The sequence below is a fragment of the Mycobacterium gordonae genome, from assembly GCF_001417955.2.
In the GTDB taxonomy this organism is placed as follows: Bacteria; Actinomycetota; Actinomycetes; order Mycobacteriales; family Mycobacteriaceae; genus Mycobacterium; species Mycobacterium gordonae_B.
Map to the genome: position 1 here is coordinate 1 of NZ_LKTM01000224.1, position 56,293 is coordinate 56,293.

The following is a 56,293-nucleotide window of genomic DNA, read 5'->3' on the forward strand; positions in this document are numbered from 1 at the left end:
GGGGCAACGGCGCCGCCGGGCCCGCCCGGGGCACCAGACCCACCGGCGCCGCCGTTGCCCCAGAGAATGCCGCCGCCGCCGCCGTTCTGCCCGGTTCCAGGGGCGCCGTTGGTCCCGTCCCCGATCAGCGGACGCCCGAGTAGCAGATTGGTGGGCGCATTGATGACGCCCAGCACGGCTTCTTCCAGCAATCCGAGCGGCGACGTGCTGGCTGCCTCGGCGGCCGCATATGACGCACCGGCATTGCTCAACGCCCGCGCGAACTGCGACTGAAAGGCCTCCGCCTGAACGCTCACCAACTGGTAAGCCGCACCATGTCCGGAGAACAACGCCGCGATCGCGGCCGACACCTCATCCGCGGCCGCCGCCAACACCCCGGTGGTTGACGCCGCCGCAGCGGCGTTGGCCGTGCTTACTGACAACCCAATGCCCGACGCCTGCGCTGCCGCTGCCGCCATCAATTCCGGTGCTGCAATCACAAACGACATTTAAAAACTCCCGCTGGAATGTTGGGGAAAGAAGGTATCCATTAGTATCACCCCTGCGAGGTAAAATCGCGGCACTTCCAATTATGTGGATCTTCGCGTCACCGATCGCGCGACACGCAGCGCTACAGGCAGCGGGCGAGGATCGACCGTGACCACTTTAGGATACGAAAGTGTCTGTATAGCAGCATAATTCGGATCTTTGACTAACGCAGCGGAGCTCGGCCGCGACAGTGCCGTACCGGCGCTCAGCGCAGGTGGTCAGCGGCTCCGGCCATCGGTGGCGAAAGCGTTTTTGCAAAGACTTCGACCTGCTGAATTTCGTCCGCAGGCCGTTATTCGCGGCCGTAATGAATTCATTTATTTTTGACGCGGGTTCCGTCGCTTTGCAGGTAGGCTGCCTGGCGGAACGCGAATATCCACATCTGACTCTAATAATTGACGGCTTTAACTGGCGGCGGAAGCGGAGAAAATCTGTTTCCGCCGAACGAACTAATGTTCCGCGGGCGCGCGTTTGCCGCTGACAGTCCCCCTCGTCCCACGAATGGGCCCCGAGGTGCTACCGCCCTCGGAGCAACGCGACTCAGGTGTCTAGACCGCTGACCTAACCGGCCCGGCCCGGCTCCCCCGGTCGACCGGGCTGTCCCGGCTGTCCCGGCTGACCGGGCTGCCCCGGTTCTCCTGGCTGACCCGGTTCACCACCCTGGCCCGGTTCACCGCCAGCGCCGCCGGCTCCGCCCGGCCCGCCCGCGCCGCCCGGACCGCCGTCACCGCCGCGACCGCCGTCACCGCCTCTGCCTCCGGCACCGCCGCGGCCGCCGGCACCACCGGCACCGCCCGCGCCCCCGCGACCACCGGCACCGCCCTGGCCGCCCTCACCCCCGCGAGCACCCTCTTCGGTCGGGTCGGTCATGAGATCCGCACCGGTACGCGTGCCGACGACTTCAACATTGGGTGGCCTCCTGCTGGTTCGCTCTGTGCGATCGGGTTTACGCTACGCGCATCGATCGAGCGATCGGCACTCCCATCCGACCGATAGTGGGAGAAGGTCGCGTTCAAAACCGCTATACAGCCCTAGCCGTCGGACAGGTACCGCTCGACCGACTCAACCTTGTGCGTCATCGCGTCGGTTGTCCCCGCGCGCATGTCGGCCTTGATCACGGTGCTCACCCGGGGTGCCCGCGCCGCTACCGCCTCCACCGCCCGCTGCACCACGGCCATCACTTCCGCCCAACTGTCGCCCTCGATGACGGTGAACATGGAATCCGTCTTATTGGGCAGCCCAGACTCGCGAACCACCCGGACCGCCTCGGCAACGATCTCGCCGACGGCCTCCCCAACGCCCATCGGGGTAACCGAAAACGCAACCAGCACAGACACCTCACGAGCCTACCGAGCCGTCATGGCAGCATCGACGCCCATGCGGGTGCTGGTGCAACGGGTCTCTTCGGCGGCGGTGGTGGTGGACGATCAGGTGGTCGGCGCCATCCGGCCGCCGGGCCAGGGCCTGCTCGCCTTCGTCGGCGTCACCCACGGCGACGGCCCCGACCAGGCTCGTCGTCTGGCCGAAAAGCTTTGGACACTAAGGATTCTCGACGAAGAGAAGTCCGCCTCCGACGTCGGCGCGCCGATCCTGGTGGTCAGCCAGTTCACCCTCTACGCCAACACCGCCAAGGGCCGTCGCCCCTCCTGGAATGCGGCAGCACCCGGGCCCATTGCCGAGCCGTTGGTGGCCGCGTTCGCCGACGCGCTGCGCGCGCTGGGCGCACACGTCGAGACGGGGACCTTCGGCGCGCACATGCAGGTCGAGCTGACCAACGACGGGCCGGTGACCGTTTTGCTGGAGTTGTGACGGGTACGTTCGCTCTATGACGACATCTGATTTCGGGTCCCTCCGTGCCGACGACGACCAGTGGGACATCGTCAGCGGTGTCGGGTATACCGCCCTGCTGGTTGCGGGTTGGCGCGCGGTGCACGCCCTGAGTACGCGGCCGCTCGTGCGCGACGAGTACGCACAGCACTTCATCACCGCCACCGCGGACCCCTATCTGACCGGATTGCTGAAAAACCCCGGCACCTCCGAAGACGAAACCACCTTCCCCCGGCTGTACGGCGTGCAGACCAGGTTCTTCGACGACTTCTTCACCAACGCCGGCGAAACCGGCATCCAGCAGGCGGTGATCGTCGCCGCCGGCCTGGACTCCCGGGCGTACCGCCTCGACTGGCCATCGGGGACAACGGTTTTCGAAGTCGATTTGCCGAAAGTGCTGGAGTTCAAAGCGCGGGTGCTGGACGACCTCGGCGCGAAACCCAGGGCGCAGCGGGTCGCGGTCGCGGCGGATCTGCGCGGCGACTGGACCGCCGAACTCATCAAGGCCGGCTTCGACCCCCAAGCCCCTGCCGCCTGGTCGGTGGAGGGGCTGCTGCCGTACCTGACCGGCGATGCCCAGGAGACGTTGTTCGCTCGGATCCACGAAAACAGCGCCCCAGACAGTCGGATTGCCACCGGCGCCCTGGGGTCTCGCCTGAATCACGACCAGCTCGCTGAACTGGAACGGTCGCACCCCGGTGTCAACATGTCCGGGGACGTCGACTTCTCCGCGCTCACCTACGACAACCCGGCGAATCCGGCGGACTGGCTCCGGGAGCACGGGTGGTCGGTCGAGCCCGTCCGGAACACTCTCAATCTGCAAGCCGGTTATGGGCTCACTCCGCCGCCCGTGGACGTGAAGATCGACAGCTTCATGCGGTCGCAGTACGTGACGGCCACCCGCTGACCCGTCAGGACGCGGCGACGTGCCGTCGGTAATAGCGGCGGCCGTGCAGGCGTTGATAGTGCCATACCGCCGCGGGCAGCGCCCCCCGCGCGTGCAGCCAAAAACGTTCAGGCACATCTGAACTCGGCGCACACCGCCCCGTCGAGACGTCCGCCACCGCCACCCCTTCACCCTCGCCCGCAGCCGCCAGCACCGTGCCGTCGGCGGCGACGATCATGGTGCCGCCCTCGAAGCGGCCCTCATATCCCAGCGGCAACCAGGGCATCCGGCACCGCACGGTGCCTACGTGGGCCGCGTGCAGAACCGGCGCGCCCACGTAGCCCGCGAACGACGACGCCGCCAGTCGGGCGGTCAACGCGTTGCGCCGTTCCATCCGGCGAAAAGCCGCCCGCGGCCACCAGTCGGGGATCGACCACCAGCCTGAGCCCGTCATCGCCAGGTCGATGCGGCCGCGCAGTCGACGCACGGTCTGGGTTCGCATCAATTCCCAGCACACCGCCGCGCCCACCGTGAGGCCGCTGACGTCGATGACGCCGTCGTCGTGGCCGCCGATGTAGAAGGCGTTCTCCCACATCGTCGGAAGGTCTTTGTCGTGGCGGCCGGCAACGCCCTGCGATGTCACGACCAGATACGCGTTGCGCACGTTTCCGTCGGGGTCCCGGATCAACAACGAACCGCCGATCATCACCTCGTGGCGGCGCGCCAGCGCGATCAGTAGTTCGGTGGCCTTGCCGTCGGCGGGCAGGGCGGCATCCGCCAGTTCCGGCCAGAAACCGACGCCGGTGGTGAAGAACTCCGGCAAGGCGATGGTCTGTGCGCCCGCTGTGACGGCATCCTCAACCAGACGTTCGACGGTGGCCAGGTTCGCGTCGACGTCGGCCGGGACCGCCTCGAGTTGGATTGCGGCACAGCGCATAGAGACCATGCTGCCAGATCAGGGCAGCAACAGGACCTTGACGTCGTCGCCGGAACGTGCCGCGGCGGTCGCATAACCCTTGGCGGCCTCGTTGAGCGGCAGCGTCGTGGTGAAGATGCCGTCGACGTGCAACCGGCCCGACTGCAGCAGCGGGATCAGCTCCGGCCACGTGCGCTGTACCGGGGCGGTGGTCCAGCGCACCGTGATGCTGCGGATCAGGCATGCCAGTGCCGGGAAGGGGAACGGCTGCAGGTCGTGCACGCCGACCACCGATACAGTGCCGCCCGGCCGCACCGCGTAGAGCGCGTCGGTCAGGGACGCGTCGCTCGCGACGGCGTCGATCACCGCGTCGGCACCGCGGCCACCGGTGGCGGCCAGGATGGACTCCACCGTCGAGGATGCGACCGGCGTCGCGCCCCAGTCCGCTGCCCGCTGCAACCGCCCCGGCACCCGATCGACCGCGAAAACCGTTGCTGCGCCTTGGGCAAACGCGCTACGCAGCGCGCACAAGCCGACTGCGCCCAGGCCGATCACCGCCACCGTGCCGCCCAGCGGAATGTCGGCGCGCTGGGCCGCCGCCCAACCGGTTGCCAGGTTGTCGGTGAGCAGCAAGGCCTGTTCGGTGCTGATGCCCTCGGGGATCTTGCGCACCTGGAAGTCGGCGGCGTGCACCGCGAGCAGATCGGTCTGAGCGCCGGGAAGCGCACCGCCGCCGAAGATCTGCAGGCCCGAGTGGCACATCACCGGGTCATTGGTGGCGCAACCCGGGCACCTGCCGCAACCGGCTACCGAGGACACCAGCACTTCGTCACCTACTTTGACGGTGCGCACGTCAGGCCCGGCCTCGACGACGGTGCCGAGGGCCTCGTGGCCCAGTGGCACCGGCTCGGTCAGCGGATAGTCACCTTCGTAGAAATGCAGATCGGATCCGCAGATGCCGGCGGCCCGCACCGCGACGATCACGCCGTCCGGGCCGGTGAGGGCCGGGTCGGGCCGGGTGTCCACGCGGATGCTGGCGGGCCCGTCGATGACTACCGTGCGCATCGGCTCACTTCTCCTGTCGCAGAACGAAATCGGACCAGTCCGGCTCGCGCACCGCGGACCAGTATTCGTTGAGCCGCCACGGGCTGACCGTGTGGATCTCGCCGTCGGCGTTCTTGAAGTACGAGTGCTTAACGGCGGGGTGCGACCACACCATCTGCTTGATCTCGGCTTGAGTCCGCTGATGCCACTGCTCGGCGGCTTCGGCGGTGGGCTCCAGCGCGACGAGGCGGTGTTCGGCCATGTGCTGCAAACACAGGTTGATGTACCGCATCTGCAGTTCGGACTGGAAGATCAGGCTGCCACCGTGCGCGAGATGCGTGCCCGGCCCGTAGACCAGGAACAGATTGGGAAATCCCGGCACGGTGATGCCCAGGTGCGCATACGGCCGGCTCCCCCACAGCGCGTGCAGGTCAATTCCGTTGCGGCCGATGATCTTCAGCGGCCACAGCACGTCGGTGTGCCGGAATCCGGTGGCGTACACGATGATGTCGACGTCGTGTGTCACCCCGTCTTCGGTGACGATTCCGCCGGGCGTGATCCGTCGAATCGGCGTCCGGACAAGGTCGACGTTGTCGCGCTGCAGCGTCTTCAGCCAACTTCCGTTGTCCTGCAACGTGCGCTTGCCGGTGGCGGGGTAATCCGGCATCACCTTGGTCAACAAGTCGGATTCCTCGTCAACCTGGCTGGTGATCCACTGGCTGAACATCATTCGCGCGGCGGCGTTGATATCGCTGACCGCGTAGTCCTGGTCGGCGTAGTTCGGGTCGCCGCGCGCCGCATCCAGGCCCTTGTCGGCGCCCGGCCACAGCAGCAGGAAGCGATACCAGCGTCCGTAGTAGGGCAGGTGCCGCATCGCCCAGCGCACACCGTCGCCGACCTCGTCGTGATACATCGGGTTGGGGAACATCCACTGCGCGGTGCGCTGGAAAACCGTGAGGTGCTCCACGATTCCGGCGATCGCCGGCGCGATTTGAAATCCGCTGGCGCCGGCACCGACGAGGGCGACGCGTTTGCCGGAGAGGTCCACCGAGTGATCCCACGCCGCGGAGTGAAACGACGGCCCCGCAAAGGTGTCGGCGCCCTCGATTTCGGGGATATACGGCCTGTTCAGCTGACCCACCGCTGTGATGAGCGCGCGCGCCCGAATGCTGGTGTCGCCTTCGGCGCCCCGGAGGGCCACATTCCACACGCCGGCGGCGTCATCCCATTCGGCGCCGAGGACCTCCGTATTCCATCGAACGGCATCGCCGAGATCATGCTTGGCCATCACCGCGGTGAAGTAACTCTGCAGCTCCGGCTGTTCGGCGAAGAAATGGGTCCAGTCGTTGTTGGGTTCGAAACTGTAGCAGTAGAAGTGGTTCGCGACGTCCACCCGGGCGCCGGGATAGCTGTTCTCCCACCAGGTTCCGCCGGGGCCGGCGTTCTTCTCGATGATGGTGAACGGGATGTTGGCCTGTTTGAGCCGGATTCCGCCCAGGATGCCCGATTCGCCGCACCCGATCACGACAACCGGGAAGTCCGCCACTGACGCGGCCGGCAGTGCCACCGGCCGACGTGGGTCGACACCCTCGAGGTCCATCTCCTCCCGCGCCAGCGGCAGGTAGTCATCGGGAACGTGTTCGCAGGCGGCCCAATCCATCATTTCCCGAATCAGTTCGTCGCTCAGCGGCGGCGGTTCCGGGCAGCCGCGGTCACGGTAGTCGGCGATCACCGCCAGCGCCTCGGCCCGCGCACGGGCCTTGTCCTCCTCGGACATGAAGCCTTGTACTTCGTTGAGGAACAGGCCCATCTGTTTGAAGTCTCGGATGAAGCGGGGATCGCCGGTGATGTGTACCAGGGACAGCAGCAACGTCGGGATGCTGACGTCCTGCAGTGCGGCTGCGATTTCCGCGGTGGGCGTGGTGAAGGGTTCTCCGGCGTACCGGCTGCGCATCGAGTGCGGTCCTTTCGGTCGATACAATTACGCTACCCAAGGTTGCGTAATTGGCAGCCCCACGCTACCCGCGGTGCCGCGCCGTGAGCAAGAGTGTGCTGGTCGAGCATGGCGAGGCGTGCGAGGATCTCCGCGTGACTGCGCGCCGCACCGGTGAGACTGCTGTAAAAGTGGCGTTGCTGACCGGGATCTGCATGGGCGTCGCGGCCGCGTTGACATCGGTGTTTCCGGCCAGCGCCTACTGGACGCAGCCGTTCGTTTGCCGGGGCGGGTACGAATTGGCCTACCGCACCTCGCGCTACACCCAGTCGTCCAATCGCACCAGCACCAGCGTGCACTTTCAGTGCGCCGGTACGGCCGACGGGTACGACGCGAATGTCGTGCTGATCGGAGCGTTGCAGACGGTATTGGTGGCAGTGGTGTTGAGTGCTGTGCTGTTCGCCGCGCGGGTGAGAGCGCGACGGCAGGAGCGGCGCTGAAGATTGGCGAGAACGCGTTCTCGTCGGCCGCGGCACTGCCCCGAGAATTTGACGCGACGATCGGAGGCGGAGTGCGATGACACCACTGCTGACGGCCTGCAGTGGTTTTCTGCTGGCTGTGCTGTGGATGGACCTGATCTTCGACGTGCAGGTGTTCAAGCACACCGAGGCCGAGTTGCCCGAGCCCGTGCTGGCGTCGATCGCGGGCTACTATCGCCGCGCCACCACCACCTCCCGCCCGATGGGCCGGTTGATCGCCCTGGTGATGCTGATCTTGTTGGGCGCGCTGGCCTTTCAGGCAGCAGACGGTCGCGACCCGGTGTGGCTGCTGGTGATATCGGGTGGCGCCGCCGGCCTTCCGGTAGCTCTGGCTTTGATGCGCACAGTCCCGAATGCGATCCGGTTGGGCAGCCGCGCCGACCCGCCGGCCCAGCAGAGCCGCCTCGCTCGTGCGGTCTGCCGAGACCACCTGATCTGCTTCGCCTGCATGCTGGGTTTCCTGGCGTTGTGGCTCACCCGCGGCCTGCAGATCTGAAGGGGCCTAGTTCGAACAAACGGGACCAGGCTGGCCTCGTCGGCAATGCTGGTATTAAACTAGAACACGTTTCAATTTTTGGCATCGGTCCCGCGCCCCACAGGAGTAGGCATGCACACCGCGCTATGCGATCAACTCGGCATCGAGTTCCCGATCTTCGCTTTCACCCACTGCCGCGATGTCGTCGTCGCTGTCAGTAAAGCCGGCGGATTCGGCGTGCTGGGCGCGGTCGGCTTCACCCCCGAGCAGCTGGAGATCGAGCTGAACTGGATCGACGAGAACATCGGGGACCACCCCTACGGCGTGGACATCGTCATTCCCAACAAGTACGAGGGCATGGACGCGCACCTGTCGGCAGAGGAACTGGCCGACACCCTGCGCAAGATGGTGCCGCAGGAGCACCTGGACTTCGGCAAGAAAATCCTTGCCGATCACGGCGTTCCGGTCGAAGACAGCGACGGCGACAGCCTGCAGCTGCTGGGCTGGACCGAGGCGACCGCCACCCCCCAGGTCGAGGTCGCGCTCAAGCACCCGAAGGTGACCATGATCGCCAACGCGCTGGGCACCCCCCCGGCGGACATGATCAAGCACATTCACGCCGAGGGCCGCAAGGTGGCGGCGCTGTGCGGTTCGCCGTCACAGGCCCGCAAGCACGCCGACGCGGGCGTCGACATCATCATCGCCCAGGGCGGCGAGGCCGGTGGTCACTGCGGCGAGGTCGGTTCAATCGTGTTGTGGCCCCAGGTCGTCAAGGAGGTGGCGCCGGTCCCGGTCCTGGCCGCCGGTGGCATCGGCAGCGGACAGCAGATCGCCGCGGCGCTCGCGCTGGGCGCGCAGGGCGCATGGACCGGTTCGCAGTGGCTGATGGTCGAGGAATCCTCGAACACCCCGGTTCAGCAAGCCGCGTACATCAAGGCAGGCAGCCGGGACACGGTGCGCAGCCGCTCCTTCACCGGCAAGCCGGCCCGGATGCTGCGCAATGACTGGACCGAGGCCTGGGAGCAGCCGGACAACCCCAAGCCGCTCGGAATGCCGTTGCAGTACATGGTTTCCGGCATGGCGGTGCGAGCCACTAACCGGTACCCCAACGAGTCGGTCGACGTGGCTTTCAACCCGGTGGGGCAGGTGGTCGGTCAGTTCCAGAAGGTGGAGAAGACCGCCACTGTCATCGAGCGGTGGGTGCAGGAATACCTGGAGGCCACCACGCGGCTGGACGAACTGAACGCCGCTGCGGCTATCTGACGCTCAGTCCAGGTCGTCGTCTTTACCGGTAAAGACTTCCTTCACCCGGTCGACCGCGTGCGTGCCGATCTCGATCGAGTTCTGCACGATGCCGCTGGCGCCACCGGCGATGTCGCCGCGGATGATGTCGCTGGCGTGCTCGACGATGTCCGACGCCTTCTCGACAGCGTTGGTGGCGATGTCGCGGACGGCGTCTACGGCATCTTTGGGATCGAAGGCCATGGCGGATCTCCTATTCAGTGACGTTCGTTGGCGGACGTTGGGTATGACTGTAGGCGGCGGCGTCAGTAGTCGACGAGGGTGCGCCAGTAGTCCTCGGGAATCTCGCCGCCGGAGCGCAGCACCCGGGCCAGTCCCGCGGCCATCGCGATTCCGAGAAGGCCGAGCCACAATCCTGCCAGTCCGATAACCCACCACAGCACGGTGGTCACCGTCGGCCAGGGCGACACCACGGCCAGCACGGGGGCGAAAAAGAACCCGGTGCCGATGTACCACGCGGAGCCGGCCCGGTCAGACGCCAGCACAAACCGCAGCCACCGCGGAATCGGGGCAGCCTGCGCGGACATCGGGATCAGCCGGGATCTACGGCTCGGGCGGGAAGAAACCGGCTCCGGTGAACCAGCCCTCCTGCCAACCCTGCGCGCCCAGGCACAGCATCGGCAGTCCGGCCGGCGACTGGGCCGCCACGTTGGGAGCCGGACACGGCGCGCCGATCTGCTGGACACCGCGAAGGGGGTAGGAGATGACCCAGTATCCGGTGGTCGCCGCCGGGAACTGGTTGGGTGGCGGGAAGTGGCAGGCCTCGGCCTGGCCGCTGGGGCCGCGCCCGAAGATGAAACGTTCGTAGTTGTCGCAGGGCGCACCGAGCGACGCGTCGTAGTTCATCCCCGGAACGTCACCCTCCCAACGTCCGTTGTCGGCACCGGCGACCGGCGCTGCCCCGATCATCGAACCCGTGATCGCAGCGGCGGCGAGTAATTCGCGAATCATGTCTTCCGCTCGTCCTTTCCTGGCACCGGTGCCTTGTTCCTCAAGAGCATATCGTTTGCTGCAGTCGCCACAAGGGCGTATCCGCAGCCCAATTCCACGGCCGCCGGCTTAGCCATTTTCAGCGCCACTTCGGACCCGACGGGCCGGGCCGGAAAGCGTGACTATGCGAGAGTCAGGCAGCCGTTCACCGGCGGGATCAGATGCAGTATCGATCCCAGCGCACAGCTCAGCACGGATAGCCCGGTGACGCTCGGTTGGCCAAAGCTCAACGACAGTCCGGGATTCAGGGACGGAACGTAGGGGTAGGTGTCGGGCAGGTACGACGGTGGCAACAGGCCGATGTCGACCAGGGCGGCCTGTGGTCCCTGGACTGCCCCCTTGGCCAGGTCGAAGGTGACGGTGACGGGGTCGATCACCTGCCACAGCCGCGCCGGAGTGGGCACGTTCGGGTAATCGGCGCCGATGCCGATGTTGCCGTAACCCAGATCGACCAATACCCGCAGGTCCGGCTGTATCACGTCGGCCAGCGCCGGCCCCAGCAAGGGAATGTCGCGGATCGGCTGCACCAGGGGCAGATTCTGGGTCAGAAGCATGTAGTACTGGGTATTGCCGATGTATCCCGGAGCCGTCGGTAGCAAAAGCGCGCTACCGACCTGGGCTGCCGTCAGGTGCTGATAGGTGTCGTGCAGATAGAAGTAGCCCATGATGGCGTTCAGGTCGGACAGGACATGCAGCGGGTATTGCGGGGCGTTGGCCACCCCTTCGTACTGAATCGCGTACATGCTGGTCGGATAGGGGCTGTTCGGCGGGGTCGCGCCGGTGAACGGCACGTCCAGGAACGGGATGTAGAAGCCGGGGAACCGCGCGAGGATGCCGCCGTCGGGAGTGTTGGGGTTGCTCGCCAGCACGAAGGACAGCTGGCCCGCATACGGCGCGCCCACCGCCATCAGCGCGTTGATCTCATTGGTGGCGATCGCGGCGCTCTGCGAGTAGCCGAACACGACGACGGAGTTGCCCAGCGTGTTGATCTGATGATTGATCTCGTTATTCAGCAGCGTGACGCCCTGGGTGACGGACTGGCCGAACGTCAGGTTTCCGGTGACGGGCCAGAACTGCTCGGGCGTGAACAACCCTTGTGGCAGTGCCCCCGGAAAACGGGGCTGGATATAGGCGTCATTGATGGCGGCCACGTACTCGGGAATCGGCTGCGGATTGTCGGTGCCCCCCATGATCAGTGCCACCAGTGGATCCGCGCCGGCGGCGTGCGAGAAGCCGGCAACCAGAGACGCGTTCGCCGCCTCCGTCTCCGCATAAGAACTCGCGGCCCACGCGAGCGCCGCGCTGAACCGGGCGTGAAATGCTGTCGCCTGATCGGCAATGGCCTGGTACTGCTTGCCGTACAACGACATTGCGTTGGCGATGGCTACTGAGACCTCGTCGCCGGCCGCGGCTACCACGCCGGATATCGGTGCCGCCGCGGCAGCATTGGCGCTGTCGATCGCCGCTCGAATCTCGCTGAGATCCGCGGCGGCGGTCGTCAACGTTTCCGGAGCGCTCAGCGCGAACATGTCACCTCTGTCGAATCGGCACTGAGGTAAATCAAACGGCCGCCGTGGTGGCGCTGCTAGTGCCGAAAGTCCCCGTCCGTTCGGCTTCGACGTCTTTTGCTCCCAGGCTTCCCAAGTGTGGTGTAGCAAGGAAGTATTGGCACGGGATGCCCCTGTGAACACGGTTACGAGGAGTAGGCAATTGTCAACGACGCCAGCCGAACCGCAAGCAAAGCCGAACCTGCCGCCCGGGTTCGATTTCACCGACCCGGATATCCACGCCGAGCGTCTGCCGGTCGAGGAACTGGCCGAGCTACGCCGAACCGCACCGATCTGGTGGAACGAGCAGCCCTACGGGGCGGGCGGTTTCGACGACGGCGGTTTCTGGGTGGTCACCAAGCACAAGGACGTCAAGGAGATCTCCCGGCGCAGCGACGTGTTCTCCAGCCTGCAAAAGACCGCACTCCCCCGCTACAAGGACGGCACCGTCGGGGAGCAGATCGAGCGCGGCAAGTTCGTCCTGCTCAACCAGGACGCCCCGCAGCACACCCACCTGCGCAAGATCATCTCGCGCGGCTTCACGCCCCGCGCCGTCGAACGCTTGCGCGACGACCTCGCCGAACGTGCCCGTCGCATAGTCGAAGTGGCGGCTTCGCAGGGTTCCGGCGACTTCGTCGAGCAGGTGTCCTGCGAGCTGCCGTTGCAGGCGATCGCCGGCCTGCTGGGTGTTCCGCAAGAGGACCGGATGAAACTGTTCCACTGGTCCAACCAGATGGTGGGTGACCAGGATCCCGAGTTCGCCACCAACGACGCCATCACCGCCTCGGTCGAGCTGATCATGTACGCCATGCAGATGGCGGCCGATCGGGCGCAGAACCCCGGCGAAGACATTGTCACCAAACTGGTCCAGGCCGACGTCGACGGGCACAAACTCACCGACGACGAGTTCGGCTTCTTCGTCATCCTGCTGGCCGTGGCCGGCAACGAGACCACCCGCAACTCCATCACGCAGGGCATGATGGCCTTCACCGACTTCCCCGACCAGTGGGAGCTCTACAAACGGGAACGTCCGGTCACCACCGCCGACGAGATCGTCCGGTGGGCAACCCCGGTCACCTCCTTCCAGCGCACCGCCCTGCAGGACTACGAGTTGTCGGGTGTGCAGATCAAGAAGGGCCAGCGAGTGGTGATGGTCTACCGCTCAGCCAACTTCGACGAGGACGTGTTCGACGACCCGTTCACCTTCAACATCAAGCGCGATCCCAACCCGCATGTGGGATTCGGTGGCACCGGGGCGCACTACTGCATCGGCGCCAACCTGGCCCGCATGACGATCGACCTGATGTTCAACGCGATCGCCGACGCGATGCCCGATCTGGAGTCGGTCGGCAAGCCGGAGCGCCTGCGGTCGGGCTGGCTCAACGGAATCAAGCACTGGCAGGTTGATTACCACACCGACGGAACAGCTTCCGGCCAGCAATGCCCGGTAACCCACTGATCGACAGAGAGCGACATGCCCACTCATAAGGCCGTACACGTTCAGTCCGCGGGCGCCCCGCTCGAGCTCGCCGAAGTCGAGACATCGCCTCCCGGGCGCGGCGAGGTGCGTATCACGGTGACCGCCTGCGGCATCTGCGGCACCGATGCCCACTTCGTCAACGGCGGGTTCCCCGACATGTCATGGCCGCTGACACCCGGCCACGAAATCGCCGGGACCATCGCTGAACTCGGGGACGGTGTCGAAGAATTCGCGGTGGGTGACCGCGTCGCCGTCGGCTGGTTCGGTGGCAACTGCAATCACTGCGACCCGTGCCGCAAAGGCATTCTGATCCACTGCGCCAACGGAAAGGTGCCCAGCTGGCAGTATCCGGGCGGATACGCGGAATCGGTGACCGTTCCGGCCACCGCACTGGCCCGGATTCCGGACGGGCTCAGCGATGTCGAGGCGGCCCCGATGGGGTGTGCCGGCGTCACCACCTACAACGCCCTGCGCCACACCAGGGCGCTGCCCGGTGACCGGGTCGCGATTCTCGGTGTCGGAGGTCTCGGGCACCTGGGTGTGCAGTGGGCCCGTGCGATGGGATTCGAGACGATCGCCATCGCGCGAGGCGGCGGCAAAGCCGAGGACGCGAAAAAGCTGGGCGCTCACCACTACGTCGACTCCACCGCCGTCAACGTCGCCGAAGCTCTCCGCACCCTGGGTGGGGTCGCGGTTGTGCTTGCCACGGCGGGCAATTCGCAGGCCATGGCCGATACGGTCGGGGGGCTGCTGCCGCAGGGCGAGCTGGTCACGATCGGGGTGACGCCAGAGCCGCTACCGATCAGTCCAGTCCAGTTGATCACCCCCGGGCTCAGCATCATCGGCCATCCCTCGGGAACCGCGAAAGATGTTGAGGAGACAATGCATTTCGCGCTCCTGTCGGGTGTGCGCGCCTGGATTGAGGAGTTGCCGCTGTCGCAGGCCGCCGACGGCTACGCGGCGCTCGAGCAGGGCCGGGCACACTACCGCACCGTCCTCACCGTCTGACTCATGGCCACCGACGATGACGCAGTATGGACCTTCGATGCTGCCGATGGCGAATTGATTCTGCACACCGGAGTTGCCGGCCGCGCGGCGCGGATGGGCCACCGGCTCACCATCGCGATGACCCGGTGGCAGGCAAGCGTGAATTGGTCTGGTGGGCAGCCTGATACGGCGACCCTCGTGGTCGAGGTGGATTCCTTCGAGGTGCTCAGCGGCGAAGGCGGCGTCAAGGGGCTGTCCGGCCCGGAGAAGACGCTGGTGCGCTCCAATGCACTGAAGTCATTGTCCGCCAACAAGTTTCCCGAGATCCGTTTCGACGCTGACGCCATCGACAAGACGCCCGAGGGCTACCGACTGAACGGGACCCTGCAGATCCGGGGCAAGCAGCGCGAACACGTCGTCGATCTGCACACCGAGGAACTGGACGACTCGTGGCGCCTGTCACTGCAGTCCACGGTTCGCCAGTCCGATTTCGGCGTCAAACCCTATTCACTGCTGATGGGATCGCTGCAAGTCGCCGACGACGTGACGGTGTCCTTCGAGGCGACCCGGCGCAAGGCCTGAGCGGCTACTCCGGCGGGCGCCCCGGCTCCGCGAACGTGCCGGGGATGTGTTCGAGCACGCGGCTGAGCCGCAACGGGCCATCGGCGGGTTCCGCGGGATCCGGCTCGGGCACGATCGCCGTCGGCGCGCCGCCCGGCGCCGATTCCTGAACCTGCTCGCCGGAGGTGAGTCGCACCGGCTCCTGCTGCACCGGAGGCGCGACCGGAGCCGCTTGCGCGGGGGGCGGCACGGGTGCGGGAGCCACCGCCTCGGCCATCGGCGGGGTGGACTTGTGCGCCGGCCGGGACGGAGCGGAATCCTGACCCGGAGCGAGCTGCAGGCCCACCGCCAGCGAGACCGACGCCACGAACGTCACCGCCGCGGCTGCCAGGGTGGTCGCCGCCCCGGCGAACTGGCGCGAGCGCACGGGCACGGCGGCGACGGGCGCGGCGGCGCCGGCGGCCACCAGTTCGGCGTCGGTGAACTCCGTGCTCTGCGCCGCTGCCAGTGCTGCCCCGCGGGCGACGGTCACCTGCGCCATGGTCTGGGAGAACACCGGGACCGGCAGCGCATTTTCCAGCTGCCAGGAGAAATCGCTGACGTCGTGCTGGGAACCGACCACCACCACGCCGCCCGGACGCCAGGTGCTGCGGTCGAACATTCCGGTGAGCCAGGACGCCAACCCGTCGTAGCCGCCGCGCACGTGCTTGACGGCGGTCTGCGTCTCACCGTCGTGGGTGTCAACCATGACCACCGTCGCCCACTCGCGCTCGAGGATGCACACCGCGGTCTGCTCGTAACCGATCACCGGCGCGATGGCCTGCGCCAGCGTTTCGACGGCGGCAAGCTGGCGGACGGGCACGACGTTGTCGAAGCCCGCGTCGGTGAGTGATTCCAGCAGCAGGGCGGCCTGGGCTGAGGCGTCGTCACTCCAGGTCACTCCGACGACCCGCAACCGGTGGTCGTCGGCTTCGGCAACCTCACTGGCCCGCAGAACTTCGGCGGTCACCTGCTGTGCCGTGCTCACGGCACGCACTCCGTGGCTGTGCTGCGAACCGTCCTGCAACTGCACTTCACGGTGGTCAAGGATGGCGCCGTCGGCTCCGTGCCCTTCAGCAAGGACCCACCCGACCGTGGTCGGCGTCACCGATAGCCCAAGTACCGTATCCAAATCTCGCACCTCAATCATTCCCGGAGCCGGCCGCGCGCTCAGCCGCGTTACAGGCACCAAGGGGCTAGGTGCTGGGGCGCGGGAGTGCCGGAATTGCCCGGGATAGCTGTCTGCAGTCGGATTGCTCCGAGCGAGCCTACGCGCTCGGAGCACGTTCGTCTTGGCCGGTGTTGAACTTGCCGGGAAACCCGCAGGTGACTCTCAAATACCCGTGATCTGCGCAATCGGCACCCCGAAAACTGCCCTCGCGGGTGGCGGTAAACCGGGCGATGGTTGCTCGGCGCGACGGCGATCGCACCGGCGCAAAACCGGTCCGCGCCCTTGCGCGCTTGCGACTCCACCCGATTTCAACTGCGTAACGCCTGCATAACGCCGCGGCGTGTGTCGCGTTCGGGCGTGTCGGCCGCGGGCTATAACGAATGCGGTGATCCACCGAGGGTTCCGGTAACACAGTTGCTGTATCCGCGGCGGTAACCGATATGGAACTGAAATGTGATTGCGTCCGAATCGACATTCGGCCCAGTCACGCGGTAAGTTCTGCCGGGAACAAAAGACATAAGGACAAGGGGCACAGGTATGACAGACGTGAGCGGGAAGATACGGGCCTGGGGTCGCCGACTCCTGGTCGGTGCGGCTGCGGCCGCGACCCTGCCGGGCCTGATCGGACTCGCCGGCGGTGCGCCGACCGCGGGAGCATTCTCCCGGCCAGGTCTGCCGGTCGAGTACCTGCAGGTGCCGTCAGCGGCGATGGGACGCAGCATCAAGGTGCAGTTCCAGAGCGGCGGCGACAACTCTCCTGCGCTGTACCTGCTCGACGGCCTGCGCGCCCAGGACGACTACAACGGCTGGGACATCAACACCCCGGCGTTCGAGTGGTACTACCAGTCGGGCATTTCGGTGGTCATGCCGGTCGGCGGCCAGTCCAGCTTCTACAGCGACTGGTACAGCCCCGCCTGCGGCAAGGCCGGTTGCTCCACCTACAAGTGGGAGACCTTCCTGACCAGCGAGCTGCCCTCGTACCTGCAGAGCAACCGCAGCGTCAAGCCGACCGGGAGCGCCGCGGTGGGTCTGTCGATGGCCGGTTCCTCGGCCATGATCCTGGCCGCCTACCACCCCGCCCAGTTCATCTACGCCGGCTCGCTGTCGGCGCTGCTGGACCCGTCCCAGGGTATGGGGCCGTCGCTGATCGGCCTGGCCATGGGTGACGCGGGTGGCTACAAGGCCTCCGACATGTGGGGTCCGTCCAGCGACCCGGCGTGGCAGCGCAACGACCCGTCGCTCCAGATCCCGACGCTGGTGGGCAACAACACCCGCCTGTGGGTCTACTGCGGTAACGGCAAGCCCAGCGAGCTGGGTGGCGCGAACCTGCCCGCCGAGTTCCTGGAGAACTTCGTCCGCAGCAGCAACATCAAGTTCCAGGACGCCTACAACGCGGCCGGTGGACACAACGCCGTCTTCAACTTCCAGAACGACGGCACGCACAGCTGGGAGTACTGGGGTGCGCAGCTGGTCGCCATGAAGGGTGACCTGCAGGGCGCCCTGGGCGCCCGGGGCTGACCCGCACGACAACTGCTACTACTGCGCTTGACGGCTTCGGCCGTCAAGCGCAGTAGTGCGTTCAGGGGATATCCGCGCGGTTTTAGCCGCTGATCTCGGCGGTGACGTCCACCCACCCCGTGGTGTCGGTGCGGTGATCGCTGGTGTTGCGGCATTCGCCGTAGATCCGCGCCACACCCAGGCTCGCGTTGTCGTCGTCGCGGTAGATCAGCGCCGTGACCTGGCTCTTGGACATTGACTTGCTGTACGGGTGACCGCCGGGCGACAGGCCCTCCACCCAGCCGCCGGCGGTCAGCGCCTTGGCGACGGCCGGGAGGTAGACGTCGGCGCGGGTATCCGCGGGAATCGTGAAGGTCAAATACACCGCGCCCTGGTACGGCGGGTTGTCGCGGTCCCGGCACGACATCAACAGATAGCCTGCCGTCGTCGTGCGCAGCTGCGCGGCCGAGACGACGTCCCGGGCGGCGCCCACCGCCTGGGTCCGGCTCTGTTGGTCCGACAACGGTGGTCCCGGACGATGGAGAGCGTCGGCGGGCGTGGCGTGCAGCTGGTCCACGGCCAGGAAGGCGCCGCCCAGCAGCAGCGAGGTCCCCAGGGTGGCGGCGAGCAGAGACCGGGCCTGGGTCGAGCGCAACCAGTCTGCACGCATGCCACCATTGTTCGTCAGGACCTGAACACTCGACGAGGGAGGGCCGCGATGCTGCATGCCGCGTCCCGCGCGGCTCTGGTCGTGGTTGCCCTGGTGCTCGCCGGTGGTCCCGCGCCGCAGAGCCGGGCCGAGGGTTCCGGCCCGCTGACCGCTCTGGTTGATGCGCTGGCTGAGCGGCTCGCGATCGCCGAGCCGGTGGCCGCCTACAAATGGGGCGCACACGCCGCCATCGAGGATCCGGTTCGCGTGCAGCAGGAGCTGGTGACGCTGCGCGAGGACGCCGCCTCGGCACAGGTCGACCCGGATTACGTCGCCCGCGTGTTCAGCGATCAGATCGCCGCGACCGAAGCGATCGAGTACTCCCGGTTCGCGGATTGGAAGCTGGCGCCGGCCGCGGTGCCTCCCGCTCCGGCCGATCTTGCCGCCTCACGGGCCGCCATCGACGCCCTGAACACTAAGATTTTGTCTCACATATCACTTAATTGGGGTTTGCTGAACTCCCCCGCATGCCCGGGTCTGCTGCGGAACGCCCGCAGCGAGGTGACGCGGCTGCGTGGACTGGACAACCTGTATCAACGTGCGCTTACGGCGGCAACCGCCGCCTACTGCCAGGCTCAGCCACCCGCCTGAGGCACCCGCCGGAACGGCGTTTGCGCCAATCTCATTGCGGTAGACAACTGATCTCATAATTTTTTCTAGTGGGTAACGCTTTGAACACGCTCGGCGAAATGCCGGGCATGACGAACATCACAAAGCCCCTCATCAAGTCCGCCATCACCGCGGGATTCATCGCCACCGGCATGTCGCTGTCCGCCGGCACCGCCGACGCCGACGCCATGAACTGGGAGGCCGTCGCACAGTGCGAATCCGGCGGCAACTGGGCCGCCAACACGGGCAACGGCGCCTACGGCGGTCTGCAGTTCAAGCAAGCCACGTGGGAGGAGTACGGCGGCGTCGGAAACCCCGCGAAAGCCTCCAAGCAGCAACAAATCGCCGTAGCGAACAAGGTTCTGGCCGGTCAGGGACCGGGCGCGTGGCCGAAGTGCGCCAGCGCCGGCGGCATGGGTCCGGGGATCGCGCAACTGCCCAAGCCGGGTGGAACGCTGACTCAGACCATCAGCCAGATCATCGGGATGTTCACGCCCAAACAATGATTATCGGCGGGGCGCCGCGTTTCGTTACACGCGACGTGATTGGATCCTTCTATGGAGGGTTCAGCAACGGTTCATATGGCAGCGCCGGCAGACAAAATCTGGGAATTAATTGCCGATATTCGAAATACCGGGCGCTTCTCACCGGAAACCTTCGAGGCCGAGTGGCTCGACGGCGCGACCGGCCCCGAACTCGGAGCTCGGTTCCGCGGCCACGTTCGGCGCAACGAGATCGGCCCGGTGTACTGGACCACCTGCGAGGTGACGGCCTGCGAGCCCGGTCGCGAATTCGGGTTTGCTGTGCTGGTCGGCGACCGGGTGGTGAACAACTGGCATTACCGGCTGGAGCCGACTCGTGACGGGACGGACGTCACCGAGTCTTTCCGGCTCGCTCCGTCGCCGTTCAACAACGTCTACCTGGTGTTGGGAGGCTTCTTACGTAAACGTCGCAACATAAGAGACATGACGAAGACGCTGCATCGCATCAAAGATGTGGTCGAAGCAGGCTGAGGGGCTGGGCGGAGATCACCTCGATGAAGACGATATTCATCACCGGTGCGGGCAGCGGGATGGGCCGGGAAGGCGTCAAGCTGTTCCACGGCAAAGGCTGGCGCGTCGGCGCCGTAGACCGCAATGACGACGGCCTGGCCGCGCTCAGTGTGGAGTTGGGCGCCGGCCTGTGGACCCGAGTGGTCGACGTGACCGACAAGGCGGCGCTGGATGCGGCCCTGGCCGACTTCTGCGCCGGCAACGCCGGCGGCGGGCTCGACATGATGTGGAACAACGCCGGTATCGGTGAAGGCGGCTGGTTCGAGGATGTGCCGTACGAGGCCGCCATGCGGGTCGTCGACGTGAACTTCAAGGCCGTGCTGACGGGCGCCTACGGGGCACTCCCCTACCTGAAGAAGGCGCCGGGCAGCCTGATGTTCTCGACGTCGTCCTCCTCGGGCACCTACGGCATGCCGCGCATCGCCGTGTACTCGGCGACCAAGCACGCCGTCAAGGGACTGACGGAGGCGCTGAGCGTGGAATGGCAGCGCCACGGCGTGCGGGTCGCCGACGTGCTGCCCGGCCTGATCGACACCGCCATCCTCACCTCGACACCTCAGCACTCCGACGGGTCGGAAACGCAGATGACCCACGATGAGTTGCGCGCTGCCGCGCCCAAGAGAGGGATGTTCCGGCTGATGCCGGCCTCCAGCGTCGCCGAGGTGGCGTGGCAGGCCTACCAGCATCCGACGCGGCTGCACTGGTATGTGCCCGGCAGCATCCGCTGGATCGACCGGCTCAAGGGGATCAGCCCGGAGTTCGTCCGAAATCGCATCGTCAAAGCATTGCCCAGGCTGGACCCGAAGCAGCAATAATGTCCTGGTGCAGAACCGGATGGTGGTAACGGCAGGAATCGCATTGGCACTCACCGTGTCCGGCTGCGGCGGCACTCAGATCATGCCCCGCAAGGCCGCGCATCTGACCCTCGACGGCTCCGCCCACACCACGCGCCCGCCGGCGTGTAGTCAGATGCAGGCCTATCGGACCATCGACATTCGCGATCGTGACGGCCAGGTGCAGGCGGTGATGTTGATCAGCGGCGACCGGGTGATTCCGCAGTTCGTCAAGATCCGCAACATCGACGGCTTCACCGGCAGCTACTACGAGGGCGGGGTGGGCGACGCGCACGTGGACGTCAACAAGAACGCCTACACCATCACCGGCAGCGCATCCGGCATCAACAGCAACAACCCGAACAAGGTCGTCACGACGGACTTCAAGATCAGCGCCGAGTGCTGACCGGTGAAGGACAGACTGCACTGGTTCGCAATGCACGGCGTGGTCCGCGGGGTGGCCAAACTCGCGGTCCGGCGGGGTGACCTGCAAGCCAGGTTGATCGCCGACCCGGCTGTCGCCGACGACCCGGTGCCGTTCTATGACGAAGTACGACGCCGCGGCGGATTGGTGCGCAACCGGGCGAACCTGATGACGGTCGACCACCGACTCGCCCACGATTTCCTTCGCTCCGACGATTTCCACGTCGTCAACTTCGGCGATAGTCTGCCGAAACCGTTGCGCTGGTTGGAACTTCGCACCCGCGACCACCGCCTGCACCCGCTGCGGCCGCCGTCGCTGCTGGCGGTCGAACCGCCCGATCACACCCGCTACCGCAAGACCGTCTCGGCGGTGTTCACCTCGCGGGCGGTGAACGCGCTGCGCGACCGGGTTCAGCAGACGGCGGACGAACTGCTCGATCGGCTCTCCGACCGGCCCGGCGGGGTCGACATCGTCGGCCGGTACTGCTCCCAGCTACCGATCACCGTCATCAGCGAGATCCTCGGGGTGCCGGAGTACGACCGCCGGCGTGTGCTGGAGTTCGGCGAGTTGGCCGCCCCGAGTCTGGACATCGGGTTGCCCTGGCGGCAGTACGTCCGCGTGCAGCGGGGTACGGCAGGCTTCAACGCGTGGCTGGTGCAGCATCTACATGAGCTGCAACGCAACCCGGGTGACGACCTGATGAGTCAATTGATTCAGACCGCCCAGGGCGGCAGCGAGGACAGCTATCTCGACGACATCGAGTTGCAGGCAGTCGCAGGGCTGGTCCTGGTCGCCGGCTTCGAGACCACGGTCAACCTGTTGGGCAACGGAATCCGGATGCTGCTCGACCATCCCGATCAGCTGGACAAGCTGCGGGAGCGGCCCGAGTTGTGGCCAAACGCGGTGGAGGAGATCCTGCGGCTCGACTCGCCCGTGCAGCTGACCGCGCGGGTGGCCGGGCGCGACGTCGAGGTGGCGGGGATGCCGATCTACCGCGGCGAGGTGGTGGTCGTCTATCTGGCCGCCGCCAACCGGGACCCCGCCGTGTTCGCCGACCCGCACCGCTTCGATGTCGAAAGGGCAAACGCGGGAAGGCATCTCGCGTTCTCGACGGGACGCCACTTCTGCCTCGGTGCGGCGCTGGCGCGAGCCGAGGGCGAAGTCGGGCTGCGCACCTTCTTCGAACGTTTCCCCGACGTCCGGATCGCAGGTAGCGGGAGCCGGCGCAGTACGCGAGTACTGCGCGGCTGGTCCACCCTGCCGGTACAACTCGGACCGGCCCGTTCGATGGCCGCGCGATAGTCGGGCCCGCATGCCGCCGCGCCGTGGTTGACACCCGTGCGGCGGCCTAGTTAATTGACGGGTATGACAGAAATGATCACAGCCGAGAGTGTCGTGACCGGAATGTGGCAAGCGCTCTCGCGGCGGGACTGGGAGGCGGTGCCGACATTCCTGTCCGACGACTGTCTCTACGTCGACATGCCGGTCCCGGCCGTGTCGGCTCGTGGTCCGGAGAACATCGTGACGCGGCTGAAGATCGGGCTGGAACACCTGGCCGGATACGAGAATCACGACGGGGTGTTGGTGTCCAACGGTTCCGACGTCATCTACGAGCACTCCGAGACGTGGACCTTCCCGACCGGGGAGCGGGGCGTCCTCAGGTTCGTCACCGTGCACAAGGTCGTCGACGGCAAAATCGCTGTGTGGAAAGACTATTGGGACATGAACAGCCTGGTGGCCTTCGCGCCGCCGCAGCATTTCGAAAACCTCGCGGGCGGCGACACGTCCTGGATCTTCGACGCCAGCGCCCTGGTGTAGCTACTGCTCACCAGGTGGTCGGGCCGCGAGGGTCGCCGCTGGCGAGACGGTAAATGCGGGCGGCGTTGTGGTGGGCGATCAAGTCGACCACCCGGATGGCGTCCGCCTCGCTCCAGTCGCCGGCGTCGACGAAGCCGTGCAGCACGCGACCGATTGCGTTGCGCCACAACGCGGATCCCAGATAGTGGAGTTCGGCCGGCCCGTACCCGTCCGAGGAGTACAGGATCTTGCGGAACGGCGCGAGTTCGAGGATTCGTGCGACGAACGCCGGCGCCCGGGCGCCCAGCTGGTTCACGGTCAGCCCGCCGTCGATGTACACGTTGTTGAAGGCCTGGGCCAGGTAACCGGCCTGACGCTCGTAGGGATAGCAGTGCAGCAACACGATGGGGGTATCCCCTGAGTTGCGCAGGAAGTCAAGCAGATACAGCGGGTCGGTCTTGTGCAGGTCGCAGTCGCGATCGCCGAGGCCCACGTGGAACTGCAGCGGTTTGCCCAGCCGCAATGCCTGATACAACCCGAACCGCAGCAGCACCCGGTCCTGCAACCGGACGCCGCCTGCATCGCGCCAGTGTTGCGCGGCAATCCTGACTTCGGCCGCGGACGGCTCGCTGAGGTCACCGTCGAACCCGCCACGGTAGGCAAGGATCGATTTGGTGCCGACCGCGCCGGCGGCGCGGCGGGCCAGGATCTCTTCGAAGGCAACAGCGTAATCTCCGTCTGCCTGTGCCGCCTCCTCGGCCACCTGCTCCAGACGCACCACTTCGTAGGCGCGGCGACCGGACAGCTCGCCGAAAGCCGCGACATCGGTGACCCCGTCGGCGAATCCGGTGTCGATCAGCCAGTTGCTCACCCCGGCGGCCGACAGGAACCGCCGCGCCAGGTCGGACTCGCTGTACTGACTGCGGTGTTCCCAATATTCTTGCGGGTCAACATGTCTGGGTAAGCCGAGGACGGCGGCACAGTGGTTGCGCACCGCGAAACCGAGTTGGGTGTCGAAGCCGGAGTCGAAATCGGCGAGGGGCTGAGTGTTGGCTTCGTTGAGCGCGTTCTCGAAACGCCGCCGGTCACCGGCAGACGACCAACACCCGTGCGCGTGCTGGTCGATCAGCGCCACCCGACTAATATGTTGTGCCAACGCAGAATCCGGGGTCATAGGCTCCAGGCCATCCGGAACTTGTCGGCGAGCGCCGCGGGTTCGAGATCCGCGTACCGGTCGTGCTCCATCCGGCGCACCGCGGTCACCGTGTTGACTACCTGATCACCCAGCAATTTACGCATCAGTGCCGAGTCATCCAGTGCCGCAATGGCTTGCGCCTGATCGTCGGGCAGCAGCCGGGTTCCGGCATCGTCCCGCTCCGCTTCGGAAAGCTGTTCGGGGTCCACCGTCGTCTCCGGCGGCAACGTCGCGCGGCCGGTGATGCCGTCGAGTGCCAGGGCCAGTATCGCCGCGGTAGCCAGGTAGGGGTTGGCCGAAGGATCGATGATCTTCACTTCAACGTTGGCACCGTGCGGATTTCCGGGGCCACCTTCGATGAATCGCACTGCGGCCTCACGGTTCTCGATGCCCCAGCAGGCGTAGGCGCCGGCCCAATTGCCTGGCCGCATGCGCAGGCCGGACACGATCGACCCCGACAGAATGCCCTGCGCCTGCGGCAGGCCACGCAGCACCCCCGCGACCGCTGCCTGTCCCGCCATTGTCATGCCACCGGGGCCGGTGCCTCCCGAGAACAGCGGACCCTCCGGGGTGACCAGTGAAAAGTGTTGATGTGCACCCGATCCCACGCTTCCGGCGAACGGCACCGGCGACAGGCTGATCCGCATCCCGTGACGGCGGGCGGCGCGGCCGATGATGATCCGCATCAGCACCAGCTGGTCGGCCGCGGCCACCGGTGGCTGGGGCGCCAGCGAGAGCTCGAACTGATTGGGTCCGTACTCGGGATGGAACTGCTCGATCACGACTCCTGCGGAGGTCGCACCGGCAATCACATCCCGAACGAATGCCTCGTGTTCGAGGACTCCGGCCAGGCCGTACTGCGCCCACAGCGTGGCAGGCAGCCGGCCGCCGCCGGAATCCACCAGCAGGAACTCGATTTCGTGACCGACCGCGGCCTCGATGCCGGCGTCGGCCAAGGCGGCCTCGATGCGGCCCAGGGTCCCCCGGCTGCAGGCCGGGACGGCAGTGCCGTCCTGTTCGAAGAATCCGGCGGGTGCCCATGCCAACCCGTCGCCGATGATGCGCAATGCGGAGAGGTCGATGCGCAGGCGCTGGTCCCCCACCACGGTGACGTCGTCGGTGAACGCGATGCCGGTCTGATCGATGGCGAAGGCATGCCACGTCGGGCTGGCACCCAGGCCGGGATCGGCGAACGTGTTCGTCCGGCGGATCGGGACGGTCTTGGCCAGGGTGAGACCGGCGGGGTTCACCACGGTGCCGATGACGGTGTCGACGCCCTCGGCCTCGAGTTGGGCGATAGCCGCAGCAGCAAGCGGAGTGGCGGTCATGGCAGCCATTCGGCGGTTCCGGCTGATGTCCGCCTGGGTCAGGCCCGGCTGGGCAGCGTCAGCTTGCACGCCTGACCGATGTCCAGGGTGCGCAGTACCCGGCCCATGCCCACCCACAGGGCACACGAGATCGCCAGGTCGGCCAGCAGTTCATCGGAGAAATGTTCGGCGGCGCGGGCCCAGAAGTCCTCGTCGTCGCGCAGTTCGGTGTGGTCGGTGGAGAAGCGGTGCGCGAACTCGGCCGCCAGCCGCTCCTGCTCGCTGTATCCCGGCCAGGTCCGCCACTCCGTGGCGTGGTGGTACAGATCTTCGTCTACTCCGGCCGCCGGGCCGTCGGCGTCGCGCGTGTTGGCGCACACGATGCATTCGTTGTTGTCGGCGATCACCGCACGCGCAATCTCGCGGGTGCGCAACGGAAGCCGGTTGCTGGTGTAGACCGCTCGGCTGAAATTGGCCATGGCGCCGCCGAGTTCAGGGGACTTGAGGACCCAGCCGGCAACGTCGTCGTCCGCGAAACTTCCGATTCGGCTCATGGCGAGATGGTACGCCCGGCCGATCCGCTCTTGAACTGAACACCACCAAGGAGCTACCTTGGTGCAAATGAAAATCATGTTCGAAACATGTCGTTCTCATAGAAGGCCTGGTGGGGCCACGTCATGACGGGTTTCAACGGGTGGATGGCCGCACCGCCCGAGGTGCACTCGGCGCTGTTGAGCAGTGGCCCGGGGCCGGGCCCGCTACTCGCTGCCGCGTCGGCGTGGTCGGCACTCAGCACCGAATACGCCACCGTCGCAGACGAACTCGTCGCGGTGCTGTCCGGCGTGCAGGGCGGGGTCTGGGCGGGACCCAGCGCGCAGGCCTACGCCGCGGCGCACCTGCCCTACCTGGAATGGTTGACCCGCGCCGGCCAGATCAGTGCTGACAACGCCGCACGTGAAGAGGCGGTGGCCGGCGCCTACCTGACCGCGCTGGCCACGATGCCGACGATGGGCGAGCTGGCCGCCAATCACGCTGTGCACGGGGCGCTCTTGGCGACGAACTTCTTCGGTGTCAACACCATCCCGATCGCGCTCAATGAGGCCGACTACGCCCGCATGTGGACTCAGGCCGCGGCCGTCATGAGTGGCTACCAGGCCGCATCCGACACCGCACTGGCGGCGGCGCTACCGGCCGATCCGGCGCCGCAGATCCTGCAGAACCCGCTGCAGGCCTACCAGGACTTCATGAGCAACCCCCAGCTCAATCCGTTCACGCAATTCGAGAACCTCATCAACAACCCGCAACTCGACGCGATCCTTCAGCAGTTCGGTATCGGGAACGACACGATCGCCCACGACCCGCTGGTCGACAACGCCCTGGATGACTTCGTCGCCAACATCCTTCGCAACTTCGGCTACGACTGGAATCCGCTCGACGGCACGCTGAACGGGCTCGAATACGACTACTACACGGATCCGACCGTGGCGGCCTTCTGGGTAGCCCGGACATTGGAGCTGGGCGAGGACTTTCAACAGTTCTTCGTCTATCTGCAGACCAACCCGGTACTGGCAGTCCAATACCTGGTCAGCCTGGAGCTGTTCGACTGGCCGACCCATTTGGCTGAGGTCTTCACGTTGACCAGCCAGCCGGCTGCGCTTGCCGCGGCCCTCCCGGTGGCTGCCGCCCCGCTGGCTTCGGTGGGGGGCCTGGCCGGATTGGCCGGGCTGGCCGCTCTGCCGCCACCGGTCGCGGCGCCGGCGCCGGTGCCGATGGGTACGCCGCCTCCGTTGCCGGCGGTGGGGCTGTCGTCGGTGACCGCACCGGCCGCGGCACCCGCGTCGGCGCCGGCGCCCGCGCCGAGCAGCACCGCGGGAGCCCCGCCTCCCTCCCCTTCGGCGCCGGCGCCGCCCGCCGGGGGTGGGGCCGGTTTCACGCCGCCCTACGCCGCGGCCCCGCCCGCGATCGGATTCGGTTCCGGGCTCAGCACGAAGGCGAGTAGCGCAGCGAAAAGGCAGGCGTCAGAGCCCGACAGCGCCGCCCAGGCGGCCGCTACCGCGGCTCGAGAGCAGGCTCGGGCGCGCCGCCGCAAGGCCGCCAAAAGCCGTGGGTTCGGCGACGAGTTCCTGGACATGAACGTCGACGTCGACCCGCAGTGGGAAGGGCCGCCGACCACCGAGGCCTCCGAGCGGGGTGCCCAGCAGATGGGTTTCGCGGGTACCGTGACCGACGAAACCGCCGGCGCCGCTGCCGGATTGACCACGCTGGCCGGTGCTGGGATGACCGACGGACCCCGGCTGCCACTGCTGCCCGGCAGCTGGCATCCGGTCACCGACTCGCAATAGCCTCCGTCGCGCTGTCCTCATTCCAATCCCGCTGTGCGATAACGCGATATGCGACCCGGCCCAGTGCGTCCTCCACCTGTGCGCGATCGGGGCGGACGGCGAAACCGGGCGACCGGGACAGCTTGTCGATGATCCAGGCCAGCAGCAGTGAATACACGTACTGCACCTGCTCCACGCCGGCGGGGGTGAGCCACAGCCGGTCCCCGTCGCGCACCACGTATCCCGCGGCGACCAGCCGGTTGAAGGTGGGTTCCAGCACCTCGAAAGGTATCTGCAGGTTGTCACCGATATCGGTGAGCCGGGCGGAGCCGAAGAATTGCGTGTAGCGGTTGACCCGCAGCAACGCCCACAGCGCCGCGACGTCGAGCCGGCAGTCCGGCCGCATCGCGATGCTCCGCAGCCGCACCCCCGGCTCGCCGCGCAGCATGCGCGCAATTGCGTTCTCCAACAACTGTTCCGGCGTATCGGTGCTCGGCATGCCGAACCCGTCGCCGAGGTCGACCGCGCTGTTGTGGATGTCACGCAACGGCACTTCGCGCAAGAACAGCGCCAGCACGAAACCGGCCGCGGCGACCGGCGCCGCGCACAGGAAAACCTGGGACAACGAATCGGAGTAGGCATGCACGATTGGCGCGGCAACGGCGGCCGGTTGCCGATGCAGCGCGGCCGGCGAGCTCACCGCGTCCCGCGGAGCGCCGCTCGCGGCGAGGGCGGTGGCCAGTCTCGAGCTGAGGAAGTTCACGAACAGAGAACCGAAAATGGCCGCCCCGAATGAGCTGCCGATGGTGCGGAAGAAGCTCACTCCGGAGGTGGCTACTCCGAGGTCTTCGAAAGCGGAGGTGTTCTGCACGATGAGCACCAGCACCTGCATGGACAGTCCGATGCCGGCGCCCAGGATGAGCAGATAGACCGACTGCAGCAGCGCACAGGTCGACTTGTCCATGGTGGACATCAAGACGAACGCGACCGTCATCAGCGCGGTGCCGACGACGGGGAAGATCTTGTAGCGCCCGGTGCGGCCGACGATGCTGCCGCTACCCGTCGAGGTGATCAGCATGCCGACCACCATCGGCAACGTGCGCAGGCCCGACGTGGTGGCCGAGACACCGTTGACGTACTGCATGAAGGTCGGCAGGAACGTCATCGCGCCCAGCATCGCGAACCCGACGACGAACGACAGTGCGCAGCACACGGTGAAAACCGGACTGGCGAACAACCGGATCGGCAGAATCGGCGCGGTCGCACGGTTCTCTATCCACACGAACACACCGAGGGCGACGGCCGCGCCGACGAACAACCCGATGATGGTCGGCGAGCCCCACGCGTAGACGGTGCCACCCCAGCTGGTGGCCAGGGTCAGGCCGGCGGCGCTCAGCCCGATGAAGACGATGCCGGCGTAGTCGACCACGGGTTTGGTGGACGCTTTCAGCGCCGGGATCGCCGCGGCCGCCACGCAGATCACCACCAGCGAGACCGGCAGGTTGATCCAGAACGCCCAGCGCCAGGTCAGGTAGTCGGTGAAATAACCGCCGAGCAATGGCCCCACGACCGTGGTGACGCCGAATACCGCGCCCAGGATTCCCTGGTAGCGGCCGCGCTCGCGCAGCGGAACCACCTCGCCGATCAGCGCGCTGGCCGTGACGGTGATGGCGCCGCCGCCGATGCCCTGCAGTGCTCTCGATCCCACCAGCATGGTCATGGACTGCGCCAGACCGCACAGCACTGATCCCGCGACGAAGAACAGCACGGCGACTTCGAAAACCCGTTTGCGGCCGTACAGGTCGCCGAGTTTGCCGACCAGCGCGGTGACGATCGTCGAGGCCAGCAGGTAACTGGTGACCACCCACGATTGACGACCGGCATCGCCGAGGTCGGCCACGATGGTCGGCAGCGCGGTGGCGACGATCGTCTGATCGAGGGCCGCGAGCAGCATCCCGAGCGCGATGGCGGCGAAGATGAAGTTGCGCCGCCCAGGGGTGATCATCGCGCTGCCGGACCCGGTATCGGCAGGCGCGGCAACTGTCGTGGTCGTCATTAACGTCTTTCGGTCGGCGCGCAGGCTGAAGCGCACCCTGGCCACGCGGCAGTGCGGGCAGGGCGGCAGCTGTGTGAATGCCCCCGATGGGGCTGATTCAATCCAGCGTGTGGCGCCGGCGAGCCGTTCCGGTTACTTCGGCGGACGGGAGACGCACTGGGCCGAGTAGAGCTCCTCGCCGAGCTTGTCCATCAACTCCAGCTGGGTCTCGAGGTAGTCGACGTGTGATTCCTCGTCAGCCACGATCCCTTCCAGCAGAATTGCGCTGGTGCTGTCCTGCTTCTCGCGGCACATGATGATGCCCGGCTTGAGCCTGTTCAGCACTTCGTATTCGATCGCGAGGTCGGCCTCGAATTGCTCGCGCAACGTCTGGCCGATACGCAGGGAGAAGATGCGCTGGTAATTCGGCAGCCCGTCGAGCAACAGGATGCGGTCGGTGATCGCCTCGGCGTGCCGCATCTCGTCGAACGATTCCGCGCGCGTGTGCGAAGCAAGTTCGGTGAACCCCCAGTTGTCCTGCATTTTCGAGTGCAGAAAGTACTGGTTGATGGCCGTGAGCTCGCTGGTCAGCTGCTCGTTGAGCAGTCGCAGCACGTCTGGATCGCCTTGCATGGTCACTCCTACGGTGTGAAGGCTGTCAGTCGATCCGCGCGGGCGCGCTGGGCTGGAGCACGCCGTGCGGGGTGGTGCGGCACCGTCGGGTGCCGATTTCAATCTAGTGCAGTCAAGGCAAGTGAGCCCACGCTTAACTGCGCCATCGGCGCGTCCCGCCGCGGCGCAATCGTGATCACCGGTTTTAACTTAGGTTAGACTCGGCTAACTGACTTAGGTTAGACTCCACTAATATGAGCACACACTACGCTTCCACCGCAGCTGCGGGTGGTGTCTGCTGATGTACGTGTGCCTGTGCGTCGGAGCCACCAATCAAACGGTGTGTGAAGCCGTCGCACGGGGCGCGTCGACCTCGAAGGAAGTCGCCGCATTGTGCGGGGCCGGGGGCGATTGTGGGCGCTGCCGGCGCACGCTGCGGGCCATCATCTCCGCCGCGCGCGTCAACCAGGCTGAACTACAGCCCGCTTCATCTGCCTAGCGCCGGCGGTTCCCGAAATCCGCGAGCGCCGCAGCGTTGGCCTGCGCGCCCATCAATTCGGCGAAGTGCGCATTTTCCCGCGCCGTCGCCGCCGCGATCTCCGGACGGGTCGGTTCGACCATCGTGTGCTTGACCGCCATCAGGCTCGAAATCGGCCGCGCGGCAAGGACGTCGGCGTGCCGCCGGGCCTCGGACAGTAGCTCGTCGGGCTCACAGACCCGCCACACCAGTCCCATCCGCAGCGCCTCCTGGGCGTCCACCCACTCCGACGACATCAACAGCCACGCTGCGTTCTGCCTGCCGATCAACTGCGGCAACAGATACGAAGACGCCGCTTCGGGGGCCACGCCCAAGCTGGTGAACGGGCACTTCAACCGGGCGGTGGTCGACATGAAGGCGAGGTCGGCATAGCCGAGGACGGTGGTCCCGATACCCAGCCCGATGCCGTTGACGGCGCAGATCAGCGGCTTCGGAAAGGCGCTGAGCGCCTCGATCAGGCCCCGGAACCCGTACTTTCCGGGCACGAAGGCGGGGTCGGAGATCATCGCCTGCATGTCGGACAGGTCGGTACCGGCGCTGAACGCGCGGCCCGCGCCGGTCAGCAGCACGACGGCGACCTCGGGATCCGCGGCGGCATCCAGCAATGCCTGGGCGGTGGCGTCGTACAGGGCTTCGTTGAACGCGTTGAGGGCCTCAGGCCGGTTCAAGGTGAGAGTGCGGACCCGGTTGTCGTCTTCGATCAGCAGCGTCACGAACAGGAAGCCTATCGGTTGCTGTACACGCGGGTCGGACCGATCAGCACCACCGCGCGCCGCTCCTCGGCCATGACACGGTCGTACTCGTCCCAATCGTCGTGGGTGCCACCGGCCGCCGTGAAAACGTCGCGCAGCAACAGCCTCAACTGGTCAGGATCGGACAGCCAGCTCTGCGCATCGTCGGGGCCGGCCACTTCCGCGCGCCCTTCGACGGTGGCCCATTGCCACCCGTTGCGGAACGTGACCGCCAGCTGTGGCCGGGCCCGCAGGTTGGCCAGCTTGACCTTGCCGTAGGTGGTGAACCCGAGCACGGGCTCTCCGCCCGCCGGGTGGGGCAGGAGTCCGACATTCACCAGCGACGCCTGCACGCTGCCGTCGGCGCGGACCGTGGAGATCACCGCGAGTCCACTTTCGGACGCCGCCAGCGCCACCGCATCCTGAACTGTCGTCATCTGCTTCACCCTTCCCGGAACGGCGTCCTGACCACGTAGCGACTGGTGGGCACCGTGTCGATGTTCTGATTGGCGCCGAAGGCGGAAGTGCTGGCCACCATCCGGCCCACCCGGTGCTGCAGGTCGTCGTCGTCGGCGGCGCCGAAAAACGCTTTCAAATCGGAGACCGCCTCCAGCGGGAACAACTCCTCGACGATGGCCGAGATTCCCGGAGCGTCCGGGGTGAGCGCCCGCACCACCCAGTTCTGGGTGTAGCCGAAGGTGGACTGGGTCTCGATGGCCACCTGGGTATGGTTCAGTTGCCACCGGTCGAGCCAGGTCGCCTGATCCAGGTCCGGCGGCCGCCGCAGCAGCGCGATATTCGCCAGACCCGGTGTGCGGTACCGTGATTCGACCACCGGCCCCGGCATCGGAACCGACTCGGTGACCAGGTAGGCCGCAAGTTGCCCGCATTCGGCGGCCAGTACCCGCAGGGCCGCCGACATCTGCTCGCCGTAGCATTGCTGCGTCCACACGCTCACCACGGCGGCAACCGGCGGATTAAGAGTCGTCAGCGTCATCAGCGAGTCGCGCACCGCGCTGTCGCGGACGTTGACGGTCAGCCCGGGCAGGCCCAGTTCCGACAGTTCGGTGGCCACCGGCCCGCGAAGGCGCGCGCACCAGTCGTCATCGTATTCGGCCCGCCGCAGCACAGCGATGACTTTCTCCATCAGGCGAACCTAACCCCCGATCAGTTCGGCGATGATCCCGGCCAGTCGGCGATAGGACTCGTCGCGGCCGGACGTGGTACGAAACACCAGCCCGATCCGCCGGTGCGGGCGCGGTGGTGCGAACCGGGCGAGACCGACACTGCTGCGCGCGGTTTCGACCGCGACGGCGGTCTGCGGGATCAGTGTCACGCCCAATCCTCCGGCCACGCACTGCACGGCCGTCGCCAGCGAAGCCGCCCGGGTGTCAACCGGCTCGGCGCGCACCCCGGCCTCCCGGCACGCGTCCAGCGCCTGGTCGCGCAGACAGTGGCCCTCATCCAGCAGTAGCAGCGGCAACTCCGCCAGCACCGCGGCGGACACCCGCTGCCGGCCCGACAGTGCATGTCCGGGAGGCAGTGCCAAGACGAAATCCTCGTCGTACATGGCAATGGCGGTGAGGCCCGCCGAGTCGGCGGGCAGCGCGATCAGCGCCGCGTCCAGCGCGCCGTCGCGCAGCAGGCCGAGCAGGCGATCGGTCTTGTCCTCGACGACCCGCAGTGTCAGGTCGGGCAGGCGCCGCGGCAGCCCGGCCAGAACGGCGGGCAGCACGTAGGGCGCCACCGTCGGGATCAGGCCGAGCCGGATCGTGCCGGCCAGCGGATCGCCGGCACCGGCGGCGGCGCGGGTGAATGATTCGGCCGCGTCGACGACGGCGCGGGCCAGCGGCAGTAGCTGTTCGCCTTCGGCCGTGATGCGAACCCGGCGGGTGGAACGCTCGACGAGGTTGGTGCCCAGCCCGGTCTCGAGCGTCGCGAGCGCCTGCGATAACGTCGATTGGCTGACGCCGAGAGTCGTTGCGGCGCTGCCGAAATGCTGTTTCTGGGCGACCGCCACGAAGGCCCGCAGGCCGGCCAGCGTAGGTTGGAAACTCTTATCGGGCATGCCTATCAGTGTAGTGCGACAAATCACCTTTACTTCAAAGCGAACCCGGGGCACCATGGGGGGCAGACCACCTAATCTTGAATGAATCCAGATAAGGAGCGTTATGTCTTTGTTGACGATTGGCCAGCAATTCCCGGCATACCAGTTGACCGCACTCATCGGCGGTGACCTGTCCAAGGTCGACGCGCAGCAGCCGGGCGACTACTTCACCACCATCACCAGTGACGACCACCCGGGCAAGTGGCGCATCGTGTTCTTCTGGCCCAAGGACTTCACCTTCGTGTGCCCCACCGAGATCGCCGCCTTCGGCAAGCTGAACGACGAGTTCGAGGACCGCGACGCGCAGGTGCTGGGCGTCTCGATCGACAGCGAGTTCGTGCACTTCCAGTGGCGGGCGCAGCACGAGGATCTCAAGAAGCTGCCTTTCCCGATGCTGTCTGACATCAAGCGGGAACTGTCGCAGGCCACCGGGGTGCTCAACGCCGACGGAGTCGCCGACCGCGTCACCTTCATCGTCGACCCGAACAACGAGATCCAATTCGTCTCTGCCACTGCCGGTTCCGTGGGGCGTAACGTCGACGAGGTGCTGCGGGTGCTGGACGCGCTGCAGTCGGATGAGTTGTGCGCGTGCAACTGGCGCAAGGGTGACCCGACGATCGACGCCGGTGAGCTGCTCAAGGCTTCGGCGTAAGGAGGCCTGATGAGCGTCGAGAATCTCAAAGCCGCCCTGCCCGAATACGCCAAGGACCTCAAGCTCAACCTCGGCTCCATCGTCCGCACGACGGTGCTGAACGAAGAGCAGTTGTGGGGCACCCTGCTGGCGTGCGCCGCGGCGAGCCGCAACGCCCAGGTGCTGGGCGAGATCGGCGCCGAGGCGGCCGACACACTCTCCGAGCAGGCCTACAACGCCGCCCTGGGGGCCGCATCCATCATGGGAATGAACAACGTGTTCTACCGTGGCCGCGGTTTCCTGGATGGCGCTTACGACGATCTGCGCGCGGGGCTGCGGATGAACATCATCGGCAATCCCGGTGTGGACAAGGCCAACTTCGAGCTCTGGAGCTTCGCGGTGTCCTCGATCAACGGCTGCGGTCACTGCGTGGTTGCCCATGAGCACACGTTGCGCGAGTCGGGAGTGGGCCGCGAGGCCATTCTCGAGGCGCTCAAGGTCGCCGCTATCGTTTCCGGTGTGGCACAGGCAATAAGCGCGGCCCAGACACTGGCGGCAGTCGGCTGATCATAAAGGTGACCGGACCCGCCTGGATCGAGCACTCGATCTGGTGGCAGGTGTATCCCCTGGGCTTCGTTGGGGCCTACCCTTCGGAAGCCCCGCCGGACCCGGGGGAACACCGGCTGCGCCGGCTCGTCGACTGGTTCGACCACGCGATCGCGCTCGGCGCATCCGGCGTCGCACTGGGACCGATCTTTCACTCGCGCACCCATGGCTACGACACCACCGATCACTTCCGGATCGACCCGCGCCTAGGTGACGACGCCGACTTCGACTATCTCATCGAGCAGGCGCGGCAACGGGGCTTGCGCGTGCTGCTGGACGGCGTCTTCAATCACGTCGGCGCGGACTTCGCGCGCTATGGCGACCCGGAATCGGCGCACTGGTTCAGTGGCGACAACTTCGAGGGCCATGCGGAGTTGATCACCCTCAACCACAAAGACCCGGCGATCGCCGACTACGTCACCGACGTCATGTCACACTGGCTCGGGCGCGGTGCCGACGGTTGGCGTCTTGATGCGGCTTATACTGTGCCGCACCGGTTCTGGGCGCAGGTGCTGCCCAAGGTCCGCGAGCGCCACCCGGACGCGTGGTTCGTCGGCGAGTTGATCCACGGCGATTACGCCGCGGTCGTCGAGTCGGCACGGTTCGACTCGGCCACCCAGTACGAGCTGTGGAAGGCCGTCTGGAGCAGTCTCAACGACGGCAATTTCTTCGAGCTGGACCATGCGCTGCAGCGACACAACGACTTCCTGGAAACCTTTGTGCCGCAGACATTCATCGGCAACCACGACGTCACCCGGATCGCCAGCCGCCTCGAACACCCCGCTCACCCGGCCCACGCGCTGGTGATCCTGCTGACCATCGGCGGGGTGCCCACCATCTATGCCGGCGACGAATTCGGTTTCCGCGGGGTCAAGGAAGAACGGTACGGCGGTGACGACGCGGTACGTCCCGAGTTTCCTTCTCCCCCAATCTCTTTGGACCAATCCGGGGCCGAAGTCTGGGCTCTGTACCAGTACCTGGTCGGATTGCGCCGCCGCCACCCCTGGTTGCACCGGGCGACGACCAGCGCCGTGCGCCTGGAAAACAAGCATTACGTTTATGAAACCCGCAGCGGCCAGGACGCGCTGCTGGTCGCCCTCAACATCGACGACGAGCCGCTGCGGCTGTCGCTACCGAAGCTCGGCGCGCCGCGCGCCCGCCTGATTGCCGGCTCGACGGCGCCTCCGGACGAGGTCGTCGACACAGTGGAGATCGAACCGCACGGCTGGCGGATTTTGCGTCCCTAGCCCAAGCGCTCCAGCGTCAGCGGATCCTGCTCCCCGCCGTAGTACTTGTCGAGCAACGCCAGGAAGTCTTCATTGTCATCGGCGGCGTGGGCGAACAGCGTCACCGACGAACGCAGCTTGAGGTCGTCGGGCCAACCGAAGACCTGCTCCGCCGAGCGGCCTTCGACCGCGTTGACCAGAGCCACGCACTCGCGCAGTCGTGGCCCGAGCAGCGGGTGGTCCAGATACGCGCGAGCCTCCGCGAGTGACGCGATCCCGTAGTGCTGGGCGGTCGGACTGCTGCCCAGTCCGCGAATCTGCGGGAACACGAACCACATCCAGTGACTGCGTTTGCGCCCGGCCCGCAGTTCGTCCAGCACGTTGTCGTACACCCGGTCCTGCGCGTCCACGAAGCGCTGCAAATCAGACATCTCTCCACGGTCGCACACTGGTTAGATGAAGCGATGACGGTCAAGCGGCAGGTGCCCAGAGTGCGGGACCTGGCTCCGTTGCTGCAATTCAAGAAGCCTCAGTTCGATCGCACCAGACGGCGCCTGGACGCCGCGCTGACCATCGAGGACCTGCGCCGTATTGCCAAGCGGCGCACCCCGAAGGCGGCTTTCGACTACACCGACGGCGCCGCCGAGGACGAGCTGTCCATCGCTCGGGCTCGACAAGCGTTCCGCGACATAGAGTTTCATCCGACCATTCTGCGCGACGTGACCAAAGTGACGGCAGGTTGGGACGTGCTGGGCCAACCGGTGGACCTGCCGTTCGGGATCGCACCGACCGGATTCACCCGCTTGATGCACACCGCGGGTGAGATCGCCGGGGCCCGGGCCGCGGCCTCGGCCGGCATTCCGTTCTCGCTGTCCACGCTGGGGACTACCGCCATCGAAGACCTGGTGGCCGCCGCCCCGCAGGGACGCAAGTGGTTTCAGCTCTACATGTGGCGTGATCGCGAGCGGTCGATGGAGCTGGTGCGGCGGGCGGCCGACGCAGGCTTCGACACCATGCTGGTGACGGTGGACGTTCCGGTGGCCGGAGCCAGGTTGCGTGATGTGCGCAACGGCATGTCGATCCCACCGGCGTTGACGGTGCGCACCGTGCTTGATGCCGTCCCGCATCCGCACTGGTGGTTCGATCTGCTGACCACCGAACCGCTGTCGTTTGCGTCCCTTGACCGGTGGTCGGGCACCGTCGGCGAGTACCTGAACACCATGTTCGACCCCAGCGTCACCTTCGACGACCTGGCCTGGATCAAGTCGAGGTGGCCGGGCAAGCTCGTCGTCAAGGGCATTCAGACGCTCGACGACGCCCGTGCTGTCGTCGACCGGGGCGTGGACGGGATCGTCTTGTCCAATCACGGTGGGCGCCAACTCGATCGGGCACCGGTGCCGTTCCATCTCTTGCCCGCGGTGGCCCGCGAACTGGGCGGCGACACCGAGATCCTGATGGACACCGGCATCATGTCCGGCGCCGACATCGTCGCGGCGATCGCCCTGGGGGCGCGCTGCACGCTGGTCGGGCGCGCCTACCTCTACGGGTTGATGGCCGGTGGTGAGGCGGGTGTCCGGCGGGCGATCGACATTCTGCAGAGCGGGATCATCCGCACCATGGGGTTGCTGGGTGTGACCTGCCTGCAAGAACTTTCGCCCAAGCACGTCACTCAGCTGAGACGACTGGCGCCGCGATAACGCGGTTGCGAACCAGGTCGTTGAAGGCCTGACCCGGCCCGACGTGGTCGAACAGAGCCGGCGGATAGTGCGTGACATACATGGTGCGCCGCCCACCGGCGCCGGTCGGCTCGGGTGAGGCGTGCATCAGGTCCTGGATGTGCACGGTGACGTCACCCGGAGCGGTGTCGATGCTCACCACCGGAACCCGATCGAGGCGCTGCTCCCAGCGGTAATGGATGGCCTGGCCGTGACTGCCGGGTACCACCTGCAAGTTGCCGTTCGAGGAGTCCGACCCGGTGAGCTGGATACCGACGCTGACCGCCGGGCACATGATCGCGTGGCCACCCATACCGCAGTCCTGGTGCCACGGAATGTTGGACAGCCCACTGGTTTTGCCCGGCACTTTGAGCAGCACCGCGCTGCCTTCCATCCGATCGGGAGCCGCGCGCAGCGCGTGGTCGATCAGGGTGCCGAGCCTGCGCACCCGCGGATCATGTTCCAGCGCGGCAAGTGCCGGTGAGCGCAACGTTGCGTAAACCAACCGGCACAACGCTTGGGCACCGTCGCCGGTGGTGACCCACCAGGACTCGTCGTCTCCCGGCCGGGCTTGTGCCGCCAGCCGGTCCACCTCGTGGTTGGCCGTCCGCATTTCGTCGGCACTGAACACCGACTTGACGTGCAGATAACCCATGGTCCGCAGCTGGGCGGCCAGTTCGGCGTCGTCGGTATCGAGGGTGAACGTGGCGGCCGGGTCGCGGCCGGAAAAATCGGCGCGGGCCGGGTGGTACGGCGGTACCCCGGCGTGCAGGTACCGCAGGATCGGGTCCCAGTCGGCCAGCTGCTCGAATCCTCCCCGCTCGAAGGCGAGTTCATTGCTCAGCAGCAGATTGATCGCGGTGCGAACCTGGCCCACCAGGTCGGCCCAGGCCTGCCGCGACAGGCGGACCACGACGGGGCTGTCCGCCGGTGCCGCATCGACGCGGATGGTCTTGTCGGCGACGGAATAGGTCACCGCGTCGTCGCCGACCAGGAAGGTAACCGCAGCCTTCGGGCCGAGCTCTCTCGCTGCCGATTCGAGGATCTCGGGGTCAGGTGTGAGCGGCACCACCCGATTATCGCGCGGTGCGGCCCTGCATTCGGAACAAATCGGCGCGCGCCTGGGTTTAGCGAAGCAGACTCAACTTTTGGAGGATTGATGGCTGAAGCCACATCGGTTCCCGTGCTGTTCGTTACCGACACCATCGTTCTGCCCGGGATGGTGGTGCCGACTGCACTGGACGAGGCCGCACGAGCGGCAATAGACGCTGCACGGGCAAGCGATTCGGGGCAGTTGCTGATCGCGCCCCGGTTGGACGACCGGTACCCCTCGCACGGGGTGATCGCGAAGATCTTGCAGGTGGGACGGATGCCCGGAGGCGGCAGTGCCGCCGTCGTGCGAGGTGAGAATCGCGCGCAAATTGGTGCGGGCGCATCGGGTCCCGGCGCGGCGCTGTGGGTCGAGGTGACCGAGGTCGCCGAAACCGAGGTGACCGACGAGGTCAAGGCGCTGGCAGCCGAATACAAGAAGGTGTTGCTGGCGATCCTGCAACGCCGCGAGGCCTGGCAGATCGTCGACTACGTCAACAGCCTGACCGACCCGTCCGCGCTGGCGGACACCTCGGGATACGCGTCCTACCTCAGCGATGTGCAGAAGCGGCAGTTGCTGGAGACCGTGGATGTGGCCGAGCGGCTGCGCGTCCTGATCGAGTGGACCGGCGAGCACTTGGCCGAGACCGAGGTCAACGACAAGATCGCCGAAGACGTCCGCGAAGGCATGGAGAAGACGCAGAAGGAGTTCCTGCTGCGCCAGCAGCTGGCGGCCATCCGTAAGGAACTCGGTGAGGGCGAGCCGGACGGGTCTGAGGACTACCGGGCCCGCGTCGAGGCCGCCGAGCTACCCGAGAAGGTGCGCGAGGCCGCGCTGCGCGAGGTCGGCAAGCTGGAGCGGGCCAGCGACCAGAGCCCGGAAAGCGGCTGGATCCGCACCTGGCTGGACACCGTGCTCGACCTGCCGTGGAATGTCCGCACCGAGGACTCGACGGACCTGACCGGCGCGCGGGCGATTCTGGACGCCGACCACCACGGGCTGGACGACGTCAAGGACCGCATCGTCGAATACCTGGCCGTGCGCACCCGCCGTGCGCAGCGCGGTCTGCAGCTGGTGGGTGGCCGTGGCTCCGGCGCGGTGATGGTGCTGGCCGGTCCCCCCGGGGTCGGCAAGACCTCGCTGGGCGAAAGCGTGGCGCGTGCTCTGGGACGCAAGTTCGTCCGTGTCGCCCTCGGTGGCGTCCGTGACGAGGCGGAGATCCGCGGGCACCGGCGCACCTACGTGGGCGCGCTGCCCGGCCGCATCGTGCGGGCGATCGGTGAAGCGGGCTCGATGAATCCCGTTGTGCTGCTGGACGAAATCGACAAGGTCGGCTCCGACTACCGGGGCGACCCGAGTGCGGCGCTGCTCGAGGTCCTCGACCCGGCGCAGAACCACACCTTCCGCGACCACTATCTGGATCTGGACCTGGACTTGTCCGACGTGGTGTTCCTGGCTACCGCCAACGTGATCGAGAACATCCCGTCGGCGCTGCTGGACCGCATGGAGTTGGTGCAGATCGACGGGTACACCGAGGACGACAAGGTCGCCATCGCCCGCGACTACCTGCTCCCCCGGCAGCGGGATCGCGCGGCGCTGACCGAGGACGAGGTCACGGTCACCGACGCCGCGCTGCGCAAGATCGCGGCGGACTACACCCGCGAGCCGGGAGTCCGGCAGTTCGAACGGCTGCTGGCCAAGGCGTTGCGCAAGGTGACCACCAAGCTCGCGGCCGATAGTGAGCCGATCACCGTCGACGAGCCGGATCTGGTCGGCTACCTGGGCCGCCCGCGCTTCACGCCGGAATCGGCCGAGCGCACCGCGGTGCCCGGGGTGGCCACCGGCCTGGCCGTCACCGGCCTGGGTGGTGACGTCCTGTACGTCGAGGCCGGCGCCACCGATGGTGAGCCGGGTCTGCAATTGACCGGTCAATTGGGTGACGTCATGAAGGAGTCGGCGCAGATCGCGCTGTCCTACGTGCGCTCACACGCCGCTGAGTTGGGTGTCGACCCGAAGCTGCTGGACCGCCGCATCCACGTGCACGTGCCCGCCGGCGCGGTGCCCAAGGACGGTCCGTCTGCCGGGGTAACCATGGTGACCGCGCTGGTCTCGATGGCCACCGGACGGCAGGTCCGCTCGGATGTCGGCATGACCGGTGAGGTGACGCTGAACGGCCGGGTGCTGCCGATCGGCGGTGTCAAGCAGAAGCTGCTGGCCGCCCAGCGTGCCGGGCTCTCGACGGTGTTCATTCCGGCGCGCAACGAGCCGGATCTGGACGACGTGCCCGCCGAAGTCCTCGGAGCGCTCGACGTGCGGCCGATGACGGATGTCGCGGCGATCGTCGCGCAGGCCCTGGAACCCGCGGCACAGGAGGCCACGGCCGCAGCCTGACCCTTAGCCGCCGCGAGTGTGACGCTGTAGTCACGTTCGGCGCCGAGCGTGACAGTGGCGTCACGCTCGGCGCGAGGCGCTAACTGTGCCGCGCCGCCTCCTGGACCAGCTGAACGCGGGAGGACAGGCCGAGCTTGGTGAACACGTGCGACAAATGGGCTTGTACGGTCCGCGGGGAGATGAATAGCCGAGTGGCAATCTCCTTATTGCCCAGCCCCTCACACACCAGCCGCACGACATCGAGTTCGGCCGGCGTCAGTGCCGGCCAGCCGGTGTCGGGCCTCTGGCGCGTGCCTTGCGCCCGGATTCCGAATCGGATCGCGTCGTCGATGCTCAATGCCTCTCCCTCGGCCCAAGCGGACTCGAACTCGTTGGCCGCCAACGCTTCCCGCAACCTTTCCAGCACCGCCGAATAGTCCGCGTCGTGAATCGCGAAGCGCACCACTCCGCCGCGGCGCCGGATTGACGCGGCGGCTCCCAGTAACTGCACGGCCTCGCTATGGGCGCCGCGACCAGTGACGGCGGTGGCCAAACTCTCCAGCGTCTCGGGCATTTGAAGATAGGCCCCGGAATCGGCGATGCAGGCAAGTGACCGTCGGGCGTCACGTTCGCCGTCACCGTGGCGGCCCTGCGCCAAGGATGTCTGCGCCCGCACCTGCAGCCCCTTCGCCAAGTGCCAACCGGCGGCGACCGGGATCGCCTGATCGGTCCACGCGCGGGCCGAATCCGGCTCGCCCAGAGCCGCGGCGGCTTCGGCGGATCGGACTCGCTGCCCGGAGGCCAGGATGACCTGCGAACTCATCTGACGGAGGGCCTTCTCGCTGGCGGCGAGGGCCGCCCGTGGGTCCCCGGCTGCCAGCTCGACGAGCGTGAGTGCGGAATGTCCGATGCCCTGCATAGAGCCACCGACGTCGGTCTCGGCGTCGATCGCGGCGAGCGCGGCGGCGCGTGCTTCGCCCACCTGACCGGCGTAGGCGAGCGCCGAGCCGAGACCGTGCAGGCAGGCCGGTGCCAGGAACATGGCCCGGGCGTCTTCCGCCTCAGCTAGTACCTCGCGGAACTGCGCGACTGCGCCCGGAACGTCAGCCCCCATCAGAAGCGCCCAGCCCAGGCCTAATCGGCATTCCCGCCCGTCGTAGGAGTTACCGATCGCCAGGGCGATGTCGCGGCCCTGTTCGGCCGCGGCACGCACCGCCCGTGCGTCACCGGCACTGATTGCGGCATACGCTTGCCAGGCACAAATCTGGCTGAGCCGCCAGAGGTCACCGAGCTCCCGAGCGATGCGGCCGGCCTCCTCGAAGCAGGCCCGCGCCTCGGGCCCGGTGGCCGAGCTGTATCCGGCGATCAACCCGTAGGACGTCAGCGCGCGGGCAAGTAGGGCCGGGTCGTCGACCTCGCGGGCGATCGTAAGGGCGCGCTCCGCGAGTTCCATGCTGTCGGCCGCCCCGAGCCAGGTGCCCAGCGTCGCGGCGTCGGCCAGCGCGCGCGCCCATACCGCCCGCTCGACCGCGGCGCAGTCATCAGGCGGCACCTCGGCGAATACGGTGTCAAACCAGGCCTGACCCTCCCGGATGCGCAGCCGCGAGCGCCACAGCGGGACCAACGCGGATGCCAGCATCAGTGCCGGCTCGATATCGCGCGTCTCCAGGCACCAGCCCAGCGCCGCTCGCAGGTTGTCCATCTCGACCTCGGCCTGGTCGAGGCGCCGCTCGTAGTCGTTGCGTTGCGGCGCGTCGAGTGCCGTCGCCATTCTGAGGTAGTGGTCACGATGGCGGCCCCGCACCGCGTCGGCGTCACCTGAGGCGCCGAGGTGCTCCTGGGCGTACTGCCGGATCGTCTCGAGCAGCCGGTAGCGCGTTCCCAGCCGCCCTTGCTCGGCCACCACCAGTGATTTATCGACCAGCAGGGTCAGCTGATCGAGGACGTGGAAGCGCTCGGCCAGTCCACCCGCGCAGACGGAACACGCTGCGTCCAGGTCGAATCCGCCGGCGAACACGGCGGTGCTGTGGAAAAGCTTCCTTTCCGCGTCGGTCAACAGGGTGTGCGACCAATCGACCGAGGCGTGCAGCGTCTGCTGGCGGCGCACCGCCGTCCGGGAGCCGCCGGTCAGCAAGCGGAACCGGTCATTGAGGCCGACGACGATCTCTGGCAACGACAAAGCCCGCACCCGCGCTGCGGCCAGCTCAATGGCCAGGGGAAGGCCGTCGAGGCGCCGGCACAGGTCGCGCACCACGCCGAGGTTGTCGTCGGTGACGCGGAAATCCGGCCGCGCGCGTTTCGCGCGATCGGTGAACAGGGCGATGGCGTCGTCGTCCAGCGATAGCGACGGCACCCGCCAACTCACCTCGCCGGCCACACCGAGGGGCTCACGACTGGTCGCCAGCACTATCAGATTCGGGCAGCGGCCCAGCAGTTGAGTGATGATCGAGGACGTTCCGTCGAGCATGTGCTCACAGTTGTCCACCACCAGCAGGACGGCGCGGTCGCCAACGAACCGCACGACGTTGCCGATTGTGGACAGCCCGGGCTGATCTGGTAATCCCAACGCCAGCGCGACCGTCACCGCGATCACATCCGGATGCGGGATCGGCGCCAGATCGACGCACCAGGCGCCACCGGGAAAATCACCGGCCACCGCCGCCGCCAGTTCCAGCGCCAGCCGGGTCTTACCCACTCCACCGGCTCCGGTCAGGGTGAGCAAACGGTTGTCCGACAAGACCGTTCGCAGCTCCGTCAGCTCGTCGCGTCGGCCGATGAAGTTGGTCAACTGCACGGGAAGCGAGCCCTTGGCGGAGTCATCGGTCACCCGCAGCGGTGGGAACTCGACCGCCACGTCTTGGTGGCACAGCTGCACCACCCGCTCGGCACGAGGTAGATCCCGCAACCGGTGCGTGCCGAGTTCAACCAACCACGCGCCGGGCGGCAGACCGTCCGCGACCAGCTCCGCGGCCGCGCCCGACAGCACCGTCTGCCCGCCGTGCGCGAGATCGCGCAATCGGGCCGCCTTGTTGATCGTGGCTCCGACATAATTTCCTTCGTCGCGCAACCGCACGTCCCCTGTGTGTATCCCGATGCGCACCCGGATCGGCGCCAGTTGAGCGCGTTGAATGTCCAACGCGCATGCGACGGCATCGGTGGCGCTGGTGAACGCCACGACGAAACTGTCGCCCTCCCCCTGCTCGACCGGCCGCACGCCGTCGTGTTTGTCGACAACTTGGCTCAGTGCGCGATCAAGTCGGGCGATCGCATCCGCCATTTCGCCGGGAGCGGTTTGCCACAGTCGCGTTGACCCCTCGACGTCCGCGAGGAGGAGCGTCACTGTTCCGGTAGGCAACATTTCAGGCAGGCCCAGCTCCATTTCATCGATCTCGCTCATGCTAGCCACGATCCACCGCGCCGCCACCGCATACATCAGCCAGATTGCCGACCGATCCGGCCGGCCACGATTCCCTCGCGTAGGCAATGCGGCCGATGACCGAAGCGCTTGCGGGCCCGGATAGTCGATCCGACCCGAGCGTTCGATCCCGATGTGGAGAGTGGCACCAGCGTCACGGGCAGCGTTCAATAAGACCGTGACTCTCAAACGGCAAGTGATCCACCGAGTACAACGGCTGGTCGTCAATCCGCTGGCCCGCAAGTTGCCGGTCACCATGCTGGAAACGACGGGCCGTAAGTCCGGGCAGCCCCGGCTCACGGCGGTGGGCGGCGCCGTGGTGGATAACCAGTTCTGGCTGGTGTCCGAGCACGGCGAACATTCGGACTACGTCCGCAACCTCAAGGCCAACCCGGCCGTGCGGGTGCGCATCGACGGCGAATGGCGCGCCGGGACCGCCCACCTGATGCCCGAGGACGACGCTTTGCGGCGGTTGGGAAATCTGCCTCGGCTCAACAGCGCCGTCGTACGCCTGATGGGCACCGATCTGCTGACCATCCGAGTGGACCTGGACTGACGGGCCGTGGCCTACGACACCGTCCTCGCCGACCGGATCCGTGAGTTGCTGGCCCCCGAGCCGACCGACGAGATGCGGATGTTCGGCGGACTGGCGTTTCTGATCGGCGGAAACATGGCGGTGGCCGTCAGCAGTCAGGGTGGCCTTCTGGTCCGCGTCCCGCGGGAAGACACCGACAAGCTGCTCGGACACGAGCACGTCAGCCCGATGGTGATGGCCGGACGGGAAACCCGCGGCTGGCTCCGCGTTGCCCCCGAAGGAGTGAAAACCAAACGCCAACTTCGTATTTGGGTAACCCGCGGAGCCGATCATGCGCGCAGCCTGCCGCCCAAGTGACGGCCGGCGTTTGCCCATTGCCGATGCGGGTACGCCGCCGGTATGGACGCTGCAGAGCAGCGGGTAGCGCGGCTGCTCGAGGTGGCCGGCACCACCTACGCGGAGCAGGCCGGTATCCGGCTCGCCGACAAACCGATGCCGCTGTTTCAGCTGCTGGTGCTGTGCATGCTGGCCAGCAAGCCGATCGACGCCGCGATCGCCACGAGCGCCGCGCAGGAACTCTTCAAGGCAGGCCTGCGTACGCCGAAGGCTGTGCTGGCGGCCGACCGGCGCACCATGATCGAGGCGTTCGGCCGCGCCCACTACGTCCGTTACGACGAAAGCTCCGCCACCCGGCTGACCGATATCGCCGAGCACGTGCGCGACGACTTCGGTGGCGACCTGCGCCGGATCGCCGCCCGATGTGGCCACGACCCGCAGCGCGCGACCCGAATGCTCAAGCAGTTCAAGGGCATTGGTGACACCGGGGCCGACATCTTCCTGCGCGAGGTGCAAGACGTCTGGACCTGGGTGCGCCCGCACTTCGACGACCGCGCCACCGCCGCCGCCAAAACGCTGCGGCTTCCCACTGACCCGGCCAAGCTTTCGGCCTTCGCGCCGCGCACCAGCGCGCGGTTGGCGGCGGCGCTGGTGCGTGCCTCGCTGGATGACGACATGCGCCTGCAGCTAACCGGTTGACGGTTCGATGACCGTGCGGATCGGCACTTCCGGGTGGTCCTACGACCACTGGGCGGGCGTGCTGTATCCGGCGGGCCTCCCCTCCGCGCGGCGGTTGCACCGGTACGCCGAGGTCTTCGACACGGTCGAGTTGAACGCCAGTTTCTATCGTTGGCCCAAGGATTCGACGTTCGCCGGTTGGCGCGATCAGCTGCCGCCCGGGTTCACCATGTCGGTGAAGGCGCATCGGGGCCTCACCCACTATCGGCGGCTGGCCACCGACGGACCGTGGATCGAGCGGTTCGAGCGCTGCTGGGAGTTGCTGGGTGACCGGCACGGGGTGCTGCTGGTGCAGTTGCATCCGGACCAGCAGCGCGACGACGCCCGGCTCAACGCCTTCCTGGCGGGTGTGCCGCCGTCCATCCGGACCGCTGTGGAGCTGAGGCACCCGTCGTGGAACGATCCCGCGGTCTTCGAGCTGCTGGAGCGCCATCGTGCCGCCTACGTGGTGATGAGCGGGCCCGGACTGGCGTGCATCCCCCGCGCCACGACGGACCTGGTGTATGTCCGCATGCACGGCCCCGCCGGGGACGCCATGTACGCCGGCTCCTACCCGGGCGACGAACTGCGGTGCTGGGTCGATCGCATCGCCGAGTGGACCGGTGAGGCCCGCGATGTGTGGATGTACTTCAACAATGACCTGGGCGGTCACGCGGTACGAAACGCGTTGTCGGTGCGGGAGATTCTCGAAAACAGGTGAGGAGTGATCATGACTTCGACAGTGTTCGTCATCGTCGGCGGTGGGCTCGCGGCGGCCAAAGCGGTGCAAGCCCTGCGTGACAGCGGATTCGATGGGCAGATCGTACTGTTCGCCGACGAGGAATACCTGCCGTACGAACGGCCACCGCTGTCGAAAGACTTTCTGGCAGGCGACAAGTCGCTGGCCGATTTCACAGTGCAGAACTCGGACTGGTACCGGGAACGTCGCGTGGACCTGAGGCTGAACACCCGGGTGGATGCGCTGGACGCCGCCGCGCACACCGTCGCTTCCGACGACGGCGTCACGCTGCGGTATGAAAAGCTACTGCTGGCAACAGGTTCGGCGCCGCGCCGACCTCCGATACCCGGTCATGACGCCGACGGAGTGCACTACCTGCGCAGCTACCCAGACGCCGTGTCGCTGAATTCCGTTCTCGTCGAGGGCTCTTCGCTCGCCGTGCTGGGCGCCGGCTGGATCGGCCTGGAAGTCGCCGCCGCCGCCCGCCGGCGCGGCGTGGACGTCACCGTCGTCGAATCCGCGGAACAGCCACTGATGACCGCACTGGGCGCCGAGGTCGGTGCGGTGTTCGCCGACCTGCACCGAGACCACGGTGTGCGGCTGCGGCTGGAAACCCAGGCCGACCAGATCACCGTCCGGGATGGCAAGGCCACCGGCCTGGCACTGTCCGACGGATCCACCGTCGCCGCCGATGCGGTGCTGGTCGCCGTAGGTGCCGAACCCAATGTCGAGTTGGCCGAACAGGCCGGGCTCGCGATGGCCGACGGTGGGGTGCGGGTCGATGCTTCGCTGCGCACCAGCGATACCGATATCTTCGCTGTGGGCGACATCGCCGCCGCCGAGCATCCCTTTTACGGCGTGCGGATCCGCACGGAGCACTGGGCCAACGCGCTCAAGCAACCTGCCGTGGCGGTGGCGGGAATGCTGGGCAGCCCAAGCGAATACGACGAGCTGCCCTACTTCTTCACCGACCAGTACGACCTCGGCATGGAATACGCCGGATATGCGTCGGGCTCAGAGAAGGTGGTGTTGCGTGGCGACGTCGCCGGCCGGGAATTCGTCGCCTACTGGCTCGACGACCAGGACCGGGTGCTGGCCGGCATGAACGTCAACGTCTGGGACGTGCTCGATGACATCAAGGAGCAGATCCGGTCCCGGACCCCGCTTGATCCCGGCCGATGATGTCGGGCGGATGCTGCGCCTGTAGGCGTTCCCGCTCGGCACGCCGGCGTTTGATCCGAAGCCGGGCGTCGACCGGCATGGTGACGAGTTCGTCGCACAACAGGTAGTACGTGTCGTCGACGGAATCGATCAGGTCCGCCGCAGCCCAGCGAGATCCTAACTCGCGCAATGTCATTCGAAGTTCATGGGTGAAACGGATGGTGGTGTCGTGGGCGAGCTCGCGCGAGTTGCGGGCGCTGTCGGCCAGTCGCTGCGCCAGCGAACCCGGGGCTTGCGGCGCTTCGGGTTCGGCAGCGGCTTCGGCGGCCACCTCCAGCAGTAACCCGGGGTCGTCCCCGAACGTCGGATTGGCCAGCTCAGCCTCCCCGCGGCCCCGGTGCCCGAGGGCGGCGACGGCCGCGTCGAGTGCGGCGGCCGCCGCCGGGGACAACGCGCGGATGCTGCCGACGTTGCCTTCGGCGGCCAGCGCGCACAACGGCGGGTCGGCTCGCAGCACGGCCGCCAACGCCTTGGTTTCGGCCGCGATGCGGTCGCTCTCCATGATCACGCCGACCCCTGAGATGCCGGATCTCACGCGGGTGCGCTCCAAGGCCGCGGCGGTGATCCCGGAGTCGATGACCCACAGGCCGGTCAGGACCCAGCCCTGGTGAATGCGGTCGCGCAGCAACCGGATTCGGACTTCCAGTGCCGCATCCGGCAGCACGGCCAGCGCCTCGGCATCGAGATGTTCCCGGCCGGCGGCGGCGACGTAGGCCTGCGTGTCGGCGCGCAGGTGGCGCAGCAAGGCCAGCGACCGCGCCGTCACGACCGCCTTGGCGACCGAGCCACGTGGGCCACCGGTCAGTTCCGGGTGGCCGAACGGCAGCAGCTCCGCGGCGGGCGGCTCGGCACCCAGGGTACGCCGGGCCACCGCGTGTTCGTCCCAACCGGGCAGTTGGGCCGCGGCCACGATATTGGCGGAGACCCCGACGTAGGGGCGATGGCCGAATACCGCGATCGCCCGCTCGGCCCACTCCTGCGCCACCACGTCGCCCAGCGCCAGCACCCGCCCCATGGCCTGGCCGGCGGCGCGCAGGCCGCTGCACTGGACATCGAGCGTGATCGGCGTCAGCGGGCCCGGCAGCGCCTCGGCGAGGCTGCCCGTGCTGAAGACCGGGAAGCGCGGGTCGATACGGTCGTCGAACTCCCCCTCCAGTCCCTCGGGCGCGGCGCTGCGCAGTGATTCGTCGCCCGGGGCCGGACGCGGCAGGGGTTCGACCGGTAGCGGGAGCGGGCCCGCCCCAGTGGTCGCGCCTCTGGCTTCAAGCTTGCGCCCGACCAGCCCGCGGCCGGTGTCCACCACCGCGTCCAGTGCCAGCCAGCCGTATTTGAACTTCCAATCCTCTTGTGCGGCACTGATATCCAAGTCCGGGACCAGGTTCTCCCAGCCGCGGACGCCGTGCAGGCGCAGGCGGGGGTCAACGGATCGCAGCACCCGCCATGCGGTGATCAGGTTGGTGGTGTCCGGCGTGGCCAGGTCGACCGCCCCGCAGCGGTCGGTGCCCAGCGCCTCGACCAGGAACCGGACCAGGTCCTCGATGTGCAGCACCCGGATGGGGCGTGCGGAAACCTTGGCGCGCATCAGCGTGGCCACGGTGCGGCAGGTCATCCAGTCGAGCTGCCGGCCGAGTAGCGGCGCGATGCGGACGACCAGGCTCGGTGCCCATCCCGTGGATACCAGTGTCTCGGCCGGACGGTAGAGCTCGGGCCGCCCGGCGGCCTGAGACACGAACAGCAGCCGGGCGCCCGCCCGTGCGGCCGCGTTCGCCACGTGCGCGACACCGGTGATGCCGGCCCCACCTGGGGCGCTGGCATCGACCGGGGCCAGATGGATCACAGCGTCGGCCTCGGCGGCCAATCGCATCAGTACCGGGTCGTCCAGGGGTGCGCACGCGAACTCGACGTGCGGGTCCAGGTAGTCATGCGGGTAGGGGGCGATGCCGCTGACCGTGTGGCCGGCCGCGACCAGCTGGCGCGCGACCAGCCGCCCGACAGTGCCTGAGGCGTCGGTCAGCAGCACGTGCACGTGGCGTCACCTCCCGGGTTATGCAAACGACAATAAGCACGCGGGCCTGACTTGCGCACTTTTGAGTCTGTACCGTGACCCGCCCGGTTACTGCAGTTTCGCGGTGCCGTCCGCGGCGACGGAGACCTTGGCACCGGCGATGTCGTCGCGCACGGTGTCCGCCGCGGCAGCGGGATCGGTGATCACCGCCAGGACGCGCGCGTCGTCGGGCGTGCGGACAGCCAAAAACGCTTTTTCCGGCTGTCCGTCCCGGTCGAACGGCGTGGTCCACGATTCGACGGTGCCGGTGCCTTCCCAGTCCACCAGACCGACGGTGGTGGGTTCGGAGTCCACCGCGGATTGAACGTCCTCCCAACGGAATTCATCGGCGCCGGGTTCGGTGCTGTACACGCCGAAACTGTGCTTGGTCAGGTAGCCGCCGTTCGCGGTGATCAGGCCGCGCCGTCCCGGGTTGGCGGTGAGCAGTTCGGCCATCGTCGCGATGGAGTGCGTGACGTAGTTGCTCCACGGGCCGCCGGCAAAGGTGAGGCCGCCGGTGACGGTGAGCGGACGGGCCGGATCGTCGGTGGCCAGGCCCAGTTCGGCGGCCGCGACCTGGACGGCCGACGGGAAGCACGAGTACAGGTCCACGTAGTCGACGTCGTCGATCGAAAGACCGGCCAGTTCCAGTGCCCTGCGTCCGCCGATCCGGATCGCCGGGGACCGGTGCAGTTCGCCGCGCTCGGCGATCGCCGAGGTGTCGTGGGCGTCGGTGCCGGCTTGCGGGTAGACCCAGCGGTCTTCGGGCACCTGCAGCTTCCTGGCCTGTTCGACCGACGTCAGGATCAGCGAGGCGCCCTGGTCGACCATGTTGTTGGAGTTCATCAGCTTGGTGTACGGCCAGCTGATCATCCGGTTCTGCGGGCTGGGCTGCCGGATCTCCTCGGCGGTGTGGGGGCGACGGATCCACGCGTGTGGGTTGTCCGCCGCGACGGCGCTGAACCGTGCCCACAGCTCGCTGACCCGCTTGCCGTGCTCTTCGACGGATTCACCGGCGGCGATCCGCAGCGACTGTTCGAACAGCGGATAGACGAAGGCGGGCCGGTCCAGCTTGATCTTGATCTCGGCGTCACCGGCCATCGGCACGTCGTCGCCGGCGACCTCGGGCATCGGAACGGAATTGTCCTGCTCGGTCCATACCAGCCGGCGGCCCTGCTTCTTCAGCGCGTTGCGGGTGCGCCAGGTTTCGGCCGCCGAGATCAGCACGACGCCTGCGCGGCCCTGCTGGATGTCCAGGCAGGCCTGGTTGACCAGCGACTGCGGCGTGTTGCCTCCCACGCTGCTGTAGCTCGCGGTGAACTTGGTCAGGCCCAGGCGTTCGCCGAGCAGTTGCCCCGGGTTGCGGTAGTGCGCCGACAGCATGTGCACTGCGCGGATCGAGTCGACCGCCTCGACCACGGCGGCTTCCGCAGCGCGCCGGGTGGCGGTGACCATCAGGTCGACCGGCTCGATTGACGGTTCGTTGGGGTCTGGGTCGTCGCGGTGGTTGACCTGGCCGTAGCCGATCAGCACCGGAGTCCTGGGGTCCACGGGCATAGCTCGAACCTATCGCGGCGGGGTCAGGCCGTACCCGTCCGGTAGATCGACTTGAGCGTCCGATAGGCCTCCAGGCCCTCGGGGCCCAGCTCGCGGCCCATCCCGCTGGCCTTGACGCCACCGAACGGAGCCCGCACGTCCAGCGCGTAGTCGTTGACGCCGATAGTGCCGGTGTGCACGGCCCGCGCGACCATGGTCGCCCGGTCGACGTCGGTGGACCACACGGTGCCGGCCAGACCGAACTCGGTGTCGTTGGCCAGCGCCACCGCCTCGTCGTCGTTGTCGTAGGCGCTGATGGTCAGGACCGGGCCGAAGATCTCTTCGCGCGCCAGCTGGTCGGAATTGTCGACGTCAGCGAACACCGTCGGTGCCACGAACCAGCCGCGCGGTTGCTCCCTGGGAATCGACCCGCCGGCGACCAGTCGCGCGCCACTGTTCTTGCCGACCTCGATGTAGCTCAGCACACGCTCGCGTTGCCGCGAGCTGACCATGGGACCGATCTCGGTGCCCGGATCCAGTGGGTCGCCCACCGCCATGCTCTCGGCAAGCGCCGCGACGGCGTCGACGATCTCGTCGTAGCGGGATCTCGGCGCCAGGATCCGCGAGCTGAGGTGGCAGGTCTGCCCGTTGTTCACGAAGGACGCGTTGCGCAGTCCGCGCATGGTGGCGTCCAGGTCGGCGTCGTCGAGGATGATCGCCGCGGACTTGCCGCCCAACTCGAGGGTGACCGGCCGCATCAGGCGGCCGCAGGTCTCGGCGACCAGGCGCCCGGTGGCCGTCGAACCGGTGAACGCGACCTTGTCGATGCCGGGGTGCGACACCAGGCCGGCGCCGACGGCCGGCCCACCCGACACCACGTTGAGCACCCCGGGCGGCAACCCTGCCTCGACCGCCGCCTCGGCGAAAACCAGTGCGTCCAAGGCGGTTTCGGGTGAAGCTTTGAGTACGACGGTGCATCCCGCGGCCAGTGCCGGAGCCACCTTCATCGTGGCCAGCGCCTGCGGGTAGTTCCACGGCACGATCGCGCCGACCACCCCGACCGCCTCGCGGCGGACGATCGTGTGTCCGGTCACGCTCGGCCGGATCTCTTCGACCGGGACTTCGGTGACCAGTTGCGCGTAATACCGCAGCAGTAGGGGCGGGAAGGCGCCGTTGGCACCGCGCGACAGCCGGATCGGCATGCCGTTTTCGCGGGTGACCAGCTCGCTGGTCGGCTTGGCTCGGGCCTTGAGCGCGTCGGCCATCGCGTTGAGCAGCCCCGCACGGTGCTCGGGTGAACTGTTACGCCAGCCCGGCAGGGCCCGGCGCGCGGCGGCGACCGCCGCGTCGAGGTCGGATTCGCTGACGACGGCGCCGGCGCCTAGTGGCTCGCCGGTCGCCGCTTCCACCACCGGTTCGGCGTGGTCGGCGGTGCGGAACTGGCCGTCAACGAAAAACTGTGCGGTTGAAGATGTCACGGGCCTGCCTCCGGTTCCTCCGCTGCGAACAGTACGCCTTCGTCGATCCACCGCTGCACTTCGTAAGGACTCATGCCGAGCAACTGTTCACAGATAGCCCGAGTGTCCTGGCCCGGCTGAGGCGCCGGACGTTGCGGGGCCGGCGGGATGTGGCGGAACGGAGCCGGACCGGTTTCGGCGGGCAGCGTGCGCGTAATGAGCGGATGAGTCATGTCGCTGAACAGGTTTCGGTGCAGTAGCTGCGGATCCTCCAGGATGTCGGGCGGCCGGTTCATCGGGCCCGCGGCCAGCCCGGCGTCCTGCAGTGCCTGAGCTGCCTGCTGCGGGGTTCGGGTGCTGGTCCACTGTTTCAGTGCCGCTATGAGCCCGGCGCGGTCGGATTCGCCCAAAAGCATTGCCGCGGAATGCCATTCACTGTCGGTGCCGATCGACACGACGCACCACTCGTCGTCGCCGGCGCACGGGCAGACGGCATGCACGCTGGTGTCGTTGCGGACATCCGCGACGTGGGCGGCCAGCGCGGCCTCGGTGACGAACAGGGTGTCGAGTTGGTTGACGACGACCTCGGCCTGAGAGACGTGCACGTGGGCGCCGTGACCCGCGCGGTCGCGGCGGATCAGCGCGGCCAAAGCCAGGGTGGCGGCGATACGGCCCACCACGTGGTCGGGGAAGATCGTCGTCGCGTCGTAGAACGCGTGCCGGGCACCCTCGGTGGGGGCGTCGTCGGACGTCCACACCCGGGTGGCGCCCGTCGTCGCGCGCACCAGGGGGCCGTAACCCAACCGGGTGCTCCACGGGCCCGTGTTCCCGAACGCGCTGCTGCCCGCGAGCACGATCCGGGGATTGAGCGCGATCAAAGTGTCGTAGTCAAACCCGAGGGAGGCAAGGGTTCCCGGCTTGAAGTTGGCGAATACCGCGTCGGCCCCCGCGACCAGACGGCCGAAGATCTCCCTGCCGGTGGCGCTGCGTAGGTCGATGCCCAGGGCGCGGTGATTTCGGTGGGTCCAGGCGAAGGATTCGCTCATCGCGTCGCCGGCCCTGACCTGCCGCAGACCGTCCGGGTACTCGGCCGATTCCACCTTGATGACGTCGGCGCCCAGGTCGCCGAACAGCCGGCCCAGCTCGCCGCCCGCGACGATGATTCCGAGGTCGAGGATCCGCAGCCCCTGCAACGGATAGCCGCCGACGGGTCCCTCCGGCGGCGGTACGGGCGCCGGATCGGCCAACCAACGCGGTTCGTCATGTCCGACCGCAGGCGCCGGTGTCCGGAAGCCGCAGTGTTCGCCGTCGACGACGAAATAGCCGGTGGGCACCCGGGTGTGCACGCCCGGCACGAGTTCGGCGTCGGTGATCGCGCCCACCTCGTTGAAATGCTCGGACTCCAGGATCCTGGCGGGAGTGAGGACCGCGGCGATGGGCACCCCGTGGGCCTGTCCCGCAGTCACCAGCTCCTTCATGGTCTTTCCGGCGAACAACGCCTCCACCAGCGCACTGATCTGTGGCCACGCCGCGAATCTCGCGCCAATCGCCTCGTACTTGGGATCCTGGAAGTCCTCCGGCTCCCCCAGCCAGCGGCGCAGCCCACGCCATTGGCGCGGCGCCATCACGCACAGCCGGACGTAGCCGTCCTGGCACGGATAGATCGGATATGCGTCCTGGTTTCTGGGGCGACCCCGCCACCGGCTGCCGCTGCGGACGCCGGCAGCGGCCTGACCGTGCGAGCCGAAAGCCGGGTCGAGTGCCATGACCACCGCGTCGAACCGGGAGAAGTCGATGTAATCGCCTGTGCCACAACGTAATCTGTTGTAGTAAGCGGCCAGGGCGGCCCACCCGGCCTGCGCCGCCGCCGTCGCCGAGGCGATTCCGGTCGGCGGTAGCACCGGGGCGCCGACGGTAGGGCCGGTGCGGGACAGCGACCCCGACATCGCATACAGCACCGCGTCGGTGGCCCGCCAGGACGAGCGCGGGCCCGTCGCGCCGAAATCGCTGACCGACAGCACCACCAGGTGCGGGTGACGGTCGGCCAGTTCGGCCCCGGACGTTCGGTAGTCGGCGGCGCGGCCGGTGTCGACGAGGATGTCCGCCGCGGCGGCCAGCTCGTGTAATCGCAGGCGGTCACCCTCGTCGCCGGGGTCCAGCACTGTGGCGCGTTTGTTGGCGTTGTGCACGGCGAACGGGATGGCGGCACCGGCCAGCGTCGGCAAGCTTGAGCGCGCCGGGCTGCCGCCGGGCGGTTCCACCTTGAGAACGTCTGCCCCCAGATCGGCCAGCAGTCGGGTGACTGCGTCGGCGTCGCCTACCGACAGGTCCAGGACACGGACCGCCTCGAGGAGCTTCTCCGGCATGGCATCACCGTAGTCAAGCCAGTGTGCGGCGGTACCGCGCCTCCTCCACCGGCGTGCCGCCGTAGACCCGGGTGCGGCGCGCGCCGTCGGGAAGCCAGCCGTCGCGCTCATAGAACTGTCGGGCCCTGGTGTTACCGCGGAGCACCCACAGGGCGGCGCCGGCGAAGCCGCGGGCCGCCAACCGTTCCCGGGCGGCGCCGATCAGCAAATGGCCGACACCGCTGCTCAGCGAGCCCGGCTCTACGTAGATCGCCATCAGCTCACCATGATCGGCGAGATCGTCGTCGCGGCACAGTC

57 protein-coding genes (1 of these 57 cut by a window edge) are annotated in these 56,293 nt (G+C 67.3%); 28 read left to right on the forward strand and 29 right to left on the reverse strand.

Annotation, left to right across the window (positions count from 1 at the left end):
- The 3 genes from AO501_RS17435 to AO501_RS17445 form a co-directional block, all read right to left on the reverse strand.
- On the reverse strand, positions 1-488 hold a 488-nt coding region (locus AO501_RS17435), incomplete at its 3' end, for a PE family protein (RefSeq protein WP_156452636.1).
- Between the two features lie 588 nt (positions 489-1,076).
- Positions 1,077-1,364, reverse strand: a complete 288-nt coding sequence (locus tag AO501_RS17440) for a hypothetical protein (protein WP_156452637.1) — start codon at positions 1,362-1,364, stop codon at positions 1,077-1,079.
- A gap of 195 nt (positions 1,365-1,559) precedes the next feature.
- Positions 1,560-1,865, reverse strand: a complete 306-nt coding sequence (locus tag AO501_RS17445; protein ID WP_055578913.1) for an MTH1187 family thiamine-binding protein — start codon at positions 1,863-1,865, stop codon at positions 1,560-1,562.
- A 40-nt stretch (positions 1,866-1,905) separates the two neighbouring features.
- On the opposite strand from AO501_RS17445, the gene dtd reads away from it, so the two are divergent.
- Positions 1,906-2,337 (forward strand): D-aminoacyl-tRNA deacylase, encoded by a 432-nt coding sequence (gene dtd / locus AO501_RS17450; RefSeq protein WP_055578914.1) that lies wholly within the window; start codon positions 1,906-1,908, stop codon positions 2,335-2,337.
- 16 nt (positions 2,338-2,353) lie between these two features.
- Positions 2,354-3,262 (forward strand): class I SAM-dependent methyltransferase, encoded by a 909-nt coding sequence (locus AO501_RS17455; RefSeq protein ID WP_055578915.1) that lies wholly within the window; start codon positions 2,354-2,356, stop codon positions 3,260-3,262.
- Positions 3,263-3,266: 4 nt separating this feature from the next.
- On the opposite strand, the gene AO501_RS17460 is transcribed toward AO501_RS17455, so the two are convergent.
- Genes AO501_RS17460 through AO501_RS17470 form a run of 3 tightly spaced genes read right to left on the reverse strand, consistent with a single transcriptional unit; the run spans position 3,267 to position 7,155 of the window.
- Positions 3,267-4,178, reverse strand: coding sequence for a carbon-nitrogen hydrolase family protein (locus AO501_RS17460; RefSeq protein ID WP_371934955.1), 912 nt, complete (start codon positions 4,176-4,178; stop codon positions 3,267-3,269).
- Between the two features lie 18 nt (positions 4,179-4,196).
- Complete coding sequence (locus AO501_RS17465) at positions 4,197-5,222, reverse strand: zinc-binding dehydrogenase (protein WP_055578917.1); 1,026 nt, start codon at positions 5,220-5,222, stop codon at positions 4,197-4,199.
- Between the two features lie 4 nt (positions 5,223-5,226).
- Positions 5,227-7,155, reverse strand: a complete 1,929-nt coding sequence (locus AO501_RS17470) for a flavin-containing monooxygenase (RefSeq protein ID WP_055578918.1) — start codon at positions 7,153-7,155, stop codon at positions 5,227-5,229.
- Positions 7,156-7,238: 83 nt separating this feature from the next.
- Here AO501_RS17470 and AO501_RS17475 point away from each other — a divergent pair, with 83 nt between their 5' ends.
- The 3 genes from AO501_RS17475 (at position 7,239) to AO501_RS17485 (ending at position 9,411) form a co-directional block, all read left to right on the forward strand.
- Positions 7,239-7,634 carry a hypothetical protein gene (locus tag AO501_RS17475; RefSeq protein ID WP_055578919.1) on the forward strand — a complete coding sequence of 132 codons (396 nt, stop codon included), beginning with the start codon at positions 7,239-7,241 and terminating at the stop codon, positions 7,632-7,634.
- Positions 7,635-7,710: 76 nt separating this feature from the next.
- Positions 7,711-8,169 carry a hypothetical protein gene (locus tag AO501_RS17480; RefSeq protein ID WP_055578920.1) on the forward strand — a complete coding sequence of 153 codons (459 nt, stop codon included), beginning with the start codon at positions 7,711-7,713 and terminating at the stop codon, positions 8,167-8,169.
- 111 nt (positions 8,170-8,280) lie between these two features.
- Positions 8,281-9,411: a nitronate monooxygenase gene (locus tag AO501_RS17485; RefSeq protein ID WP_055578921.1), complete on the forward strand. Its 1,131-nt coding sequence runs from the start codon at positions 8,281-8,283 to the stop codon at positions 9,409-9,411.
- A 3-nt stretch (positions 9,412-9,414) separates the two neighbouring features.
- Here AO501_RS17485 and AO501_RS17490 read toward each other — a convergent pair whose 3' ends face one another.
- The 4 genes from AO501_RS17490 to AO501_RS17505 all read right to left on the reverse strand — a co-directional run bounded on the left by AO501_RS17490 (position 9,415) and on the right by AO501_RS17505 (position 11,969).
- Positions 9,415-9,633 (reverse strand): hypothetical protein, encoded by a 219-nt coding sequence (locus AO501_RS17490; RefSeq protein ID WP_055578922.1) that lies wholly within the window; start codon positions 9,631-9,633, stop codon positions 9,415-9,417.
- 62 nt (positions 9,634-9,695) lie between these two features.
- Positions 9,696-9,977 carry a hypothetical protein gene (locus tag AO501_RS17495; RefSeq protein ID WP_055578923.1) on the reverse strand — a complete coding sequence of 94 codons (282 nt, stop codon included), beginning with the start codon at positions 9,975-9,977 and terminating at the stop codon, positions 9,696-9,698.
- 16 nt (positions 9,978-9,993) lie between these two features.
- A complete protein-coding gene (locus AO501_RS17500) occupies positions 9,994-10,401 on the reverse strand; it encodes a hypothetical protein (protein ID WP_055578924.1) in 408 nt (135 codons plus the stop codon).
- A gap of 161 nt (positions 10,402-10,562) precedes the next feature.
- Complete coding sequence (locus tag AO501_RS17505; protein ID WP_055578925.1) at positions 10,563-11,969, reverse strand: PE family protein; 1,407 nt, start codon at positions 11,967-11,969, stop codon at positions 10,563-10,565.
- A gap of 181 nt (positions 11,970-12,150) precedes the next feature.
- On the opposite strand from AO501_RS17505, the gene AO501_RS17510 reads away from it, so the two are divergent.
- From AO501_RS17510 to AO501_RS17520, 3 genes are read left to right on the forward strand one after another with little or no spacing between them, the layout of a single operon-like run.
- Positions 12,151-13,446, forward strand: coding sequence for a cytochrome P450 (locus tag AO501_RS17510; RefSeq protein ID WP_055578926.1), 1,296 nt, complete (start codon positions 12,151-12,153; stop codon positions 13,444-13,446).
- Between the two features lie 15 nt (positions 13,447-13,461).
- Complete coding sequence (locus AO501_RS17515) at positions 13,462-14,475, forward strand: alcohol dehydrogenase catalytic domain-containing protein (RefSeq protein WP_055578927.1); 1,014 nt, start codon at positions 13,462-13,464, stop codon at positions 14,473-14,475.
- 3 nt (positions 14,476-14,478) lie between these two features.
- A complete protein-coding gene (locus AO501_RS17520; protein ID WP_055578928.1) occupies positions 14,479-15,036 on the forward strand; it encodes a YceI family protein in 558 nt (185 codons plus the stop codon).
- A gap of 4 nt (positions 15,037-15,040) precedes the next feature.
- Here AO501_RS17520 and AO501_RS17525 read toward each other — a convergent pair whose 3' ends face one another.
- Positions 15,041-16,186 (reverse strand): DUF7159 family protein, encoded by a 1,146-nt coding sequence (locus AO501_RS17525; RefSeq protein ID WP_055578960.1) that lies wholly within the window; start codon positions 16,184-16,186, stop codon positions 15,041-15,043.
- Between the two features lie 576 nt (positions 16,187-16,762).
- Between AO501_RS17525 and ag85B the strand changes: the two genes are divergently transcribed.
- Positions 16,763-17,743, forward strand: coding sequence for a diacylglycerol acyltransferase/mycolyltransferase Ag85B (gene ag85B, locus AO501_RS17530; protein ID WP_055578929.1), 981 nt, complete (start codon positions 16,763-16,765; stop codon positions 17,741-17,743).
- 82 nt (positions 17,744-17,825) lie between these two features.
- On the opposite strand, the gene AO501_RS17535 is transcribed toward ag85B, so the two are convergent.
- Entirely contained in the window at positions 17,826-18,392 is a 567-nt protein-coding gene (locus tag AO501_RS17535; RefSeq protein ID WP_055578930.1) for a hypothetical protein, read from the reverse strand.
- 48 nt (positions 18,393-18,440) lie between these two features.
- Here AO501_RS17535 and AO501_RS17540 point away from each other — a divergent pair, with 48 nt between their 5' ends.
- The 7 genes from AO501_RS17540 (at position 18,441) to AO501_RS17570 (ending at position 23,167) form a co-directional block, all read left to right on the forward strand.
- Positions 18,441-19,022, forward strand: coding sequence for a chorismate mutase (locus AO501_RS17540; protein WP_055578931.1), 582 nt, complete (start codon positions 18,441-18,443; stop codon positions 19,020-19,022).
- A gap of 107 nt (positions 19,023-19,129) precedes the next feature.
- Positions 19,130-19,546, forward strand: coding sequence for a transglycosylase family protein (locus AO501_RS17545; RefSeq protein WP_055578961.1), 417 nt, complete (start codon positions 19,130-19,132; stop codon positions 19,544-19,546).
- A 51-nt stretch (positions 19,547-19,597) separates the two neighbouring features.
- The gene (locus tag AO501_RS17550; RefSeq protein WP_055578932.1) at positions 19,598-20,053 is read left to right on the forward strand and encodes an SRPBCC family protein; all 456 of its coding nucleotides are present in this window, start codon (positions 19,598-19,600) and stop codon (positions 20,051-20,053) included.
- A gap of 23 nt (positions 20,054-20,076) precedes the next feature.
- Positions 20,077-20,907, forward strand: a complete 831-nt coding sequence (locus AO501_RS17555) for an SDR family oxidoreductase (RefSeq protein WP_055578933.1) — start codon at positions 20,077-20,079, stop codon at positions 20,905-20,907.
- Between the two features lie 7 nt (positions 20,908-20,914).
- Positions 20,915-21,331, forward strand: a complete 417-nt coding sequence (locus AO501_RS17560; RefSeq protein WP_055578934.1) for a lipoprotein LpqH — start codon at positions 20,915-20,917, stop codon at positions 21,329-21,331.
- 3 nt (positions 21,332-21,334) lie between these two features.
- On the forward strand, positions 21,335-22,651 hold the full coding sequence (locus AO501_RS17565; protein WP_055578935.1) for a cytochrome P450: 1,317 nt from the start codon (positions 21,335-21,337) through the stop codon (positions 22,649-22,651).
- Positions 22,652-22,723: 72 nt separating this feature from the next.
- Positions 22,724-23,167, forward strand: coding sequence for a nuclear transport factor 2 family protein (locus tag AO501_RS17570; RefSeq protein WP_055578936.1), 444 nt, complete (start codon positions 22,724-22,726; stop codon positions 23,165-23,167).
- 7 nt (positions 23,168-23,174) lie between these two features.
- Here the strand turns inward: AO501_RS17570 and AO501_RS17575 are convergent, their stop codons facing one another.
- Genes AO501_RS17575 through AO501_RS17585 form a run of 3 tightly spaced genes read right to left on the reverse strand, consistent with a single transcriptional unit; the run spans position 23,175 to position 26,202 of the window.
- The gene (locus AO501_RS17575; protein WP_055578937.1) at positions 23,175-24,320 is read right to left on the reverse strand and encodes an amidohydrolase family protein; all 1,146 of its coding nucleotides are present in this window, start codon (positions 24,318-24,320) and stop codon (positions 23,175-23,177) included.
- Positions 24,317-25,669, reverse strand: coding sequence for a glutamine synthetase family protein (locus tag AO501_RS17580; RefSeq protein WP_055578962.1), 1,353 nt, complete (start codon positions 25,667-25,669; stop codon positions 24,317-24,319). Before AO501_RS17580 ends, AO501_RS17575 begins: the two co-directional genes overlap by 4 nt.
- 38 nt (positions 25,670-25,707) lie before the next feature.
- Positions 25,708-26,202, reverse strand: coding sequence for a carboxymuconolactone decarboxylase family protein (locus AO501_RS17585; RefSeq protein WP_055578938.1), 495 nt, complete (start codon positions 26,200-26,202; stop codon positions 25,708-25,710).
- A 123-nt stretch (positions 26,203-26,325) separates the two neighbouring features.
- Here AO501_RS17585 and AO501_RS17590 point away from each other — a divergent pair, with 123 nt between their 5' ends.
- Positions 26,326-27,990 carry a PPE family protein gene (locus AO501_RS17590; RefSeq protein WP_055578939.1) on the forward strand — a complete coding sequence of 555 codons (1,665 nt, stop codon included), beginning with the start codon at positions 26,326-26,328 and terminating at the stop codon, positions 27,988-27,990.
- On the opposite strand, the gene AO501_RS17595 is transcribed toward AO501_RS17590, so the two are convergent.
- Both AO501_RS17595 and bfr read right to left on the reverse strand, forming a co-directional pair.
- Positions 27,974-30,025, reverse strand: coding sequence for an MDR family MFS transporter (locus tag AO501_RS17595; protein WP_055578963.1), 2,052 nt, complete (start codon positions 30,023-30,025; stop codon positions 27,974-27,976). The two genes, AO501_RS17590 and AO501_RS17595, sit on opposite strands and share 17 nt — an antisense overlap.
- Positions 30,026-30,157: 132 nt before the next feature.
- Positions 30,158-30,637 carry a bacterioferritin gene (gene bfr, locus AO501_RS17600; protein ID WP_055578964.1) on the reverse strand — a complete coding sequence of 160 codons (480 nt, stop codon included), beginning with the start codon at positions 30,635-30,637 and terminating at the stop codon, positions 30,158-30,160.
- A 280-nt stretch (positions 30,638-30,917) separates the two neighbouring features.
- Here bfr and AO501_RS35965 point away from each other — a divergent pair, with 280 nt between their 5' ends.
- The gene (locus AO501_RS35965; RefSeq protein ID WP_082658695.1) at positions 30,918-31,115 is read left to right on the forward strand and encodes a (2Fe-2S)-binding protein; all 198 of its coding nucleotides are present in this window, start codon (positions 30,918-30,920) and stop codon (positions 31,113-31,115) included.
- On the opposite strand, the gene AO501_RS17605 is transcribed toward AO501_RS35965, so the two are convergent.
- Genes AO501_RS17605 through AO501_RS17620 form a run of 4 tightly spaced genes read right to left on the reverse strand, consistent with a single transcriptional unit; the run spans position 31,112 to position 33,953 of the window.
- Positions 31,112-31,867 (reverse strand): enoyl-CoA hydratase/isomerase family protein, encoded by a 756-nt coding sequence (locus tag AO501_RS17605; protein WP_055578940.1) that lies wholly within the window; start codon positions 31,865-31,867, stop codon positions 31,112-31,114. The genes AO501_RS35965 and AO501_RS17605 overlap by 4 nt on opposite strands.
- Before the next feature lie 11 nt (positions 31,868-31,878).
- Entirely contained in the window at positions 31,879-32,322 is a 444-nt protein-coding gene (locus tag AO501_RS17610; RefSeq protein WP_055578965.1) for a TIGR03618 family F420-dependent PPOX class oxidoreductase, read from the reverse strand.
- A gap of 5 nt (positions 32,323-32,327) precedes the next feature.
- Positions 32,328-33,032, reverse strand: a complete 705-nt coding sequence (locus tag AO501_RS17615; RefSeq protein WP_055578941.1) for an EthD domain-containing protein — start codon at positions 33,030-33,032, stop codon at positions 32,328-32,330.
- Between the two features lie 9 nt (positions 33,033-33,041).
- Positions 33,042-33,953: a hydrogen peroxide-inducible genes activator gene (locus tag AO501_RS17620; RefSeq protein ID WP_055578942.1), complete on the reverse strand. Its 912-nt coding sequence runs from the start codon at positions 33,951-33,953 to the stop codon at positions 33,042-33,044.
- A gap of 103 nt (positions 33,954-34,056) precedes the next feature.
- Here AO501_RS17620 and AO501_RS17625 point away from each other — a divergent pair, with 103 nt between their 5' ends.
- The 3 genes from AO501_RS17625 to AO501_RS17635 are packed head-to-tail and all read left to right on the forward strand — an operon-like array spanning position 34,057 to position 36,476.
- Positions 34,057-34,644: a peroxiredoxin gene (locus AO501_RS17625; RefSeq protein WP_055578943.1), complete on the forward strand. Its 588-nt coding sequence runs from the start codon at positions 34,057-34,059 to the stop codon at positions 34,642-34,644.
- 9 nt (positions 34,645-34,653) lie between these two features.
- Positions 34,654-35,190, forward strand: a complete 537-nt coding sequence (locus AO501_RS17630; protein WP_055578944.1) for an alkyl hydroperoxide reductase — start codon at positions 34,654-34,656, stop codon at positions 35,188-35,190.
- An 8-nt stretch (positions 35,191-35,198) separates the two neighbouring features.
- Positions 35,199-36,476 (forward strand): alpha-amylase family protein, encoded by a 1,278-nt coding sequence (locus tag AO501_RS17635; protein ID WP_055578945.1) that lies wholly within the window; start codon positions 35,199-35,201, stop codon positions 36,474-36,476.
- Here AO501_RS17635 and AO501_RS17640 read toward each other — a convergent pair.
- Positions 36,473-36,886, reverse strand: coding sequence for a DUF1810 domain-containing protein (locus AO501_RS17640; protein ID WP_055578946.1), 414 nt, complete (start codon positions 36,884-36,886; stop codon positions 36,473-36,475). The genes AO501_RS17635 and AO501_RS17640 overlap by 4 nt on opposite strands.
- A 33-nt stretch (positions 36,887-36,919) precedes the next feature.
- Here AO501_RS17640 and AO501_RS17645 point away from each other — a divergent pair, with 33 nt between their 5' ends.
- The gene (locus tag AO501_RS17645) at positions 36,920-38,152 is read left to right on the forward strand and encodes an alpha-hydroxy acid oxidase (RefSeq protein ID WP_055578947.1); all 1,233 of its coding nucleotides are present in this window, start codon (positions 36,920-36,922) and stop codon (positions 38,150-38,152) included.
- Here AO501_RS17645 and AO501_RS17650 read toward each other — a convergent pair.
- Positions 38,121-39,239: a phytanoyl-CoA dioxygenase family protein gene (locus tag AO501_RS17650; RefSeq protein WP_156452639.1), complete on the reverse strand. Its 1,119-nt coding sequence runs from the start codon at positions 39,237-39,239 to the stop codon at positions 38,121-38,123. The genes AO501_RS17645 and AO501_RS17650 overlap by 32 nt on opposite strands.
- A 90-nt stretch (positions 39,240-39,329) precedes the next feature.
- Here AO501_RS17650 and lon point away from each other — a divergent pair, with 90 nt between their 5' ends.
- The gene (gene lon, locus AO501_RS17655) at positions 39,330-41,651 is read left to right on the forward strand and encodes an endopeptidase La (RefSeq protein ID WP_055578949.1); all 2,322 of its coding nucleotides are present in this window, start codon (positions 39,330-39,332) and stop codon (positions 41,649-41,651) included.
- 79 nt (positions 41,652-41,730) lie between these two features.
- On the opposite strand, the gene AO501_RS17660 is transcribed toward lon, so the two are convergent.
- A complete protein-coding gene (locus AO501_RS17660) occupies positions 41,731-45,027 on the reverse strand; it encodes a LuxR C-terminal-related transcriptional regulator (RefSeq protein ID WP_411580564.1) in 3,297 nt (1,098 codons plus the stop codon).
- 151 nt (positions 45,028-45,178) lie between these two features.
- On the opposite strand from AO501_RS17660, the gene AO501_RS17665 reads away from it, so the two are divergent.
- From AO501_RS17665 to AO501_RS17685, 5 genes are read left to right on the forward strand one after another with little or no spacing between them, the layout of a single operon-like run.
- The gene (locus tag AO501_RS17665) at positions 45,179-45,601 is read left to right on the forward strand and encodes a nitroreductase/quinone reductase family protein (RefSeq protein WP_082658696.1); all 423 of its coding nucleotides are present in this window, start codon (positions 45,179-45,181) and stop codon (positions 45,599-45,601) included.
- 6 nt (positions 45,602-45,607) lie between these two features.
- Positions 45,608-45,937: a TfoX/Sxy family protein gene (locus AO501_RS17670; protein ID WP_055578950.1), complete on the forward strand. Its 330-nt coding sequence runs from the start codon at positions 45,608-45,610 to the stop codon at positions 45,935-45,937.
- Positions 45,938-45,979: 42 nt separating this feature from the next.
- A complete protein-coding gene (locus AO501_RS17675) occupies positions 45,980-46,615 on the forward strand; it encodes a hypothetical protein (RefSeq protein ID WP_055578951.1) in 636 nt (211 codons plus the stop codon).
- Positions 46,616-46,622: 7 nt separating this feature from the next.
- Positions 46,623-47,354 (forward strand): DUF72 domain-containing protein, encoded by a 732-nt coding sequence (locus AO501_RS17680; RefSeq protein WP_055578952.1) that lies wholly within the window; start codon positions 46,623-46,625, stop codon positions 47,352-47,354.
- 6 nt (positions 47,355-47,360) lie between these two features.
- Entirely contained in the window at positions 47,361-48,554 is a 1,194-nt protein-coding gene (locus AO501_RS17685; RefSeq protein WP_055578968.1) for an NAD(P)/FAD-dependent oxidoreductase, read from the forward strand.
- On the opposite strand, the gene AO501_RS17690 is transcribed toward AO501_RS17685, so the two are convergent.
- The 5 genes from AO501_RS17690 to AO501_RS17710 form a co-directional block, all read right to left on the reverse strand.
- The gene (locus AO501_RS17690; RefSeq protein ID WP_055578953.1) at positions 48,508-50,619 is read right to left on the reverse strand and encodes a hypothetical protein; all 2,112 of its coding nucleotides are present in this window, start codon (positions 50,617-50,619) and stop codon (positions 48,508-48,510) included. The two genes, AO501_RS17685 and AO501_RS17690, sit on opposite strands and share 47 nt — an antisense overlap.
- Positions 50,620-50,706: 87 nt before the next feature.
- Positions 50,707-52,194 (reverse strand): acetyl-CoA acetyltransferase, encoded by a 1,488-nt coding sequence (locus AO501_RS17695; RefSeq protein WP_055578954.1) that lies wholly within the window; start codon positions 52,192-52,194, stop codon positions 50,707-50,709.
- A gap of 23 nt (positions 52,195-52,217) precedes the next feature.
- On the reverse strand, positions 52,218-53,651 hold the full coding sequence (locus AO501_RS17700; protein WP_055578955.1) for an aldehyde dehydrogenase: 1,434 nt from the start codon (positions 53,649-53,651) through the stop codon (positions 52,218-52,220).
- Positions 53,648-55,996 carry a CoA transferase gene (locus AO501_RS17705; RefSeq protein ID WP_055578956.1) on the reverse strand — a complete coding sequence of 783 codons (2,349 nt, stop codon included), beginning with the start codon at positions 55,994-55,996 and terminating at the stop codon, positions 53,648-53,650. Before AO501_RS17705 ends, AO501_RS17700 begins: the two co-directional genes overlap by 4 nt.
- A 13-nt stretch (positions 55,997-56,009) precedes the next feature.
- On the reverse strand, positions 56,010-56,293 hold the 3' portion of the coding sequence (locus tag AO501_RS17710) for a GNAT family N-acetyltransferase (RefSeq protein WP_055578957.1). Its footprint extends 226 nt past the window's final position; the window shows 284 of its 510 coding nt (coding positions 227-510); the start codon falls outside the window, past its right edge; its stop codon occupies positions 56,010-56,012.

Coding starts and splice junctions, on each gene's coding strand:
- AO501_RS17640 (WP_055578946.1), bottom strand. CDS start 36,886: ATGTCTGATTTGCAGCGCTTCGTGGACGCGCAGGACCGGGTGTACGAC.
- AO501_RS17570 (WP_055578936.1), top strand. CDS start 22,724: ATGATCACAGCCGAGAGTGTCGTGACCGGAATGTGGCAAGCGCTCTCG.
- lon (WP_055578949.1), top strand. CDS start 39,330: ATGGCTGAAGCCACATCGGTTCCCGTGCTGTTCGTTACCGACACCATC.
- AO501_RS17695 (WP_055578954.1), bottom strand. CDS start 52,194: ATGCCCGTGGACCCCAGGACTCCGGTGCTGATCGGCTACGGCCAGGTC.
- AO501_RS17630 (WP_055578944.1), top strand. CDS start 34,654: ATGAGCGTCGAGAATCTCAAAGCCGCCCTGCCCGAATACGCCAAGGAC.
- AO501_RS17575 (WP_055578937.1), bottom strand. CDS start 24,320: ATGACCCCGGATTCTGCGTTGGCACAACATATTAGTCGGGTGGCGCTG.
- bfr (WP_055578964.1), bottom strand. CDS start 30,637: ATGCAAGGCGATCCAGACGTGCTGCGACTGCTCAACGAGCAGCTGACC.
- AO501_RS17455 (WP_055578915.1), top strand. CDS start 2,354: ATGACGACATCTGATTTCGGGTCCCTCCGTGCCGACGACGACCAGTGG.
- AO501_RS17595 (WP_055578963.1), bottom strand. CDS start 30,025: ATGACGACCACGACAGTTGCCGCGCCTGCCGATACCGGGTCCGGCAGC.
- AO501_RS17520 (WP_055578928.1), top strand. CDS start 14,479: ATGGCCACCGACGATGACGCAGTATGGACCTTCGATGCTGCCGATGGC.
- AO501_RS17550 (WP_055578932.1), top strand. CDS start 19,598: ATGGAGGGTTCAGCAACGGTTCATATGGCAGCGCCGGCAGACAAAATC.
- AO501_RS17625 (WP_055578943.1), top strand. CDS start 34,057: ATGTCTTTGTTGACGATTGGCCAGCAATTCCCGGCATACCAGTTGACC.
- AO501_RS17555 (WP_055578933.1), top strand. CDS start 20,077: ATGAAGACGATATTCATCACCGGTGCGGGCAGCGGGATGGGCCGGGAA.
- ag85B (WP_055578929.1), top strand. CDS start 16,763: ATGACAGACGTGAGCGGGAAGATACGGGCCTGGGGTCGCCGACTCCTG.
- AO501_RS17535 (WP_055578930.1), bottom strand. CDS start 18,392: ATGCGTGCAGACTGGTTGCGCTCGACCCAGGCCCGGTCTCTGCTCGCC.
- AO501_RS17505 (WP_055578925.1), bottom strand. CDS start 11,969: ATGTTCGCGCTGAGCGCTCCGGAAACGTTGACGACCGCCGCCGCGGAT.
- AO501_RS17610 (WP_055578965.1), bottom strand. CDS start 32,322: ATGACGACAGTTCAGGATGCGGTGGCGCTGGCGGCGTCCGAAAGTGGA.
- AO501_RS17545 (WP_055578961.1), top strand. CDS start 19,130: ATGACGAACATCACAAAGCCCCTCATCAAGTCCGCCATCACCGCGGGA.
- AO501_RS17620 (WP_055578942.1), bottom strand. CDS start 33,953: ATGCCCGATAAGAGTTTCCAACCTACGCTGGCCGGCCTGCGGGCCTTC.
- AO501_RS17645 (WP_055578947.1), top strand. CDS start 36,920: ATGACGGTCAAGCGGCAGGTGCCCAGAGTGCGGGACCTGGCTCCGTTG.
- AO501_RS17515 (WP_055578927.1), top strand. CDS start 13,462: ATGCCCACTCATAAGGCCGTACACGTTCAGTCCGCGGGCGCCCCGCTC.
- AO501_RS17615 (WP_055578941.1), bottom strand. CDS start 33,032: ATGGAGAAAGTCATCGCTGTGCTGCGGCGGGCCGAATACGATGACGAC.
- AO501_RS17660 (WP_411580564.1), bottom strand. CDS start 45,027: ATGAGCGAGATCGATGAAATGGAGCTGGGCCTGCCTGAAATGTTGCCT.
- AO501_RS17495 (WP_055578923.1), bottom strand. CDS start 9,977: ATGTCCGCGCAGGCTGCCCCGATTCCGCGGTGGCTGCGGTTTGTGCTG.
- AO501_RS17490 (WP_055578922.1), bottom strand. CDS start 9,633: ATGGCCTTCGATCCCAAAGATGCCGTAGACGCCGTCCGCGACATCGCC.
- AO501_RS35965 (WP_082658695.1), top strand. CDS start 30,918: ATGTACGTGTGCCTGTGCGTCGGAGCCACCAATCAAACGGTGTGTGAA.
- AO501_RS17590 (WP_055578939.1), top strand. CDS start 26,326: ATGACGGGTTTCAACGGGTGGATGGCCGCACCGCCCGAGGTGCACTCG.
- AO501_RS17485 (WP_055578921.1), top strand. CDS start 8,281: ATGCACACCGCGCTATGCGATCAACTCGGCATCGAGTTCCCGATCTTC.
- AO501_RS17480 (WP_055578920.1), top strand. CDS start 7,711: ATGACACCACTGCTGACGGCCTGCAGTGGTTTTCTGCTGGCTGTGCTG.
- AO501_RS17465 (WP_055578917.1), bottom strand. CDS start 5,222: ATGCGCACGGTAGTCATCGACGGGCCCGCCAGCATCCGCGTGGACACC.
- AO501_RS17540 (WP_055578931.1), top strand. CDS start 18,441: ATGCTGCATGCCGCGTCCCGCGCGGCTCTGGTCGTGGTTGCCCTGGTG.
- AO501_RS17675 (WP_055578951.1), top strand. CDS start 45,980: ATGGACGCTGCAGAGCAGCGGGTAGCGCGGCTGCTCGAGGTGGCCGGC.
- AO501_RS17585 (WP_055578938.1), bottom strand. CDS start 26,202: ATGAGCCGAATCGGAAGTTTCGCGGACGACGACGTTGCCGGCTGGGTC.
- AO501_RS17680 (WP_055578952.1), top strand. CDS start 46,623: ATGACCGTGCGGATCGGCACTTCCGGGTGGTCCTACGACCACTGGGCG.
- AO501_RS17460 (WP_371934955.1), bottom strand. CDS start 4,178: ATGCGCTGTGCCGCAATCCAACTCGAGGCGGTCCCGGCCGACGTCGAC.
- AO501_RS17665 (WP_082658696.1), top strand. CDS start 45,179: ATGTGGAGAGTGGCACCAGCGTCACGGGCAGCGTTCAATAAGACCGTG.
- AO501_RS17705 (WP_055578956.1), bottom strand. CDS start 55,996: ATGCCGGAGAAGCTCCTCGAGGCGGTCCGTGTCCTGGACCTGTCGGTA.
- AO501_RS17470 (WP_055578918.1), bottom strand. CDS start 7,155: ATGCGCAGCCGGTACGCCGGAGAACCCTTCACCACGCCCACCGCGGAA.
- AO501_RS17500 (WP_055578924.1), bottom strand. CDS start 10,401: ATGATTCGCGAATTACTCGCCGCCGCTGCGATCACGGGTTCGATGATC.
- dtd (WP_055578914.1), top strand. CDS start 1,906: ATGCGGGTGCTGGTGCAACGGGTCTCTTCGGCGGCGGTGGTGGTGGAC.
- AO501_RS17580 (WP_055578962.1), bottom strand. CDS start 25,669: ATGACCGCCACTCCGCTTGCTGCTGCGGCTATCGCCCAACTCGAGGCC.